The sequence below is a fragment of the Oryzomicrobium sp. genome, from assembly GCF_021287045.1.
Classification (GTDB): Bacteria; Pseudomonadota; Gammaproteobacteria; order Burkholderiales; family Rhodocyclaceae; genus Oryzomicrobium.
Genome location: NZ_JAJTBG010000012.1, coordinates 57,672 through 114,800 on the forward strand (window position 1 = coordinate 57,672; position 57,129 = coordinate 114,800).

Consider the following 57,129-nt stretch of genomic DNA (forward strand, 5'->3'; position numbering starts at 1 on the left):
GGCAGCAGCTTGTCAGCCTGCTGGCGCTCCCGGGCGTCCAGTTCCACCGTGTGCTCCGGCAGGTGCCAGGCGGCGCCGGAGAGGACGACGCGGCCGGCGCCGCGCAGGGTTTCCAGCAGGTCGAGGAAGGCCGCCGACGCCAGTTGCGGCAGGGCCATGCGGCGCAGGCGCTCCCGTTCCACCCCCACTTCGTCGGCGAAGGCCTCGTGGTGCGCCCCCAGGCGGGCCACCACCACTTCCTGCAACGCCTGCCAGCGCAGGGCGGCGAAGGCCCGGCCGGCCCGGGGCGAAAGTACCGTCCCGGCCGGCAGGGCCAGGCCCTCCGGGGCCAGGTTGTGGGCGGCGGCCAGTTCGGCCAGTTCCACGCCCCAGGGGGCGGCCTCGATCAGGGCCTGGAGGCACTGCTCGGGGTCGGGGATTTCCAGGGCGGCCAGCACCGCCAGCCGCTCCGGGCTCTTGCGTCGCCGCGCCGGACCGAAGGGGTCCAGGGCCACCGCCCCGCCCAGGGTGTGCTGGGCGGCGCCGTCGCGCAGCACCAGCCGGTCGCCATGGCACACCGCCAGGGGATGGTCGAGCACCAGCTGGGCGTAGGTGGATTCGCCCGGGGCCAGGGTGCCGGCCTCGTTGAGCAGGGCCACCCGGGCGGTGCCGTGGGCGGCGCCGTGATGCACGTGCACGGCAGTCCAGTGGCACAGGGGACGGGGCGTATCGGCGAGCAAGGCAAGGCGCACGTCCACCCGGGTGCGCTCGGCGGGGCGGGCGAGGAAGTCCGCCACCAGCCAGTCGCCCCGTTCCACGGCGCCGTGGTCGATGCCCACCAGGGCCAGGGCCAGGCGCTGGCCGGCGTGGCCGGACTCGGCTGGCCGGTTGTTGGCGTGCAGGCTGCGTACCCGCACCGTTGCCGCCAGTCCCCGCTCCGGGGCGAACACGGTGAGCTTGTCGCCGCCCCGCACCCGGCCGGCGAAGGCGGTGCCGGTGACCACGGTGCCGGCGCCGGCCAGGGCGAAGCTGCGGTCGATGGCGAGGCGGAAGCCCCGGCCATCCACCTTGTCCCGAGCCGTGCCGGCATCGCCGCCCTGGGCCAGCAGCCAGGCCTTGAGGGCCACCACGCCCGGGTCGGCCGGGCCGTTGGCGGCGGCCACCGGGAAGCAGGGCGAACCGGCCAGGGGCGTGCCTGCCAGCAGGGCGGCCACCTCCCGCTCCACCTGGGCGATGCGGGCAGCGTCCACCCGGTCGCACTTGGTGATGGCGACACAGCCCCGGGCGATGCCGAGCAGGGTGAGGATGGCCAGGTGCTCCCGGGTCTGGGGCATCACCCCGTCGTCGGCGGCCACCACCAGCAGGGCCAGGTCGATGCCGGCGGCGCCGGCGAGCATGGTGGGGATGAATTTCTCGTGGCCCGGCACGTCGATGAAGCCGAAGTCGGCAGCATCCCCGGCCCCCCCCTCCCCCGCCGCCCCATCCGGCAGGTAGGCGTAGCCGAGCTGGATGGAGATGCCGCGGCGTTTTTCCTCGGGCAGCCGGTCGGTGTCGACGCCGGTCAGGGCGCGGATCAGGGTGGTCTTGCCGTGGTCGATGTGGCCGGCGGTGCCGATCAGCATGGCGGGTTACTTTCCTGAGACGAATTGAGCGACGAACTGGGCAACGAAACGGGCCTCGTCCTCCGGGCGCAGGCAGCGCAGGTCGAGCCACAGGGCGTCATCCTGGAGCCGGCCGACCACCGGCTGGGGCAGGCCGCGCAGGGCTGCTTCGAAGCGCTTCAAGCGGCCGCCGGCGCCCTTCCTCTCGGTCGGGGCGATCACCAGGGCGGTGGACGGTAGGCGCTCCACCGGCAGGGAACCGGAGCCGATCTGGGAGGCGGTATCGCGTAGATCGAGCATCCACGCGCCTTCCAGGGCAGGGGCCAGGGCGTCGCGGAGGCGTTCGGCCTGGGCGCGGATGTCGGCGGCGGAGCGGGCGAGCAGGCGCAGGGTGGGCAGGGTGTTCGTGAGCCGATCCGGGTCCCGGTACAGGCGCAGCACCGATTCTAGGGCCGCCAGGGTCAGCTTGCCGACGCGCAGGCAGCGCTTGAGGGGGTTCTTCTTGATTCTGCCCACCAGGTCGCGGCGGCCGACGATCAGGCCGGCCTGGGGGCCGCCCAACAGCTTGTCGCCGGAGAAGGTGACCAGATCGGCGCCGTCGGCCAGGGCTTCCTGGGGCAGGGGTTCCTTGGGCAGGCCCAGGCGGGTCATGTCGGTCAGGGCGCCGCTGCCCAGGTCCTCGGCGAAGGGCAGGCCGTGGCGGTGGGCCAGGGCGGCCAGTTCCGCGGTGCCGACGCTCTTGGTGAAGCCCACCACGGCGTAATTGCTGGTGTGGATCTTCATGATCAGGCCGGTGCGCGGGGTGATCGCCGCCTCGTAGTCGGCCAGGTGGGTGCGGTTGGTGGTGCCCACCTCGACCAGCTTGGCGCCGGCCCGCTTCATGATGTCCGGCACGCGGAAGGCGCCGCCGATCTCCACCAGCTCGCCCCGGGAGACGATCACTTCCTTGCCCTTGGCCAGGGTGTTGAGCAGCAGCAGCACGGCGGCGGCGTTGTTGTTGACCACCGTCACCGCCTCGGCGCCGGTGAGTTCCTGGATGAGCGGATTGACCAGGTCGTCGCGGTCGCCGCGGCCGCCGCTGGCCAGGTCATATTCCAGGGCGGCGGGGTGGATCAGGGCCTCGGTCAGGGCGGCGATGGCCGACTCGGGAAAGAGGGCCCGGCCCAGGTTGGTGTGCAGCACCGTGCCGGTGAGGTTGAACACCGGGCGCAGGTGAGGCGTGGCCCGGGCGGCCAGGCGGCCCCGGGCTTCGGCGAGCAGTTCGGCGGAGGTGACGGCCGCTGCGGCGCCGGCGCGGATGCGCTCCCGGGCGGATTCCAGGGCGGCGCGCAGGGCGGCGGTGGTTTCCTGGCGGCCGTGGGCCTCGAGGAGATCGCCGGCGGCGGCCAGCAACTGGTCGGTGGAAGGCAGAGTGCGGAGGGTGGCGGCGACGGCGGCGGTATTGACGTTGCCCGCCGCCGGCTGCCCTTCCCCACGGCCATGGACCATGGACGTCATGGGGGAATCCTTATCGAAAGGGTCGAAAGATCAGGGGGCGAAGTAGAACAGGTTGCGCCCGGCGCGCTGGTAACCGGCGTCGTCCACCAGCATGTCGAGCATGAGGGTGGCCAGGTCGTCGGCGAAGGGCTCGGCGTTGGGGTCCTTTTCCAGGGACACCAGTTTCAGGGCCGATTTGCACTCGTCGCAGGTTTCCACCTGGACGGCCTTGAAGCGGTCGGCCCCCTCCCCGTCCAGGGCCGAGTAGGCGATGCCCTTGGTGCTCTGGCAGGGCACGCATTTGATGCGGGTGACGTGCCATTCGCTGGCGCACAGGCCGCACACGGCGTAGCGCACGCCGTGGCCGCCTTCGCCGATGCGCACGATGGACGACACCGGATGGCTGCCGCACACCGGGCACAGGCTGCCTTCCTCGCGCACGAACACGTCGCCGGCCTCCAGGGCACGGGCGCGGCGGGTCCAGTCCACTTGCAGGGCGGCGCCGATGAAGGGGGCATAGCCGGTGTCGAAGCCCGGCTCGGCCTTGAGGATGAGGCGCGCCTCCTTGGCCAGCGCATCGGCGCCCAGGCCTTTGAGGCGGGCGATGATGTCCCGGGCCGGAGCCGGGGCGAATGTCTGGGCTTCTTCGAGAATGAGGGCCAGGGCCTGGCCGAAGGCGCCAAAGGCCGAGGCGTCCAGGTCGCCGCCCTGGGCGTCGAGGAGCGGCATGCCGTGGCTGCGGCAGCGTTCGGCGAGGGCGGCATCGGGCCGGGCGGCGGGCTTGAGGGCAGCCAGGGCCCGGTCCTGCACCGCGATCAGCCGGGCGCAGAAGTTGAGGTACTCGCCCATGGCGTGGCCCCGGGCCAGGGAAGTGAGGCGTGCCGCCCGGGTGGCGAACAGGTCGGCCGGAGGCAGGCGCAGGGTGTCGGGGGCCGGGGCGCGCTGGGCGGCGATTTCTTCGGCCGAAAGAACGGACTTGATGGGGATGGTGGTGGCAGTCATGGCGGCAGTCGGGGCGTCGCTCGGGAAGGCGATGGAAGTCTAATTGTCGTCGTAAAAGCCGCGGCGCGGAATCGGACGATTCCGCGCCGCGGACGAGGCCCGCACAAAACGGGCCCGGGCATGGGCAGAAACACCGCGCCGGAGGCGATCCGGCGCGGGCCGGCGGCTTACTTGCCGGTCATTTCCTTGTACCAGGCGCGGTGGTGCTGCTTGGCCCAGGGCCGGGTCACCGTACCGTACCACATGGCGCGGATGGTGCCCTTGACCCAGATGGCGGCATACACGTGGACGAAGATGAGGGCGATCATCACCGCCGCCACCGCCGCGTGCACCACGGCCCCCAGGCGCACCACGCCCACCGGGAAGAACCCGGAGAAGTAGGCGCGCCAGATGAGGATGCCAGAGACGAACAACAGCGCCATGCAGACCACCAGCGCCCAGAACAGCATCTTCTGGCCGCCGTTGTACTTGCCCATGATGGGCATGTTGTGGTCGTCGCCGTTGACCATCTCCTTGGCCCGCTTGAGCCACTCCCAGTCGGTCGGGGTCATGACGTTGAGCTTCCAGAAGCGCACCGCCATGGCGGCGAAGGACACCGCCATCAGCACCCCGAGGAAGGGGTGCAGGATGCGGGTCCACACGCCGCCGCCGAACAGCATGGAGAGCGGCCAGAAGGCCGGGTGGAACAACGCCAGACCGGACAGGGCGATCAGGATGAAGCTGATCCCCACCACCCAGTGGTTGGCTCGCTCGGAGGCGGTGTAACGCTGCAGGTCGTTGGGATCGCGCTTCATTGCTTACCCTCCTCTTCCAGTTCCTTCTCGACTTCCTTCTCCGTTTCCTTGGATACCTCGTTGGGCCCCTTGGTGACGTAGTGGAAGAGGCTGCCGATCGCCACGGCGGCCAGACCCAGGGTGGCCAGGGGCTTGGTGACCCCCTTCCACAGGGAGACCATCGGGCTGATGGCCGGATCGGTCGGCAGGTCGTGGTACAGGCCCGGCTTGTCGGCGTGGTGCAGCACGTACATGACGTGGGTGCCCCCCACCCCTTGCGGGTCGTACAGGCCGGCGTTGCCGTATCCCCGTTCCTTGAGCTCGACCACCCGCTCCTCGGCGATGTCCTTCATGTCCTCCTTGGACCCGAAGGAAATGCAGCCGGTGGGACAGACCTTGACGCAGGCCGGCTCCAGGCCCACCGCCACCCGGTCGGAACACAGGGTGCACTTGTACGCCTTGTGGTCCTTCTCGGAGATGCGGGGCACGTTGAACGGGCAGCCGGTGATGCAGTAGCCGCAGCCGATGCAGTTTTCCTGCTGCATATCGACGATGCCGTTGGCGTACTTGATGATGGCGCCGGGCGACGGGCAGGCCTTCAGGCAGCCGGGGTCCTCGCAGTGCATGCAGCCGTCCTTGCGGATCAGCCACTCGAGGCCCCGTTCCTGGGACTCGACCTCGCTGTAGCGCATCACCGTCCACGAGTTGGCGGTGAGGTCGCGGGGGTTGTCGTAGGTGCCGTGGTTCTCACCCACTTCGTCGCGGACGTCGTTCCACTGCATGCACGCCACCTGGCAGGCCTTGCAGCCGATGCACTTGGTGACGTCGATCAGCTTGGCGACTTCCAGGGTCTTGCGGATGCCGGGCGGCGGCGTGGTGGTCGCCGAGCGGGCCGCGATGTCTAGAGATTGCAAAGGCATGGCGGTCTCCTCAGATCTTCTCGACGTTCACCAGGAACGACTTGAATTCCGGCGTCTGGCTGTTGGCGTCGCCCACGAACGGGGTCAGGGTGTTGGCGATGTAGCCGTTCTTGGCTACCCCCTTGAAGCCCCAGTGGATGGGAATGCCCACCTGATGCACGACCTTGCCGTCCACCGTGATCGGCATGATGCGCTTGGTCACCACCGCCACGGCCTTGATGTAGCCGCGGTTGGAGCTGACCTTGACGCGGTCGCCGGCCACGATGCCCTTCTCCTTGGCCAGGCCCTCGCCGATCTCGACGAACTGTTCCGGCTGGATCACGGCGTTGGACTCCACCTGCTTGGTCCAGTAGTGGAAGTGCTCGGTGAGACGGTAGGTGGTCGCCGGGTAGGGGAACTCCTTGGCCTTGCCGAACGCTTCCATGTCGCCCTTGAACACCCGGGCGGCCGGGTTGTTGCGGGCCTTGGGGTTGTTCGGGTGCATCAGGTTCACCTCGAGGGGCGACTCGAACGGCTCGTAGTGCTCGGGGAACGGGCCTTCGTTCATGCCGCCCCGGGCGAAGAAGCGGGCCACGCCCTCCGGGTTCATGATGAAGGGCCCCATGCCGTCCTCGGGGGCCGAGTCGACCTTGAAGTCGGGCACGTCGGAACCGGTCCACTTGGTGCCGTCCCACCAGATCTGCTTGCGCTTCGGATCGAAGGGCTTGCCGGAGGGGTCGGCGGAGGCGCGGTTGTAAATGATGCGCCGGTTGGCCGGCCAGGCGAAGGACCAGTTGAGGGTCTGGCCGTTGCCCCACGGGTCGGAGTTGTCGCGGCGGGCCATCATGTTGCCCTTTTCCGTCCAGGCGCCGGAGAAGATCCAGCAACCGCAGGCGGTGGAACCGTCGTCGCGCAACTGGGCGAAGCCGTCCAGCAGCTCGCCGCCCTTCTTGACCACCTTGGACGGGTCCTTGGGGTCGAGCAGGTCGACGAGGGCCTTGCCGTTGTACTCCTTGGCGATTTCCTCGGGGCTGGGCGAATCCGGAATCTTGTAGCCCCAGGTGAGGTTGAGGATCGGGTCGGGGAAGGCCCCGCCATCCTTCTTGTACATCTCCTTCAGCTTGAGGAACAGGCCGGCCATGATCTCCTGGTCGGTGCGCGCATCACCCGGGGGCTCGGCGCCCTTCCAGTGCCACTGGAGCCAGCGGCCGGAGTTGGTGATGGAACCGTCCTCCTCGGCGAAGCAGGTGGAGGGCAGGCGGAACACCTCGGTCTGGATCTCGGCCGGGTTCACGTTGTTGAACTCGCCGTAGTTCTTCCAGAACTCGGAGGTGTCGGTGGCCAGCGGGTCGATGATCACCAGGAACTTCAGCTTGGACAGGGCGGCGCCCACCTTGGCCTTGTTGGGGAACGAGGCCAGCGGGTTGAAGCCCTGGGCGACGTAGCCGGTCATCTTGCCCTGGTGCATCAGCTCCATGACCTGCAGCACGTCGTAGGTCTTATCCAGCTTGGGCAGGTAGTCGTAGGCGAAGTTGTTGTCCTTCGTCGCGGCGTTGCCGTACCAGGCCTTGAGGTTGCTGACGAGGAACTTGGGGAAGTTCTGCCAGTAGCTCATCTGCCCCGGCCGCATCGGCTTCTGGGTGCGGGACGCCAGGTAGGCCTGGAAGTCCTGCTCCTTCTCGCCCGGCAGGGTCATGTAGCCCGGCAGCAGGTTGGAGAGCAGCCCCAGGTCGGTCAGGCCCTGGATGTTGGAGTGGCCGCGCAGGGCGTTCATGCCGCCGCCCGCCTTGCCGATGTTGCCCAGCAGCAGTTGCACCATGGCGCCGGTCCGGATCATTTGCGAGCCGGTGGAGTGCTGGGTCCAGCCCAGGGCGTACATGATGGTCATCACCCGGTTCGGCGCGGCGGCGGAGCCGATCATCTCGCACACCGTGAGGAACTTGTCCTTGGGGGTGCCGCAGATCTTTTCCACCAGTTCCGGCGTGTAGCGGGAGAAGTGGGCCTTCATCAGGTTGAAGACGCAACGGGGGTGCTGGAGGGTCGGGTCGGTGACGACGTAGCCGTCCTTGCCGATCTCGTATTCCCAGGTACTCTTGTCGTACTTGCGCTTGGCCTCGTCGTAGCCGGAGAAGAAGCCGTTCTCGAAGGCATAGTCCTCACGCACGATGAAGGTCATGTCGGTATACGACTTGACGTACTCGTGGTGAATCTTGTCGTTGGCGATGAGGTAGTTGATGACGCCGCCCAGGAAGGCGATGTCGGTGCCGGTGCGGATGGGGGCGTAGAAATCCGCTTGGGAGGCCGAGCGGTTGAAGCGCGGGTCCACCACGATCAGCTTGGCTTTGTTGTGCTGCTTGGCTTCCACCACCCACTTGAAACCGCAGGGGTGCGCCTCGGCAGCGTTGCCGCCCATGATGAGCACAACGTCAGCGTTCTTGATGTCCGTCCAATGATTGGTCATCGCGCCGCGGCCGAACGTCGGGGCAAGACTTGCCACCGTGGGGCCGTGTCAAACGCGAGCCTGGTTGTCGAACGAAAGCATCCCCAGGCTACGGACCACTTTGTGGGTCAGGTAGCCGGATTCGTTGCTGGAAGCGGAAGCGGCGAGGAAACCGGTGGTCAGCCAGCGGTTGACGGTCAGTCCGTCGGCGGTCTTGGCGACGAAGTTGGCGTCCCGGTCGGCCTTCATCAGCTTGGCGATGCGGGTGAACGCTTCATCCCAGGAAATGCGCTTCCACTGGTCGGAACCGGCTTCGCGCACCTCGGGAAACTTCAGGCGGTTCTTGCTCTTGACGAAGTCGAGCAGGCCGGCGCCCTTCGGGCACAGGGTGCCGCGGTTGACCGGATGGTCCGGGTCGCCTTCGATGTGGATCAGCTCGGAATGGGCGTTTTTGGCCCGATCCCCCAGGCTGTACAAGATGATCCCGCAACCCACCGAGCAGTACGGACAGGTGTTGCGGACCTCCGTGGTCCGGGCGAGTTTGAAGTGGCGGGTCTCGGCCATGGCGGCGGTGGGCGAGAAGCCCAGCACGGCCATGGAGGATCCGCTCACACCCGCGGCGCAGACCTTGAAGAACTGGCGCCTTGAGAGTTGCATTTCCCCTCCTTTTGGGTCGTTAACAACGCGTGATACAGCCTTGTAACTGCAACAAACGTGCCGCTGCCCGAACCCGGCCAAACGGACTGCCAAATCAACCAGTTGCCGGGGTCATAGGCCCTACGGGACAAACTGTCTCGGACAAAATGTCGCAATCCGTGACTTTTTGTCCTAATCGCAACTTAGCAGACATCCAGCGAAATAACGAGCCCAATAACGCGGCCGGCCCGCCGGAGGATCAATCTCCATGCGGGCCGGGGCGTCATCGAAGAGCGATGAAAATTACGCTTTTACTCCATCGGCGGAGGCGCCGCGGCAGCCTTCACCGGCTTGGTCAGCCACACCAGCACCGACAGGCCGACGAACATCATCGCCGCCAGGGTGAAGGCGTCCAGGGTGGCCTTGGTCACCGCCTGCTGGTTGAGCAGGCGCTCCACCGTGCCCAGGGCCTGGGCGGCACTCATGCCCAAGTTCTGCAACCCGGCCAGGGCGCTGTTGAAGGGATCGTTGACGATGGTCATGCGCTCCGCCAGCTCCGAGTGGTGCACCGCCGTCTTATGGTCCCAGTAGGCCACCGTCAGCGAGGTGCCGAAGCTGCCCCCCAGTACCCGCAGGAAGGTGGCCAGGCCCATGGCCGAAGCCATGTGGCCGGGCGGCACCCGGGAAACGATGATGGTGGTCAGCGGGGCGAAGAAGCAGGCCAGGGCGATGCCCTGGACGAAGCGCGGCTGGGCCAGGTGCCAGGGATCGACGCCCGGGGTCAGGTGGCTCTGCCACCAGAAGGTGAAGGCGAACACGGCGAAGGCCAGGGTCACCATCCAGCGCAGGTTGAGGCGGGCCATGTTCTTGCCGATCAGGGGCGCCAGGATCACCGGCAGCACGCCGATGGGCGCCGAAACGATACCGGCCCAGGTGGCGGTGTAGCCCAGGGTGGTCTGCAACCACAGGGGGAACAGCACCACCCCGCCCATGAAGGTCATGTAGCCGAGGCTGATGGCCAGGGTCCCGAAGGCGAAGTTGGGCTCGCCGAACAGGCGCAGGTCCACCACCGGGTGCTCGTCGGTCAGCTCCCACACCACCAGCAGCGCCAGGCCCAGGGCGGCGATCACCCCCAGGGCGATCACTTCGGGGGATTCGAACCAGTCCAGCTCGTTGCCCTTGTCGAGCATCAGTTGCAGGGCGCCGACGCCGATCACCAGCAGGGCCAGGCCGATGCGGTCGATGGGCACCTGGGCGGTGCGGCTCTCCCGGGTCTTCAGCACCGGCCAGGACAGGGCCACGGCCAGGATGCCCACCGGCACGTTGATGAAGAAGATCCACGACCAGTGGAAGCTGTCGGTGATCCAACCGCCGAGCAGGGGCCCGGCGATCGGCCCGACCACCGCCACCATCATCGAGATGGCCATGGCCATGCCGCGCTGGTGTGGCGGGTAGGCGCCGAGCATGAGGCTCTGGGCCAGGGGGAACATGGGCCCGGCGGCCAACCCCTGGAGCACCCGGGCGAAGATGAGGAATTCCAGGCTCTGGGAAAAGCCGCACAACAGCGAGGCGGCGACGAAGGCCAGGGTCGCCACGGTGAACATGCGCACTTCGCCGAAGCGGCGGGCCAGCCAGCCGGTGAGCGGCAGGGCGATGGCGTTGGCCACGCCGAAGGAGGTGATCACCCAGGTGCCCTGGGATGCGCTCACCCCCAAGTCGCCGGCCAGGGTAGGCACGGCCACGTTGGCGATGGTGGTGTCCAGCACCTGCATGAACACCGCCAGGGACAGCGAAAAGGTGATGAGCCCCCGCGCCCCGCCTTCCAGGGGCGGGCGGTCGTCGTGATGGGCGGCGGCCATGTCAGCCCTTCGCGCCGGCCGCCGAACGATCGGCCCGCTCGGACTCTTTCAGCTCCTTGCGCACCCAGGCCCGGGCCTCGTCCTCGGCGTTCTTGAGCACCTGCTCGTCGCCGGCGGCCGGCTGGGGCGCCTGGGCCGGGGCGGCGGTGGGCAGCAGGGGGCCGCTGCGGTCCTTGGTGTTGACCGTCACGTTCATCGACAGGCCGACCCGTAGCGGATACTTGGCCACGGTCTCGGGCTTCAGGGCGATGCGCACCGGCACCCGCTGGGTCACCTTGATCCAGTTGCCGGTGGCGTTCTGGGCCGGCAGCAGGGCGAAGGCCGCGCCGGTGCCGGCGCCGATGCCAACCACGGTGCCTTCGTACTCGACGCTGCTGCCGTAGACGTCCGCCTCCAGGGTCACCGGCTGGCCGATGCGCACGTTCTTCAGCTGGCTTTCCTTGAAGTTCGCCTCGACCCAGGCGCCGCCCAGGGGGGTGAGGGTCAGCAGGGGCTGGTTGGGGGCCACCACCTGGCCGGGCTGCGCCGCCTTCTTGGCTACCACGCCGGCCACCGGGGCGGTGATCGTGGTGTAGGAGGCGTTCAGGGCCGCCTGGGTGTAGCGGGCCACCGCCGCTTCCACCCGGGGGTGGTTGGCCAGGGGGCCGTCGCCCAGGGCGGCACTCACCGCGTCGCGCTCGCGCTCGGCGGACTGGGTGCGGGCCTCGGCCAGCTGCACCGCCGACTTGGCGTGGGCCAGTTCCTCGGCGGACACGGTGCGGTCGGCGGCCAGGGGAGCACGGCGGGCCAGGTTGTCGCGGGCCTCGTCCAGCTCCAGCTTGCGGGCGGACACCTGGGCGGCCAGGCTCTTCTCGCGCTCCTTCGTCTGGGCCAGGTCGCGCACGGTTTCCAGCAATTCGGCCTTGGCCCGGGCCAGGGCGACGCGCACGTCCCGGTCGTCGAGGCGCACCAGCCACTGGCCGGGCGTCACGCCGTCGGTCTCGCCCACGGCCACGGCCTGGACGGTGCCGGCGATGCGCGCGGCGACGTTGACCGAATCGGCAGCCACGTAGGCGTTGTCGGTGGTTTCCCGGTAGCGGCTGACGGTGAAGTACCACACCGCCACGCCGACGGCGCCGATCAGGAAAGCCCCCGCCACCAGGCGGATGCCGCGTTTGCGTGCCGAGGAATTTCCGTTGGAGCCGTTGTTGTTGTGTTCAGCCATGATGGTTGTCCTTGGGGGAGACAAGTGCCGCCGGACGTTCTGCGCCGTCGGCGGACGACGAAAGGGGGGAAGAGGTGGAGGGAGTGGAAGACGCGGCCGGGGCGCCCTCGCCGGGCTGGCGGTAGCCGCCGCCCAGGGCGCGCACCAGGGCCACGTCGGCGGCCAGGCGGCGGGTGTCGGCGGCCAGGCGCTCCTGCTCGGCCTGGAGGGCCCGGTAGCGGGCGTCCCAGGCCGCCGGGGCCGGGTCCAGGCCGGCGGCGACGCGGCGCTCGGCGCGGCGGGCCACTTCGTCCTGGCGCACCGCAGCGCCGGCCAGGGCCTGGGACTGGCGGCTCTCGCCGTCCAGGCTGGCGGCGGCGCTGACCGCTTCGCGCAGGGCGGCGGCGGCCCCCTGGCGCAGGGTGGCCAGGGCTTCGTCGGTTTCCGCGTCGCGCAGGGCCACGGTGGCCGCCCGGGTGCCGCCGTCGATGACCGGCAGGGTCAGGAACGGCCCCAGGCCGTAGGTGCCGCTGGAGCCCTTGAGCAACTGGTCGAAGGTCAGGGTCTGGAAACCGAGCAGACCGGACAGGGACAGCTGGGGCAGCCGGTCCGCCTTGGCCGAGGCCCGGGCGTGGACCGCCGCTTCCCAGCGGGCTTCCATGGCCGCCAGGTCGGGACGGCGCAGCAGCAGTTCGGCGGAAAGGTCGGCGGGCAGGCCGGCCCGGTCGGCCACCGGCAGGGGGCGCGGCGCCAGATTAAGGTCCGGGGGCGCGCCGGCCGCCTCGGGCTTGCCGCTGGTGCACAGTTCGGCGAGCACCGCCCGGTCGGTCTGGATGCGCGTGGCCAGGGCGGCGCGGCGGGCCGCCTCCTGCTCCTGGCTGGTTTCGCGCAGCAGGCGCTCGGTGGCCGGCGACAGGCCTGCGGCGACGCGGCGCCCGGCGGCGGCGGAAAGGTCGGCCACCAGAGCCTGGCGCGCCTCCACCAGGCGCAGCTCCTGCCAGGCGGCGAGCAGGTCGAAATAGACGGCCGCCACCCGGGACGACAGCCCCAGGGCGGCCAGGTGGGCCTCGGCCTCGGCGGCCCGGGCCTGGCCCAGGCGGGCGGCCACCGCTTCCCGGTTGCGCCCCCACAAATCCAGGTCCCAGGAGAGTTCGAGGGCGGCCAGGCTATCGGTCTGCGGATGCTGGGCCAGGTAGGACGGGAAAATATAGTTCTCGGAATACTTGATCCGCTCGGCGGACACCTGGGCGCCCACTTGCAGGCTGTCGCGGCCGGCCAGGGCGTCGGCCTGGCGGCGGGCCTGCTCGACCCGCGCCCGGGCGGCGTCCAGGGAGGGGTTGCCGGCCAGGGCGGCGTCGATCAGGCGGTCCAGTTGGGGGTCGCCGTAGCCGCGCCACCAGCCGGCCTGGGGCCAGGGACGGGCGGGCTGGGTGGACGCCTGGGCCACGCCGGCGGCGGAATAGGCCAGGGGCGGCTGTCCCGGGGACACCACGGCGCAGCCGCCCAGGGCCGCAGCCAGGCCCAGGGCCATGGCCGCCGCCAGGGGGCGCGGACGGGGCGAGGAAAGGAATCGGTTCATCGCGTCGGTCACTCCGAAGAAGCGAAAACGTTAAAGCGGTGGATCGGGACGGTGGCGCGCAGCGCCGGATCAGTCGGCGGGAGGCAGGTCGAACACCAGCACTTCGGCCCCGTCCTCCAGGGCGGCCAGTTCCAGTTCAGGCTCGGCGCCGATGCGGGCACCGTCGCCAGGCCCCAGGACCAGGCCGTTGAGGGTCAGGCGCCCCCGGGCCACATGCACATAGGCAAGCCGCCCGGGCAGCAGGTTCAGGGTTTCGCCCTGGCCGGCGGCAAAGCGTCCGGCATAGACACGCACGTCCTGATGCACCCGCACCGCCCCGGCGCCGCCTTGGGGCGAGGCCACCAGGGCCAGCCGGCCGGTACGCGCCGGCAGGGCGACCTGCTCGTAGCCGGGCGCCAGGCCGCGCACCGCGGGTTCGATCCAGATTTGCAGAAAGTGCGCCGGCTCGGTACGGGACGGGTTGTATTCGCTATGCAGGATGCCCCGGCCGGCGCTCATGCGCTGCACCTCGCCGGGGCGGATCACCGAGCCGGTGCCCAGGCTGTCCCGGTGTTCCAGGGCGCCGTCGAGGACGTAGCTGATGATCTCCATGTCCCGGTGCCCGTGGGTGGGGAAGCCCTCACCGGGCGCCACCGTGTCGTCGTTGATGACGCGCAGGGGCCCCCAGCCCATGTGGGCCGGGTCGAAATAGTCGGCAAAGGAAAAGCTGTGCCAGGAATCGAGCCAGCCGTGGTTGGCGTGGCCCCGTTCCTGGGCGTGGCGCAGGGTGATCATGACAGCCCCCGGTAAAAGCGAGGGGCCATGATCCTCCCTTTACTAGGGCCGATAAAGCCACCAATATGGGATACATTGTTTCATTGGAGCAACAATGCCCTCCCCCATCCCGCCGGCCTTCCTGCCCGCGCCCAACACCGAATTGCTGCGCGACATGGCCCTGTTCGTCGAAGTGGCGCGGCAGCGAAGCTTCACCGCGGCGGCAGCAGCCCTGCGTCTGCCCAAGTCCACCCTGTCGCGGCGCATCACCGCCCTGGAACGGGAGGTGGGCGTCCAGCTTCTCACCCGCACCACCCGGCGCATCGACCTGACCGTGGCCGGCAGCGACTACTTCGAGCGGGCCAGCAAGCTGGTGGACGAGGCCCACGCCGCCCACGCCCAGCTCCAGGACCTGCGCGACTCGCCCCGGGGGCAATTGCGGGTGTCGATGCCGGTGGAGTTCGGCGTGCTGTGGATGGCCCCCTACATCGCCGCCTTCGCCCAGCGCTACCCGGACATCACGTTCGACCTGGACCTGTCGCCGCGCCGCACCGACGGCATGGAAGAGCACTTCGACGTGGCGATCCGCATGGGGCTGCCCTCGGACGCCAACCTGGTGGTGCGCCAGCTCGCCGCCGTGGGCCGGGCACTTTACGCCAGCCCGGCCTACCTGGCCGAGCGCGGCACCCCGGGCCATCCGGCGGAACTGGCCCTGCACGAATGCCTGCGCATCACCATGGTCCGCCCCGAAACCACCTGGAGTCTGTGCCGGGAGGGGGAGCGGGTCACCGTGGGCATCGGCGGGCGCTGCACCATGAACAACATCAGCATGGTGCGGCGGCTGTGCCTGGAGGGCCTGGGCATCGCCGTGCTGCCCCTGCCCCTGGTCCAGGACGACCTGCTCGGCGGCCAGCTGGTGCCGGTGCTGGCGGACTGGAACATGCCGCCGATGCCGGCCTACGCCCTACTGCCCTCCCGGCGCGTGCCGGCCCGGGTGCGGGTGTTCCTCGACTTTCTCAGCGAACGGCTCGAAGCCCAGGCCGACGAAATCCGCCAGGGCCAGCGGCAACGCCCGTCCCCCGCCTCGGAACACACCCGGCACCTGTCCGGGCTGCGCTGATTCCAGTCACCGCCCTTGGCTTGGCCGCCGGCACCCGGGCCCCGACTCAAAAGCAGCCGTTGCGGCCGGCTCCTGTCCGGTCAACGGGCTTCGTACCAGCCCTTGGACCCATTCACGACCTTCACCACCAGCAGCATGACCGGCACCTCGATGAGGACGCCAACCACCGTTGCCAAGGCCGCTCCCGATTCGAAACCGAACAGGCTGATGGCCGCGGCCACCGCCAGCTCGAAGAAGTTGGAGGCGCCGATCAGGGCAGAGGGGCAGGCGACGTTGTGCTTCTCGCCGACCACCTTGTTCAGCCAATAGGCCAGGGCCGAGTTGAAGAAGACCTGGATGAGGATGGGCACGGCCAACAGGGCGATGACCAGGGGCTGCTTGAGGATGGCCGCCCCCTGGAAGGCGAAGAGCAGCACGAGGGTGACCAGCAGGGCCGCGATGGACCAGGGGCCGATCCTGGCCATGGCGGCATCGAACGCCGCCTGCCCCTTGGCCAGCAGCGCTTTGCGCCAGAGCTGGGCCAGGACGACCGGAATCACGATGTAGAGAACGACCGAGGTGATCAGCGTGCTCCAGGGCACCGTGATGGCCGAGATCCCCAGCAAGAACCCGACGATGGGGGCGAAGGCGAACACCATGATCGTGTCGTTCATGGCCACCTGGGAAAGGGTGAACAACGGGTCGCCGTTGGATAGCCGGCTCCAGACGAACACCATGGCGGTGCACGGCGCCGCCGCCAGAAGGATCAGGCCGGCGATGTAGCTGTCCAGCTGCTCGGCCGGCAGCATCGGCGCAAACAGGTTGCGCACGAAGAGCCAGCCCAGGAAGGCCATGGAGAACGGCTTCACCAGCCAGTTCACGAACAGGGTGACGCCGATTCCGCGGACATGCTGCCTCACCTCATGCAGGGCGCCGAAATCGACCTTCACCAGCATCGGGATGATCATCACCCAGATGAGCAGCCCGACGGGCAGGTTCACCTGGGCGACTTCCATGTGGCCGATGGCCTGGAATAGGCCCGGGGCCGCCTGGCCGGCGACGATGCCGACCACGATGCAGAGAAACACCCAGACCGTCAGGTAGCGTTCGAAGACACTCATGGGCGCGCCGGTGGCCACTTTGGCGGTCACTTCACATTGCACGGCAGACATTGCAGCTCCTCACAAACCCAGGGCTGCGCGGACCGCCGGCACCAGACGGGCGCGGATGTCGTCGCGGATGGCGACGAAGCTTTCCAGCGGCTCGCCATGGGGATCGTGGAACCCGACGTGGATGCGCTTCACCGGCCGGGGAAAAATGGGACAGGTTTCTTTGGCGTTGTCGCAGACGCTGACCACCAGGTCGATGTCCTGGTCCATGACGGACTCGACAGTCTTGGGGTACAGCCCGGCGGTCGGCAGCTTGGCGAGTTGCAGCGCCTCGATGGCGCCATCGGCCACCTTCGGTTGCGGCGCGGTGCCGGCGGAGATGGCGCGCACGAGGCCGGCCAGATCGTGGTTGAGGATGGCCTCGCCCATCTGGGAGCGGCAGGAGTTGCCCGTGCATAGCACCAGGACCGTCTTGAGAGTGCTCATGTGTGTTCCGCTGTACTGGGTGGAGGGATGACCGGGGGCGCCGTTCAGCCTTGGGTGCGGCCGATGTCGTCCAGTTGCTTCCGGAGCGACACGCCGGCCAATGGGCTCGCTCAGGGCGCCGTCCCCTCAGGGCTTGGCAATCTTGGCCCGGCGCTTCGCGGTCGTGGCGCAGGCCGCCGTTTTGGGGAGACAGGCCTCGCCCTGGCAGCAGTTGCTGGTCAGGAAGGCGATGAGTTCATCCATCGTCCCGTACTCGGCCGAGTAGTGGATGAAGCGGCTTTCCCGCTCCCCCTTGATGAGGCCGACCCGGCTCAGATGCGAGAGATGGAAGGACAGGGTCGCCCCAGGCAGGTCCAGCTTTTCGGCAATGGCGCTGGCGTTCATGCCTTCCGGACCGGCTTCGACCAGAAGGCGGAAGATGGCGAGGCGGGATTCATGCCCCAGGGCGGCAAGAAGTTCGGCGGCGTTCAAGGTTTCCATATTTCCAATTTTATAGAAATATGGAAACGTATCGATGAAGGTTTTGTTACGACGCCCTCGGCACTCTGGTGAAACACAGGGCTATTTGGCGAAAGGCAAGGATTGGCGGCCCTGACCAGCCGCCCCCGCCCGCACCGATCTGCCGGCGCCACCGTCAGGCGGCCATGCATGTCATAGCCAGCGTTGCCCATGAGGGGCCGACGGACAAGGGCGCCGCACTGCTACCGTTGCATCAGGCCATCCGGCAGGCTCGTGCGATCCGGGACGCTCCGGAATCCAGCTCCGCCGCCAGCGCGTCGGCTACGCCGCACGCCTGGGCGGCTTCGAACAGCTCCCGCTCCTCGAAGCGCACGTGGTCGCCGAGCAGTTCGCCGAAGCGGCGCAGTGCCTCGCCGTCGGGGGACGGGCCGTCCAGGGCGGCGGCGAGTTCGTGCAACTGGCGGTGCTCGTCCAGGGTGCGCGCCACCAGGGCCGCGTTGCCGGTGCCCCCGGCGGCGACCAGGGCGGGCAGCAGGACGTCTTCTTCCACGGCAAAGTGGGGGCGCAGCTCGTCCCGGTAGCAGGCCAGCGCCCGCCCGGCCACGGCGCGGACTTCGGCCGGGCCGGCCTGGATCGCCCGCCGGGCGGCCAGGGAAAGGGATAGGGCGCCGTGGTGCTCCCGGGACAGGGCGAGCAGGGCGGGATGGCGCTTCATGTCAGTAGAGCAGCCGGCAGCGGATGGTGCCGTCGATGGCGTTGAGTTCGTCCAGGGCGATCTGGCTGGCGTTGGCGTCCACGTCGATGACCACGTAGCCCACGTCGGCGGTGGTCTGCAAGAACTGGGCGGCGATGTTGATGCCGGCCCGGGAGAAGCGTTCGTTGATCTGGGCCAGGACCCCCGGGACGTTGCGGTGGATGTGCAGCAGGCGGCACTTGCCGGTGTGTTCGGGCAGTGACACCTCAGGGAAGTTCACCGCCGAGGCGGTGGAACCGTTGTTGCTGTAGCGGATCAGCTTGGACGCCACCTCCAGGCCGATGCTGGCCTGGGCCTCGGCGGTGGAGCCGCCGATGTGGGGGGTGAGGATGACGTTCTCGAAGCCGATCAGGGGCGAGACGAAGGTGGCGTCGTTGCCCTTGGGCTCTTCTGGGAAGACGTCGATGGCCGCGCCCTGCAGGTGTTGCCGCTCCAGGGCCGCCACCAGGGCGTCGATGTCCACCACCGTGCCCCGGGAGGCGTTGATCAGCACCGCGCCGGGCTTCATCCGCGCCAGTTCGGCGGCCGCGATCATGTTGCGGGTGGCCGGGGTTTCCGGCACGTGCAGGCTGACCACGTCGGCCGCCTCCAGCAGCTCGTCCAGGGTGGCGGTGGGACGGGCGTTGCCCAGGGCCAGCTTGGCCTCGATGTCGTGGAAGATCACCGTCATGCCGAGCTGTTCGGCGAGCACGCCGATCTGGGTGCCGATGTGGCCGTAGCCGACGATGCCCAGGGTCTTGCCGCGCACCTCGTAGGAATGGGCGGCGCTCTTCACCCAGCCGCCCTGGTGCAGGACGGCGTTCTTGGCCGGGATGCCGCGCAGCAGCATGATGATCTCGCCCAGCACCAGTTCGGCGACGCTGCGGGTGTTGGAGAAGGGAGCGTTGAACACCGGCACGCCAAGGCGGGCGGCGGCGGTCAGATCGACCTGATTGGTGCCGATGCAAAAGCAGCCCACCGCCACCAGCTTGGGGGCCTGGGCCAGCACCTCGGCGGTGAGCTGGGTGCGGGAGCGGATGCCGATGAAATGGGCGTCGGCAATGGCCGCCACCAGGTCGGCGTCGGTGAGGGCCTTGGCGTGGCTCACCACCTGGGTGTAGCCGTCCCGGGCCAGGGCATCCACGGCGTTGGGGTGGATGCCTTCGAGCAGGACGAACTTGACCTTGTCCTTTTCCAGCGAGAGTCGGGCTGTCATGGTCGCGCTCCTTTGCGTTGGTATCGCTTACGTTTGTATTCGTTGGCGGCGGCAGACCCGGGGCCTACCAGTAGTTCTCGAAAGCCATCTGGCCGGCGATGCCGCGCCGGCCGGTGGCGAAGCCCCGCTCGCGCAGCAGGCCGCGCATCTCCTGGGCCATTTCCGGGTTGCCGCAGACCATCACCCGGGCCGTGGTCACGTCCAGGGGGGCGCCCGCCGCCGCTTCCAGCCGGCCGTCGGCCACCAGGTGCGGGATGCGTTCGGCCAGGGCCGTGGCGCCGGGCTCCCGGGTGACCACCGGCAGGTAGGTCAGCCGGGCGCCGCCTTCGGCCAGCAGGGGATGGTCCGGCAGGGCGGCGATCTCGTCCCGGTAGGCCAGTTCGGCGGCCTGGCGCACGCTGTGCACCAGCACCAGCCGCTCGAAGCGCCGCCACACCGCTGGGTCGCGCAGGATCGAAATGAACGGCCCCAGGCCGGTGCCGCTGGCGATCAGCCACAGGTCCCGCCCCGGCGCCAGTTGGTCCACCGTGAGGAAGCCGTAGCTGGCCTTGTCCACCCGCAGGGTGTCGCCGACGCGCAGCCGCTCCAGCCCCACCGAGAACGCCCCTTCCGGCACCAGGATGGCGAGGAATTCCAGGTAGTCGTCGTAGGCGGCGGACACCACCGAATAGGGGCGCCACACCGTCTCGCCGTCGCTGCCGTCCAGCCCCAGGCGGGCGTAATGGCCCGGGGTGAAGCGGAAGGACGGGCTGCGGGTGGTGCGGAACGACAGCTGGCGGGGCGTCCAGGCCCGCAGTTCCAGCACCCGCTCGGCGGTCCAGCGTTCCTCGCCGGTGCCAGCGGCAAGATCGGGATCGGGACGGGCATCCATCGGCATGGCTCCTTGATCCGGGTGGAAAATCGAGACAACGGCGGCCGGGCCGGAGTTCGCCGACGGCAACGCGCCGCCCCTCCCCTCGGCTTGCGCCGCAGTGCCGGGGCCAACGCCGTCCAGACCGCACAGCCTTGACTGCTTTTCGCCACTCGCCAGGCATTCCTGGCGGCGGCGGTCAAAAGCTGTAAAATAAATACAGCTTTATCCTAAGCCCCGTCCCTTTTAAAAGCAACATTTTTTCCGCATCTTTAATCCAGGCCGCCGCCATGCGACTTACCGCCTTTTCCGACTACACCATGCGGGTGCTGATGTTCCTGGCCACGGAACGGGGGCGCCTCGTCACCATTCCGGAGATCGCCGCGGCCTACGGTATTTCCGGGAATCACCTGACCAAGGTGGTGCATCAGCTGGTGCGGGCCGGGGTGGTGGAATCGACCCGGGGCAAGGGCGGCGGCATCCGCCTCGCTCGGGAGCCCGGTGACATCCGCCTGGGCGCCATCCTGCGCGCCAGCGAGGGCGGCGCGCCCCTGGTGGAATGCCTGGCCGGCGACGTCAATGCCACCGCCACCACTACGGCCGCCGACGCCGCCGGCACCTGCTGCCTCGCCCCGGTGTGCCGCCTGAGCGGCGTGGTGGAAGAAGCCTTCGCCGCCCTCTACGCCACCTTCGACCGCTACACCCTGGCCGACCTGGTGGCCGATCCACCGCGCATCAGTGCCATCCTGGTGCACCGCGCCACGCCGCCCTCCCCGGCCGCCTGACGGCCCCGGCATTGCCGCCGGGCGCCGTTCTTGCCACCATGGCAGACCCGACACTGGAGACGCCCCCATGCGCACCGCCCCCCTTTCCTTTGTTTCTCCCGCCCTCGCCAACCTGGCCGGCCACACCCGCAGCGCCTGCCTCGGCTTGGCCTGCCTGGCCGCGCTGGCCCTGGCCCCCGCCGCCCAGGCGGTAAGCAACGGCGACGCGGTGGCCGGGCTCAAGGAAGCCCTGTCCCGGGGCGCCGAGGTAGCGGTGGGACAACTGGGCAAGACCAACGGCTTTCTCGGCGATTCCCGGGTGAAGATTCCCCTGCCCGGCGCCCTGGCCCAGGCCGAGGGCATGCTGCGCATGGCCGGCATGGGCAAGCAGGCCGACGAGGTGGTGGACGCCATGAACCACGCCGCCGAGCAGGCGGTGGTGGAGGCCAAGCCGGTGCTGCTCAAGGCGGTCAAGGGCATGTCGGTGAAGGACGCCCAGGGCGTATTGACCGGCGGCGACCACGCCGCCACCGACTACTTCCGCCAGACCACCTCCGGCGAACTGACCCAGAAATTCCTGCCCATCGTGAAGAAGGCCACCGACCGGCTCCAGGTGAAACCCCAGTACGACAAGCTGGCGGGCAAGGCCGCCGGCCTGGGGCTGATGGACGCCAAGGACGCCAACCTGGACGACTACGTGACGCGCAAGGCCCTGGACGGCCTGTTCCTGATGATCGCCGAGCAGGAAAAGGCGATCCGCAAGGACCCGGTGGGCACCGGCAGCGCCTTGCTGCAAAAGGTCTTCGGCGGACTCTGACGCAGAATCCCGGCCGGCCACGGCCGCAAGCAACGCCCACCCGCCAAAAACAAACCGCCGCCCCACGGTCGTGGAGGCGGCGGTTTTTCATCCTGGCTCCGCCCCTGCCGGGTGCCCTCCCGGCCAGGGACCGGGTCGGGCCGCAGCGATGCGGGCCAGGGGTCAGTCAGGGAGCAGGGTGGCCTCGACCGTCCATCAAAGCCCCTTCAGCACGGCCTCGGCGCTGCTCACCTCGAACTTGCCCGGGGCCTCCACGGCCAGGGCCTTGACCACACCGTCCTCCACCACCATGGCGAAGCGCTGGGCGCGCAGGCCCATGCCCCGGGCGGTGAGGTCCAGTTGCAGGCCCAGCTTGCCCACGTATTCGGCGCTGCCGTCGGCCATCATGCGCACCTTGCTGCCTACCTGCTGGTCCCGGCCCCAGGCGCCCATGACGAAGGCGTCGTTGGCGGCCAGGCACCAGATCTCGTCCACGCCCTTGGCCTTGAAGGCGTCGTAGTGGGCCAGGTAGCCGGGCAGGTGCTGGTTGGAACAGGTGGGGGTGAAGGCGCCGGGCACGGCGAAGACGACGATCTTCTTACCCTTGACCAGGTCCTCGACCTTGAAGGTGTTGGGGCCCAGGGCGCAGCCTTCGGTTTCCACCGCGATGAATTCGTTGAGGGTGCCTGCGGGCAGGCGGTCGCCGACCTTGATCGTCATGGTTGTTTCTCCTGTTGTTGGAATGGATGCTCCCCGCGGGTGGGGAGTGGAATGGACAGGCGCCGGGGCGAAAAGTGCCCGGCGCCGGAACACCGGGCCGGCTTTCCCCAGTTTCGGTGGACAGGGCTGTGGATAATTCGGCAAAAGGCTTGCGCCTCAAGCACATGACGCACCGCACAAAAAACAGGCACCGGCCGGAAACCCAATAGGGGCGCGGACTTTCAAAATGGCATCGCCAAACGCCGCGCCAATGCCGGTTCTCCAGGCATGGCCCGTGAAACACCGCGCCAGTGCTAGCGTTCCGGCGACATGGATGCCTCGCCGGTTTCGTCCGCCCCGCCGAATTCACTGAACTCACCGAACTCACTGAATTCGCCAGGCCCGCCGCCCGGCAGGCGCTGGGGGTCGTAGCAGGCCAGGCCGCAGGGCAGCCAGACCACGAACTCGCTGCCCGCCCCCGGGGTGCTGGTGACGGTGATGCGGCCGCCGTGGCGCTCCAGGATGGCGTAGGTGATCGATAGGCCAAGGCCGGTGCCCTCGGCCTTCTTGGTGGTGAAGAAGGGGTCGAAGATGCGCGACAGCACCTCGGGGGCCATGCCGGCGCCGCTGTCGCGCACGCTCAAGGTGACGCCGGCGGCGCTGCCGTCGGCCTCGTTCCAGTCGGCGGTGGACAGGCGCAGGGTGCCGCCCTCGGGCATGGCCTGCACGGCGTTGACGATCAGGTTCACCATCACCTGTTGCAGCTCGTTGCGGTTGAAGGTGACCTGACGCCGGGTGGCGAAGTCCTGCTCGACGGCGATGGCGCGCTTTTGCAGGTTGTGCCGGGTCAGCACCAGGCAGTCGGCGATCACCGCATTGGGGTCCACCACCTCTTCCCGGCCGGCGAAGTCGGCGGGGCGGGCGAAGTGCAGCAGCCGGGTGACGATCTGCTGGATGCGCCGCACCTGGGCGTCGATCAGGCGGATTTCCTGCATCACCGGTTCGGCCGCCGGGCCGAGGATTTCACGCAGCACGTCCAGGTTGCCCTGGATCACCGCCACCGGGTTGTTGATCTCGTGGGCCACCCCGGCGGTCAGCTCGCCCAGGGCCACCATCTTTTCCGACATCACCAGCTGGGCCTGGGCCTGGCGCAGGGTGGCGTTGGCCTCTTCCAGGGCCAGGGTGCGCTCGGCCACCTTGCGGTCCAGGTCGTCGGCAAAGCGCTTCAGGGCGTCGCGCTGCTGGGAGAGGGAATCGAGCAGGTGGTCGAACTTGCCGGCCAGGCTGCCGATCTCGTCCCGGCTATCCACCGCCCCCACCCGGGCCGCCGCGTCGCCGGACTCGATGGCCTGGATGGTGCGGTTCATACGCTCGATGGGCTCGAAGATGCTCTTCGCCCAACTGAGCGAGAGCACCGCCCCGGCGATGCTGATCACGGCGAAGAAGACGAACAGGGTGACCATGGCCACCCACTTGGCGAGGCGGAAAGGGGCCTCAAGAAAGCCCACGTAGAGCATCCCGACCCGCTCGCCGAAGCTGTCGTGGAGCGGTTCGTAGCCCGACACGTAGTAGTCGCTGACGACGAAGGCCCGGTCCTGCCAGGTCTCGCCCTGGCCCAGCACCTTGTCGCGCACCGCCTTGGACACCCGGGTGCCCAGGGCCCGCTGCCCCTCGAAGAGGTGCACGTTGGTGGCGATGCGGGTATCCCCCAGGAACAGGGTGGCGGTGCCCTGGCTGCCCAGGGGCAGGGAGCCTTCCCGGTACACAATGCCGTTGATGCGGTCCACGATGCCCAGGTTGCCGTTGAGCAGCACGCCCCCTTCGAGCACCCCGACCAGGTGCTGCTCGGCGTCGTACACCGGCACCGCGGCGTGGATCGCCAGGCCCCGCGTCTCTTCGCGGCGGCTGTCCGGCGCCGCCGCCGGGGTGGGCACCAGGGGCAGGTGGGCGCGGGCCTTGAGGCCCGGGTCCATGCGCCCCAACTCGGCGGCGTCGAACACGTCGATGGCCACCTGGGGCGTACCGCTCACCGCCGCCGACACCACCGGCCAGCGCGCCCGACTACCGGCGATGGAACTGCCCCGGGGCACGGTGCCCACGTAGCCGTCGGTGTCGAGGAAGAACAGGAAATCCAGGCCGTATTGGCGCTTGATCGCATCCAGGTAGGCGCCCAGGGGCGTCTCCCGGGGCTGGAACGATGTTCCGGCAGCGGCTGCAGCCCCACCTGCCCGGCCGGGGGCCGGGGCGGGGCGCAGGTTGGCGTGCAGCCGCGAGGACAGGGCGATGGCGGTCAGGTCGTGGACCGTGCCCTGCTTGACCCGGTCGAAGTACTCGTGGGCGATCACCAGGTCGGCGCCGATCTTGAAGGTGAGCAGCCGGTGGTAGGTCTCGGAGCCCCACATCCACACCAGGATCAGCAGGGTCGGCACCCCGAGGAACAGGGGGGCCATGACCATGAACAGGAGCTTGGCCCGCACCGATTCCCGGAACAGGGTGCGGCCACGCCGGCACCACCCGCACAGCCGCCGCCAGGCGGCGCCGATCAGCATGGGCGGGGCCGGCCGATGGCGGTCGGGAACGCGGGAGAAAACGCAGACTGGACGATCACGGCCAGACCCCCCAGGCGGCGCACTTGCGCTCCAGGGTCTTGCGCGACACCTCCAGCAGCCGGGCAGCCTGGGACTTGTTGCCGGCGCAGCGTTCCAGCACCGCCAGGATGTGGCGCTTTTCCACCTCGGCCAGGGTCGGCACCGGGCCGTCCCCGGCCAGGGCCACCTCCTGCTCCCCTGCCCCGCCGGCGGCGGCCGCCGCGCCGCGCTGCAACGCATGGCCGGCGCCGCCCAGGGTGTTCAGGGGGAAGGCGCCGAGGATCAGGGAGCGCTGCACGAAGTTCTTCAGCTCGCGCACGTTGCCCGGCCAGGGGTAGGCCTCCAGGGCCTCGGCCACGGCGGGCGTCACGTCCAGGCGCGGCAACCCCAGCTGCAAGGTGTAGTAGGCGAGGAAGTGCTCGGTGAGCAGGCGGATGTCGGACACCCGGTTGCGCAGGGGGGCGATGTTGAGGGTGAGCACTTCCAGGCGGTAGAACAGGTCGGCGCGAAAACGCCCGGCGTTCACCTCGGCAGCCAGATCCTGGTTGGTGGCGGCGATCACCCGCACGTCCACCGGCAGCTCCCGCTCCGACCCCACGGGCCGCACCATCCGCTCTTCGAGCACGCGCAGCAGCTTGGTCTGGGCCGCCGGGGGCAACTCGCCGATCTCGTCGAGGAAGATGGTGCCGCCGTGGGCGTAGTAGAACAGGCCGTTGCGGTTGTCCTTGGCGCCGGTGAAGGCGCCCTTGACGTGGCCGAACAGCTCGGATTCGATCAGGTCGGCGGCGATGGCGCCGCAGTTCACCGGCACGAAGGGGCCGCTCGCCCGGGGCGACAGGTTGTGCAGGGCCCGGGCCGCCACCTCCTTGCCTACCCCGGATTCGCCCTGGATCAGCACGGTGGACGGCAGGGGCGCCACCCGGTGGATCAGGGCGGTCAGCTCGCGCATCGCCGCCGAGGTGCCGATCATGCCGTCCAGGGCGTCGGACACGTCGGCCCGCTCGCGCAATTCCCGGCGCAGCACGAAGTTTTCCCGGGCCAGGCGGGTGCGCTCGAAGCTGCGGCGCAGAGCGTTGACCATCTGGTCGAGGCGGAAGGGCTTGAGGATGAAGTCCGCCGCCCCGGCGCGCAGGGCGTCGATGGCGGTTTCCATGTCGGCGAAGGCGGTGATCAGGATCACGTCGCCGGCGAACGCCGGGTTGCCCGGGGCCTTCAGCTCCTTGAGCCATTCGATGCCGCTCTTGCCCGGCAGGGAAACGTCCAGGATCAGCACGTCGAAATGCTGGCGGGCCACCCGGGCCATGCCCTCCTCGGCGCTGCCGGCGGCGGCGAAGGTGCAGCCCCGGGCGGTGAGGGCCCGTTGCAGGAAGGCGCGCATGCCCTCCTCGTCGTCCACCACCAGGACCGAGTAGCCGGCCCAGGGTGCGGGGGCGCCGGCGACGGCAGGCGGCTGGGCCAGGGGAGAAGCAACGAGGGACGTATCGGCGGTCATGGGCGGCGAGGGAGGCTAATGCGGGTGACAGACGGCGGAGGGGAGCGATTCAAGCATGGGGTGAGACATTTTGTCCATGCGCCACCCCATGTGCCGTGCCCTATTCCGTGTCATGCGCCGGTACCGCCGCCCCTCTCCCCTACGCCTCCAGGGTCATCAGGCTGGCGTTGCCCCCCGCCGCCGCGGTGTTGATGCTCGTCACCCGCTCCACCACCAGCCGGTAAAGGGGATAGTCGCCCTCCTCGTCCGGGGCCAGCACCGGCACGATGGCGCCGGGCCAGGTGGCCGCAGCGGCACGCCACTGCCAGGCCTCGGCCTCGTCCCCGGCCAGCAGCGCCGCCAGGCCGACGGTGCCGTCCAGGGGGCCGTCGCGCACCTCCACCGCAGCCCGGACCGGGGCCGGCAAACGCCCGACCCACGCCCGGACACCCTCGCCGTCCGCCAGTACCGCCGTGTTGCCGGTAGCCAGGGCGGCAGCCACTTGGGCGGCCAGACCGGCCGCGTCCCGGGCCAGGCAGCCCACCCGCCCCCGGGGGGCGAAGGCCAGGCTGTTGGCCTCGCCGGTAGGGCCTGGCAGTTCCAGCCGCCAGGGCAACAGGGTCAGGGCGGCGTAGCGGCGGCAGCGGCCGGCCATCCCCTCCTCCGCCCGGCCTTCCCCGGCGGCGCGCAGCCAATCGGCCAGGGCCAGGAAGGGGGCGGATTCGCCGCCGCGCACCAGGGTCGCCCGCACCGCCGCCCCGGCCAGGGCGCTGGGGGCCACCTGGCGGGCGCCGCGCAGGCGTTGCAGGTAGAGGGGGCCGCCAGCCTTCGGCCCAGTACCGGACAGGCCCTCGCCGCCGAAGGGCTGAACGCCCACCACGGCACCGATCATGTTGCGGTTGATGTAGCGGTTGCCGGCCCGTACCGGGGCGGGCGCGTGGGCATGGTCATGAGCATGGGCGAATTCCTTCGCTCCCTGCGCCCCCTCCGCTCCCGCCGGGCCGCAGCCCCCGCTCACCGCCTCCACCGTCTCGTCGATGCGGCTGTGCAGGCCGAAGGTGAGGCCGTAGCCGGTGGCGTTGATCGCCGCCAGCAGGGCCGGCAGCTCCGCCGCCCGGTAGCGCAGCACGTGCAGCACCGGGCCGAAGACCTCGCCGGACAGCCGCGCCAGGCCATCGATCTCGATCAGGGTCGGGGCCACGTAGGTGCCGGCGGCGCAGTCGGGCCCCAGGCCCAAGCGTTGCACCGGACAGCCGGCGGCGGCCAGGGCGGCAACGTGGGCCTCCAGGCGGTCCCGGGCCTCGGCGTCGATCACCGGCCCCACGTCCCGGGCCGGATCGGCCGGGTCGCCGCAGGCCAGTTCGCGCATCGCCCCGGCCAGCATTTCCAGCACCGGCGCGGCGATCTCCTCTTGCAGGCAGAGCACGCGCAGGGCCGAGCAGCGCTGCCCGGCGCTGTCGAAGGCGGAGGCGATCACGTCCTGCACCACCTGCTCGGGCAGGGCCGACGAATCCACCACCATGGCGTTCTGCCCGCCGGTCTCGGCCACCAACACCGGCTCGGCCCCGGCGCCGCGCCGGGCCAGGGCGGCCTGGATCAGGCGGGCCACCTCGGTGGAGCCGGTGAACACCACCCCGGCCACCCGGGGATCGGCCGCCAGGGCGGCGCCCACCGTCTCGCCAGGGCCAGGCAGCAGTTGCAGGGCGTTCCGGGGCACGCCGGCCCGGTGCAGCAGATCCACCATCGCCGCGGCGATCAGCGGAGTCTGCTCCGCCGGCTTGGCAATGACCGGCCGGCCGGCGGCCAGGACGGCGGCCACCTGGCCGGTGAAAATGGCCAGGGGGAAATTCCAAGGGCTGATGCAGGCCAGGGGGCCGGCCGGCGGCGGGGCCTCGTCGGCCAGGGTGGCGGACAGGCCGCGCAGCTCGGCGGCGTAGTAGCGGCAGAAATCCGCCGCCTCGCGCACTTCGGCCACGGCGTTGCCCCAGGTCTTGCCCGCCTCCCGCACCGCCAGGGAGACGAAGGCCAGGCGGCTCGCTTCCAGGGCATCCGCCGCCCGCTCCAGGACCGCCGCCCGGGCTTCCGGCGCCAGGGACCGCCAGCGGGTCGCGCTGGCCCGGGCCAGGGCGTCCTCTACCTCGCCGGGGGTGGCGTCGCGCACCTCGCCCACCACGTCGCCGTACCGCGCCGGGTTGCGCACCGGCCGGAGCGCGGTGGCGGGGTTCGGCCCCGCAGCCTGCCCCGCTTTGGGCTGCACATTCTCTTCTCCCCCCTCCGCCAGGCGCGGTGCGGCGCGCCAGCGCTGGCGGGCCAGCTCCGCCAGCCCGTCCCGGGTGGCGGCGAGTTGCCAGGGGCTGGCCAGGTCCAGGCCGGCGGAATTGGCGCGGCGGTGGGTCAGCCCGCCATAGAGCGCCGCCGGCAAGGGCAGGCGAGGATGGGGCAGCCCCCCTTCGGCGCGGACCGCCAGCAGCGGGTCCGCCACCAGGGCGTCCAGGCTCACCGCTTCGTCCACCAGGCGGTGCACGAAGGACGAGTTGGCGCCGTTTTCGAGCAGGCGGCGGACCAGGTAGGGCAGCAGGGTCTCGTGGCTGCCCACCGGGGCGTAGATGCGGCAGCGCCGCTGCGGGCCCGCGATCTGGTCGTAGAGGGTTTCGCCCATGCCGTGCAGGCACTGGAATTCGTAGTCGTCCCGCCCGCCCAGGCCGGCGGCGTCGGCCAGGGCGGCCACCGCCGCCACCGTGTGGGCGTTGTGGGTGGCGAACTGGGGATAGAGCAGCCCCTCGCCCGCCGCCTTCAGCAGCCGCCGGACGCAGGCCAGGTAGGAAAGGTCGGTGTGGGCCTTGCGGGTGTACACCGGGTAGCCGGCCAGCCCCTCCACCTGGGCGCGCTTGATCTCGCTGTCCCAGTAGGCGCCCTTGACCAGCCGCACCATCAGCCGCCGGCCATGGCGGCGGGCCAGTTGGGCGACGAAGTCGATCACCGCCGGAGCGCGCTTCTGGTAGGCCTGGACGACGAAGCCCAGGCCGTCCCAGTCCGCCAGGGCGGGATCGGCGGCCAGGGCGGCGAGCAGGTCGAGGGACAGTTCGAGCCGGTCCGCCTCTTCGGCATCGATGTTGAGGCCCAGGTCGTACTGGCGGGCCCGGGCCGCCAGGTCGCCCAGGCGTGGCAGCAACTCTGCCATCACCCGGGCGCGCTGGGCGGTGGCGTAGCGGGGATGGAGGGCCGAGAGCTTGATCGAAATGCCCGGCCCGCCCTTGACGCCATGCCGCCCCGCCTCGGGCCGGGAGCGGGCGGCGGCGCCGATGGCCTCGATGGCGTCGGCGTAGGCGCCGGCATAGCGGCGGGCATCGGCCTCGGTGAGGGCGGCCTCGCCGAGCATGTCGTAGGAATGGGTATAGCCCCGGGCCTCGCTGGCGGTGCTGCGGGCCAGGGCCTCGCCGATGCCGCGGCCGAGGACGAACTGCTGGCCGAGCAAGCGCATGGCGTAGTCCACGCCATGCCGCACCAGGGGCTCGCCGCCCCGGGCGAGGGCCCGGGTCAAGGCGCTGGACAGGGCCCCGGCGCTGACGGTGGATACCAGCCGGCCGGTGATCATCAGCCCCCAGGCGGCGGCATTGACGAACAGGGAGGGGCTGTGGCCCAGGTGGGCGCGCCAGTCGCCCCGGCCGATCTTGTCCCGGATCAACCGGTCGGCGGTGGCCCGGTCGGGGATACGCAGCAGGGCCTCGGCCAGGCACATCAGGGCAATGCCTTCCTGGCTGGACAGGGAGAATTCCTGCATCAGGCTGTCCATCCCGCTGGCCCGGCTGCGGGCCTGGCGCACCGCCCGGACCAGCTGCGCCGCCTGGCGGGTGATGGCCGGGCGCAGGGGGCCGAGCAGGGGCGCCACCTCGTCCACCAGAGCGGCCACGCAGGCCGCCTCGTCACGCCGGTGGGCGTCGGCGACGGCCCGGCGCAGGGGCGCCAGGTCGGGGGCGTCGGGCGGCGCGCCGTCCCGGCGGTCGGCAAAGGACTGGACGGGCTGGACGGATTCGGTGGGCATTGGCGTCCTCGGCGAAAGGATGCGGAAAGAGCCTTGTTCTGGATGATTCCCCGTGGCGTTCACCACCCGGCGTAGATGCCCCCGGGACGCCCATCGTCCCACGCAGCCGCGCCGGGCACCATCCGCGCGCCGCCGGCCGCTCCGCTCAATCGCGCCCGGTGAGCTGCTTCAGGTCGGCGATCACCTCGGCGCTGTGCTTCGAGGTGTCCACGCTCAGGTAGGTGCGGGCGATGCGCCCGTCCGGCGAAATCAGGAAGGTGTAGCGCTTGGCGAACTTGAACACCACCCAGTCGGAATATGCCCCATAGGTCTTGGCCACCGCGCCCCCGACGTCGGCGAGCAGGGGGAACGGCAGGCCATGCTTCTTGGCGAAGGCGGCATGGGAGGCGGAGTCGTCCACGCTCACCCCCACCACCTTGGCGCCCAGGGCCTGGAGCTGGACCCAGTCGTCGCGGAACTGGCAGGCCTCCTCGGTGCAGCCCGGGGTGTCGTCCTTGGGATAGAAGTACAGCACCACCCAGTGCCCGCGCAGGCTTTGCAGGGACACCGGCTTGCCGGTGGCATCGGGCAGGGTGAAGTCGGGCGCCATCTCGCCGCTCTCGGGCGGACGGGGCGCTTTTTCCGCGGCGGCAACGCGCAGGGCGAGCAAGACTCCGGCGACGACGACAACGGCCAGCAGCAGGGTTTTCATGGGCGGATCCGGGCGATGAGAAATGAAAACAACATGGAGAAAGAAGGAGGGCTTGAAGGGAAGGACCGGCGCTCCCGCCACCGGTTCCCATGGTGCCGGATTTTGCCCCGCCGCCCCGGGCGGCTACAATACGCGCCGCATCGCCCAGCCGCCTGCCCTCTCCGTAGTTCAATGGATAGAACGAGCGCCTCCTAAGCGCTAAATACAGGTTCGATTCCTGTCGGGGAGACCATCGCGACACCCGCCCGAAGCCCGCGCCACGCGGGCTTTTTCGTTGCTGGACGTGGCCTCTTCGGCGGCACTTTCCCGGTGCCCCAGTAGTTCAACGGGTGGGGCGCCATCCTGGACGCAGTGGGTGCGAAATACCGGGTCTGCCGCGCCGTGTTGCGGCCCCTTTCCGATCCACCGGCGCCGGTGCCAAAACCGGTGCTTCCCCGCCTCAGCCCCGCTGTGCCGCCAGCCGTGCCAGTTCCGCGGCCACCCGTTCGATCACCGGGCCCCATTGCCCCCGGCCGTTCTGGCGGAAGAGGCGGGTCGTCCCCGGGTACCAGGGGCAGTCGTCCCGCCCCGCCAGCCAACGCCAGTCGGGCAGGTCGTCGGCCAGCAGCACCCAGCAGGGCTTACCCAGGGCGCCGGTCAGATGGGCCATGGCCGTGTCGACGCTGATCACCAGGTCGAGGCCGGCAACGATGGCGGCGGAATCGCCGAAATCGGCGATCTCCCGGCCCAGGTCGAGCAATGGCAGCCCGGCCGGGGGATGGGCCGCCTCTTCCTCGCCGGCGCCTTTTTGCAGGCTGACGAAGCTCGCTCCCGCCACCGCCCCAAGGGGGGCCAGCACGTCCAGCCCCGGCAGGGAGCGGGCGGCGTCGTTCTCGAACCGGGGATTGCCCTTCCACACCAGCCCGACCCGCAGCCCCCGGCCCGGCAGCCGGGCGTTCCAGTAGCCGATCCGTTCCGGCGGCGGCGCCAGGTAGGGCAGCGCTGCCGGGATCGTCTCCAGGCGGGTGCCGCAAGCCAGGGGCAGGGAAAAGGGAAAGGTCCAGAAGTCCCAGTGTTGACCGGGGAGCGGCTCGCCCAGGGCCACCAGCTGGTCGACGCCGGCCAGGCTGGCGAACAGGGGCTTGAGGGCCGGCTGGCAGAGCAGGGTGACGTGCTTGGCGCCCCGGGCCTTGAGCAGGGGGACGTAGCGGCAGAACTGGATCATGTCGCCGTGGCCTCCCTCGACCCCGATCAGGATCGACTTGCCGTCCAGGTCTTCCCCCCGCCAGGGCGGGCAGCCCAGGTGGGGCGTGCAGTCCAGCAGCCATTCCCGGGCTTCCATGTGGTGCCAGCCTTCTTCGTAATCGCCCCGCAGCAGCAGTAGGTAGGCCAGGTTGTAGCGGGCCTTGGCGTAGGCCGGGTCCAGCCCCATGGCGGTGCGGTAGCACTGCTCCGCCTCGCGGTGGCGCTGCCGGCTGACCAGCACCACCCCCAGGTTGGACCAGGATGCCGGCAGGTGGGGCGCGATCCGGACCGCCTCCTGGAGCACGTCCTCGGCCTCGGCCAGGCGCCGGCGGCGGAACAGGAACAGCCCCAGGTTGAGGTGGGCTTGCAGCCAGGCTGGCGCCAAATCCCGGGCGCGGCCCAGGCAGGTTTCCGCATCGCCCAGGTTGCCCCGCTGTTCCAGCGCCAGCCCCAGGTTGCTCAGGGCCTCGGCATAGTTCGGGTCCAGGTGCAGTGCTTCGCGGAGGAAATCCTCGGCCCCGTCCAGGTCGCCGTTTTCCAGCCGCAGGGCGCCTTCGGCGCACAGCAGGGCGACGCTGCCGCCCAGCACGAAATCGTCCCCGTCCGGCGGACGGCCGGCGTCATGCGAATCGGCATGGGACGAAGGGGCGGAGGTCGGTTGCGCGGAATTCATGGCGTTGAGGCTCGGGCGCCACCCACAGTCCGGCCCCGGGAAGGGGACAACGGCCTGCCCGGCGCCCATGACGTTGTGCATTCGATGATAGGAGAAGAATGGCCGCAAGAGTACTGGAAAGCGGCCTTCCGCTTACGTTTGTAAGCGATCTTTTACACGCCCGCCCGGGTCGTCGTCCCAGGCGAAGGTGGGTAGAATCGCCCTGCTCGGGCACTGCCCCGTGCCCGACGCAATCCACGACCGCCATGACCACGCCCGCCACCCGGGAAGCCCGGGAACACGAACTCACGCTCCACGTCTTTTCCATTTCCGCCGGCCTGGTGGGGGTCTGCCTGACCGGCCTAGGCCTGATCAAGGTGATCACCCAGCGCAGCCAGATGGGCACCCTGGCCGACGACCTGCAGGCCGGGGACGCGGCCCTCTTCATGTGCTGCTGCTTCTTCGCCTTCTGGTCGTTCAAGACCCGGCACACCCGCCTGCGCCAGATGCTGCGCAATGTCCTCGATGGCCTGTTCATGCTCGCCCTGGCCCTGATGGTCGGGGTCTGCGGAGTGATCGTCTATGTCCTCGTCTGACGCCGCGCTCACGCCCGGCGCCCCGCAAGCCGCTCCCCGCGGGCTGCGCGCCATCGCCGCCATGGAGGCGCTCAAGGGCGCCCTGGTGCTGATCGCCGGCTTCGGCCTGTTGTCCCTGCTGCACCAGGACGCCCAGTCCGTGGCCGAGCACCTGGTGCACCACCTGCACCTGAATCCGGCGCGCCGCACGCCGCGCATCTTTCTCGAACTGGCCTCCCACGTCACCGACCAGCGTCTGTGGGGCCTGGCGGCCCTGGCCGCCCTCTACGCCTCGCTACGCTTCCTCGAAGCCTTCGGCCTGTGGCGCGGCTACGCCTGGGCCGAGTGGCTGGGCGCGGTGAGCGGCGGCATCTACGTCCCCCTGGAAGTGATAGAACTGGCCCGCCACGCCACCGCCCTGAAATTCGCCACCCTGGGCTTCAACCTGGTGGTGGTGGTGTACCTGGCCTGGGCGCTGTGGCGCCGCCGCCAGCAGCCGCCCCTGGCCGAAAGCCCCCGCTAGGCCGTCGCGCCGCCCCGTTCGAGCTGGATCACCAGATCGGCGCGATGGCCGTTCCACTCCAGGGGAACGGCCAGGGAGCGGCAGGCATCGCCCCGCAGCAGCGCCACCGGCGCACCGGCCCAACGGTGGTAGGCGGCGGGGACCGAAACGTCCAGGGATTCCCCGAAGTGGCGGCGGGCGCGGCCCGACAGAAGGCAGGCAATTTCGCCGACGATATCCGAATGGCGTTCGTCGCCATGGTCCGGCACGCCGGCAAGATGCAGCACCTGGGCGAGCATCGCCCGGGGTGCGCAGAAGCACACGGTGCCCCGCCAGCCGCCGGACAGGGTGATCAGCCCGTTGAAGTCGTTCCACAGCCGCTCCGCCCCCGTCGCCAACGGATAGGCCGCGCGCACCCGGGCGGCCTGGCCGGTGGCAGTGTGGAAATAGTCGACCAGGGCTTGGGAAAACACGCCGAGGTCATCCGGCGCGAGATCGGGATGGGGCATCGGTTCATCGACTCCATGACAGGCAGGGCGCCGATACCGGACGGATACCAGACCGGGACCGGCCATGGGCAGTTGCGGAACAGCAGGCCGGACATGGAAATCCCCTCTTCTCCGGCCCAGCCTCGTTGCCTAGGCTCTGGTGGCATGCTGCAAGCGGCCCATCCTGCCCGGGGGAAATTGCGGCTTAGTGACAGGTTCCTGACATTTCCTGTCAGCCTGCCCCCGTAGAATGGGCGCCGGCCTCCACGCTTCCCACGCCCTCCGTTTACCGATGCCCGCCGCCCCCGCCCGCCGCCTGCGCCGCTCCGCCGGACTCCTGGCGGCCCTCGCCCTGCTCGCAGCCGCCGGCCACGCACCCGCCGCCGGCACGCCGCGGGCGCCCCGGGCCGCCGGGCCATCGGTCAGCGCCGACCTGATCTGGGACACCCGGGCCCGCCGGGCCCTGACCCGGCAGGAACTGGAAGCCCTGCTGGCGCGCGCGCCCTACGTGCTCCTCGGCGAGGTGCACGACAACCGGGAACAGCACCGCCGCCAGCGCGAGTTGCTGGCCGCCATGCTCCAGTCCGGCCGGCGGCCGGCCCTGGTCATGGAACAGTTCGACAGCGAGCACCAGCACGCCCTGGAGGCGGCCCAGCACCGCCCCGAAGCCAGCCCCGAAACATTGCGCGACGCCGGGCGCTTTTCCACAGGATGGTCCTGGCCGGATTACGCGCCCCTGCTGTCCCTGGCCGTCGACCACCGACTGCCGGTGCGGGCCGGCAACGTGTCCCGGGAACGGGCCCAGCCGGTAGCCCGCCAGGGCTTCGCCGCCATTCCCGCCGACGAGCGCCGCTTGCTGGCCCTGGACGCGGGCTGGAGCGACGGCCAGGAACAAGCTCAACGCCAGGAGATCATCGACGGCCACTGCGGCCAGCTCGACAGCGATGCCGGGCGCCTGCTCGCCGCCCGCCTGGCGGCCATCCAGCGCTGGCGCGACGGCATGCTGGCCGAGGCCCTGCTGGAAAGCCCCGCCGATCAGGGGGGCGCCGTGGCTATCCTGGGTAACGGCCATGCCCGCCGCGACCTGGGGGTGCCGAACCGCACCGCCGCCCGAGGACTGCCCCCCGGTGCCATCCTGGCCATCGGCCAGATCGAATGGCGCAACGGCGTCACCAACCCGGCCGCCTATCCGGAGGCCCGGCCGGAACGCTACGACATCGTCTGGTTCTCGCCCCGGGAAGAGCGCCCCGACCCCTGCGCCAGTTTTGCCATGCCCAAGCGGCCGGCCGCCGGAGGCGACAAACCCTGACCTCCGCGGCCTGGCGCCAGCACGCCAGCACCAATGAAAACGGGGGCCGCAGCCCCCGTTTTCATTTACCCGGAAACCCGCGTCACACCCGGAAGCGGGCGATGGTCTGGCTGACTTCCTCGGCCAGGTGGTCGAGCTGCTGGGCGCCGGTGGAGGTGTTCTCGCTGGCGGCGTGGTTCTCGTCGGTCATCTGGGCGATCGATTCGACGTGCTTGGCGATCTCCTGGCTGGCCGCTCCCTGCTCCTTGAGGGCGTTGCTGATCTCGGTCACCGCGTTCACCACCTTTTGCACCGCTTCGCGGATTTCAGCGATGCGGTTGCCGGCGTCGTTGGCCAGGGACTGGCCTTCGTTCACCTGGGTCACCACCTGCTGCATCTCGCGCACCGCGCCGTTGGCCGCCGCCTGGATCTTGCCGATCAGCTGGCCGATGTCGCCGGTGGACTTGGTGGTGCGCTCGGCCAGCTGGCGCACTTCGTCGGCCACCACGGCAAAACCGCGCCCGGCCTCGCCGGCCCGGGCCGCTTCGATGGCGGCGTTCAGCGCTAGCAGGTTGGTCTGGTCGGCAATTTCCTTGATCACCTGGACCACGGCGGAAATCTGCTGGGATTCCTGGCCCAGGGTCTCGATCACCTGGGCGGCCTCGCCCACCGAGGAGGCGATGCCCTGCATGCCGCCCACGGTCTCGTCGATGATCCTCCCCCCTTCGTTGGAGATGTCGCCTGAGGTGCGCGCCAGATCCATGGCCGCTGCCGAGTTGTCGGCCACCAGGTTGATCGATACGGTCATCTGCTCGACCGCCGCCGCCATGCTGGAGGTGGAGCTGCTCTGGTTGGCCGAACTGAGCGCCACTTCCTGGGCCGCGTTGGCCACCGTGCTCACCGAACCGCGAATCTCGCCGACGTGGCTCTGGATCTCGCGCAGGGAGTCCTGGACGCTGCCGATCAGCGTATTGAAGGCGCCGACCATGGCGCCGATCTCGTCCTGGCTGACCACCGGGATACGGCGGGTGAAGTCGTTGTGGGCGGAAATGGCTTCAATCACCTCCTGGGTCGCTTTGAGCGGCCCCATGATGGCTCGGAACACCGAAAAACTGACCAGCAGCAGGATGACGACCCCGGCGGCGGCAACCACGATATCGGCAGTCTGCATCTCGGCAGCCGTGGCTTCGGCGGCCTTGCCCTGGACCCCGGCGTTGTCCACGTTGATCTTGACCAGGGCATTGAGCTTTGCCTCCGCCTCCTGGTAGAGCTTGCCCTGGCCTGCACCGGCCTTGTGGAAATCGGCGAACAGGGCCCGGTATTCGGCCTCGCTACCGCTCTTGGACAAGGCATCCAGGATCGCATCGCGCTTCTCGCCCCCGCTCCGCCAGGCGTTCCAACTGGCCTGGAAACTCTCCCAGGTCTTGCGTTCCTCATCGGTCATGGGCAGGGCCGCATACTTGGCCAGGGCATCCTCGGCCCGCTTCCACGCGGCCTTTTTCATCTCCAGGGATTTGGCGATTCCTTCGCGGGCCCGGTCGGAAAACTCCCGCTCCCACCCAGCCGCTTCGAACGCGCGCCGGGAAATATCCGTCTGGGCCTCGCTGGCCGTGAGCAGTTGAATGGCCGAGGGCATGCAATTGCTGGCGACTTCGGTCAGTCCCTTCTCAGTCTGCTTGACTCCATACAGCCCGGCTCCACCCACCAGCAACAATGCCAGTACGCCGCCAACGATAAGCAACAGTAATTTTTGTTTGATGGTCATTTTTAGTCTCGACTCCGCATCCCTGAAATTATTAGGTGCCTACTGAAGGCAACAGTCCGATTCTAGGGCTTTTGCCGAACCTGCTGGCGTCCGCTCCGACGACCGGCGAAAAACCTATGGGACAATGCCCTCCCCTGCCGGGGCTTCGCTCCCGGCGCTGTCGACCGATTCCTTGCCCTGCCATGCTGCGCCGTTCCCTCGATTACGACCTAAGCCACCCCATCGACATCAGCGAATCCTCCGGCGTGCGCTACCTGCACTTCGGCTCGGACTGGGTCCAGGGCGCCATGCGCATCCGCCGCCCCTACGACCTGGAGCTGGCCTACACCCGGGAGATGATGGCCGGGCTGCTGCTGCGCGGCGACGGCGAAGCCTGCCCGGAGCCCGCCGGCGGCTGGCCCCGCTCGGTGCTGCAGATCGGCCTGGGGGCCGCCTCCCTGACTCGCTGGCTGCACCACCATGTGCCGGGGGCCAAGCTGACCGTGGTGGAGATCAACCCCCGGGTGGTGGCCATGGCCGACCACATGTTCAAACTGCCGGAAGAATCGGAACGGCTGGAGATCGTCATTGCCGACGGCGCCGACTTCATCGCCGAGGCCACCCGGGCCTGGGACTGGATTCTCGTCGACGGTTTCGACCCGGACGCCCGCACCGGCCGGCTGGGAGACGAGACCTTCTTCGCCGCCTGCATGAAGCACCTGACCCGGCGCGGCCTGCTCACGGTGAATCTACTCGGGCGCAACCGGGGGTTCATGGGTAGCGTGGAGCGGCTGCGCAACGCCAGCGCCGGCCGCTCGGTGGTCTTTCCCTCCTGCGACAGCGGCAACGCGGTGGCCTTCGCGGCGACAGGCGATCCGGTGGCCGAGCCCCTGGTCGACCTGCGCCAGCGCGCCCAATCCCTCAAGGCCGCCACTGGTCTGGACCTGCTGCCCACCCTGTCGCGCCTGGAGCAATCGGGCAGCCTGGTGGGCGACGCCCTGGTGTTCTGACCCGGACCTAGCCCAGCCGGTCTTCGCCGAATTCGGCCTGGATGCGCTCGACCGCCTCGCGCTGGTCGAGCAGGGCCGCCACGCAGTCCGGGTCGAACTTGGGCCCGGACTGGCGCAGCAGCAGGCCGAACGCCTCGTCGTTGCTCCAGGCCTCCTTGTAGGGGCGCTTGCTGGTAAGGGCGTCGAACACGTCCGCCACGGCGCAGATGCGCGCTTCCAGGGGAATCGACTCCCCCGCCAGGCCCAGGGGGTAGCCCAGGCCGTCCGGGGTCTCGTGGTGGTGCAGGGCGATGTTGCGCAGCATGCCGGTGTGGGGCAGCCCGGCCAGACCGAACTGTTCCAGCATGGTGTCCACGATCTCCGCTCCCTTCACCGTGTGGGCCTGGATCGCCAGGAATTCGTCGTCGGTGAGGCGGCCGGGCTTTTGCAACAGGTCGTCGGGTACGGCGATCTTGCCGATGTCGTGAAGCGGGGCGAACTGGAAGACGTACTCGACGAAGGCATCGTCCCGCTCGTGCTGCGCCGCCACCTGCCGGGCGATCAGGCGGGAGTAGTGGGCCATGCGCTCCAGGTGGCTGCCGGTCTCGAAATCGCGACACTGGGCGATGTGGGTGACGGTGCGCACCGCCGAGAGCAGGGTGCGCACGCACACCAGTTCGGCCACCACCATCAGGCAGAGCAGGTGGCCCACCATGTTCAGGTAGTCGAGGGCCGGCTCGGTGAACACCCAGGGGGTGCGCGAATTGAAGAACAGGAAGCCGGCCAGTTCGCCGTGATTGACCAGCGGCATGGTGTAGCTGGCGGCGTAGCCCTGGCCCCTGATGCGCCGGCTGTGCTCGGCCTGGATCACCGCGTAGGCGCTCAGATCCTGCACCACCCGGGGCTTGCGGCTCAGGGCGATCTCGGACAGGGAGCGGGAGGCCGCCAGGGGGCTTTCGTAGAACGACAGGGGCTCGTCGCCACCGGAGGAATGCACGAAGGTCTTCAGCCGGTCGCTCAGGGGGTCGTAGGACACCACGGCGATGCGCTCGACGAAGGGCAGGCGCTCCCGCACCAAGGCGTGGAGACGGCGCAGGCGCGCGGCCAGCGGTGCAGGGTCGTGCACGATGTCGAGCAGGGTTTCGTGGTTGAACACCGGCGCACCGCCCGCGACGGCGGCCATGGCCGCTGCACCTGTCGTCGAAACCGCATCCTGGACCATGACCATTCCCTTTCCGATCGGCGACCGTCACCCCGGTGACGGAAGGCTGGGAATTATTCCCAACCCCAGCCAAGACCACAATATCGATATGGAATCATCGGACGCCACCGGCATCCGGCTTTCACCGGCCCCTGCCCGCCAAGCCAGGCAGGGCGCGCCCCCCGCCGGTCGGCGGGGACGCTCCTGTGGTTTACACGTAGCTTGCATTGCACCGCCGCACCAGCTATAAAAAACGAGTGCCCTCACCGAAAACGTCCGACAAAGAGGCGCACTTCCTAAAACACCATAAAGCCTTCCCTGCTGTCTGGCCTGCCGATCCGAACCACACCGTTTCGGGCGGCCCATTCAATCTGCAACGGAACGAGGCCCGGCCCGACTGGGGTGCGGGAACCCTTCCGAGGAGGTCGAGATGCTGTCACTGAAGGAATGCATGGAATTCAGCGATCTGGACGTCGATGAAGTCGCCGCCGTCGCCCATCACGAACACGTTCCCGATATCGTGGCCACCGAAATGGCCAATGAAATGCTGCAATCCACCGAAGGGCTATGCTGTCTGCACACGATGTTGCTGGACGACATCGAAAGCGCCCTGAATCACGCAGACTACGAGCTTGCCCGCGAACTGGTGGGTCACTACCAGCAGTTCTGCCACCGCCATCCCTTGCCGTAAGAAGCATCGCCATCGCCACACTCCGGCGATCCACCGCGCTGCGGCGCGCCCGGTTCCGCCGGCCGGGTACGAAATCATCGTTCCCGTTACTCGAATCCGTCTTTTCCGGTTCCCTCCGTACCCCTCGCGACGAGGGGCTTCATGTCGGCGTGCAGCCGGCAGGGCAGCGGCGGCACGGGTTTCCTGCCCGGCTGCCGCTCCCGCTTTTACCCCCTCTACTTTCGTATCCCCCCTCCTCTCCGGCCTCACGCCGCCAAGGGCTGGGGGTGGCGCTGCTTTTCGTAGAGGAAGGTGAGCACCGCCTGGCGGCAGGCCAGGTAGGTCGGATCGGCGGCCAGGGCCAGCCGGTCCCGGGGGCGGGCCAGGGGCACCGGCAGAATTTCGCCGATGGTGGCCGCCGGGCCGTTGTTGAGCATCACCACCCGGTCGGCCAGCAGCACCGCCTCGTCCACGTCGTGGGTAACCATCACCACCGTGGCCCGGGTGGCCTCGCAGATCTTCAGCAACTCGTCCTGCAACTTGGCCCGGGTCAGGGCGTCCAGAGCGCCGAAGGGCTCGTCCATGAGCAGCACCTTGGGCTCCATCGACAGGGCCCGGGCGATACCGACCCGCTGCTTCATGCCTCCGGAAATCTCGTGGGGGTACTTGGCGGCGGCGTGGGCCAGCCCCACCAGGGCCAGGGCGGCGTCGGTACGGGCCTTGAGCCTGGCCTTGCCTTCCTTGGCGCCAAATACTTTCTCCACGGCCAGGTGGATGTTGCCGAAGCAGGTCAGCCAAGGCAGCAGGGAATGGTTCTGGAACACCACCGCCCGCTCCGGGCCGGGCTTGGCGATCTCGCGGCCGTCGCAGATCAGGGCGCCGGCGGTGGGCACGGTCAGGCCGGCGATCAGGTTGAGCAGGGTCGATTTGCCGCAGCCGGAGTGGCCGATCAGGGTGATGAACTCGCCCTTGGCAATAGCCAGGTCGATGTCGCGCAGGGCGACGAAGCGGCCCTGCTTGGTGGCGAAGGCCTGCTCCACCCCCTGGAGGTGGACGAACTTGTCGGCGTGGCGGTCGATGGGTGTTGCGCTAACCATGGCAGCGTCTCCTGAAAGGGGGGAATCAGCGGGATTCGAAGGTGAAGCGCTTGGCCAGCAGCATCAGGCCCTGGTCGAGCAGCAGGCCGACGATGCCGATGACGCCGATGGCGATGAGGATGTGGGCGACGTTGAGGTTGTTCCACTCGTCCCACACCCAGAAACCGATGCCGACGCCGCCGGTGAGCATCTCCGCGGCGACGATCACCAGCCAGGCCACGCCGATGGACAGGCGCACCCCGGTGAGCACGGCGGGCAGCACCGCCGGCAGGAGGATGCGGGTGAACACCTGCCATTCGGACAGGGCCAGCACCCGGGCCACGTTCAGGTAGTCCTGGGGCACCTGCTTCACCCCGGCGGCGGTGTTGAGGATCATCGGCCAGATCGAGCAGATGAACAGGGTCCAGGTGGCCGCCGGGTCGGCCTTCTTGAACACCAGCAGGCCGATGGGCAACCAGGCCAGGGGCGACACCGGGCGCAGCAGGCTGATGATGGGCGAGAGCATGCGCGCCAGGAAATCGAAGCGGCCAATGAGAAAGCCGAGGGGAATGCCCACCGCCGCGGCGATGCCGAAGCCGATGCCGACCCGTTGCAGCGAGGCCAGCACGTTCCAGCCGATGCCCTGGTCGTTGGGGGTGTTGCGGTAGAAGGGGTCGCCAAACAGCTTGACCGCCTCCTGCCAGGTGGCCACCGGCCCGGGGATGCCGCTGCCGCCCGAGAGGGTGGCGACGTACCAGATGGCGACGAAGGCGGCCAGGCCGAGCAGGGGCGGCAGCACCGCCTTGACCAGGCGCAGAAGGGCGTCGCTCCCTTGGCCCTCCTTCCCCATCTTGCCGGAAAGCAAGGCGGGACGCGGGGTTTCAGAGGGTGTGGCCGGAGCGCTAGATTCCATGCGGCTCTCCAATGGGGATGCCTGAAGATTTGCGTCCAGCCTCGCTTCCAGGGCAGGGGGGGGTTGCCGTCGGTGGGGCGGCGGCGGCCGGATCGCCCAGGGGCAGGGCGTCGGCGGTGGCGCTGTAGGTGGTCATGGCGGACTCCTTCTCATGCAATCAATTCGGTGGTGCAGCGCGGGGCGGGGCGGGCAGCTCGCGTCGTCCTGCCCGCCCCGCACGGAGCAACCCATCGCAGTCAGGCGTGGACCTTGAAACCGTCGGCGTACTTCTTCGGGTCCTTGCCATCCCAGACCACCCCGTCGATCAGCTTCGAGGTGCGCATCTCGCTCTTGGGCAGGGCCACGCCGGCGGCCTGGGCCCCCTGGGTGTAGAGGTCGATGCGATTCACCTTCCTGGCCACCGCCAGGTAGTCCGGGTGTTCCTTGAGCAGGCCCCAGCGCTTGTGCTGGGTGAGGAACCACATGCCGTCGGACAGGTAAGGGAAGTTCACCGTCCCGTCGTTGAAGAATTTCATGTGGTTCTTGTCGTCCCAGCTCTTGCCCAGGCCATTGCTGTAGCGGCCCAGCATCCGTTCCAGGATCACCTCGGGGTCGGTGTTCACGTAGGACTTCTGGGCGATGGTCTCGGCGGTGGCGCGCCGGTTGGCGAGCGACCCGTCGATCCAGCGGCTGGCGTCGAGAATGGCGGCGATCATCGCCCGGCTGGTGTTGGGGTGCTTGCTGGCGAAGTCGGCGGTGGTGCCCAGCACCTTCTCCGGGTGATCCACCCACACCTCCTGGGTGGTCACGGCGGTAAAGCCGATCTTGTCCATGATCGCCCGGTTGTTCCACGGCTCGCCGACGCAAAAGCCGTCCATGTTGCCCACCCGCATGTTGGCCACCATCTGCGGCGGCGGTACGGTGATGGTCTTCACGTCCTTCAACGGGTTGATGTCGTGGGCCGCCAGCCAGTAGTACAGCCACATGGCGTGGGTGCCGGTGGGGAAGGTCTGGGCGAAGGTGAGTTCGGCGCCGGCCCCGGGCTTGCCGGCGATCAGCTTCTTCAGGCTGGCCCCGTCGGTGACGCCCAGGTCGCGCAGCTTGTTGGCCAGGGTGATGGCCTGGCCGTTCTGGTTGAGGCCCATCAGCACCGCCATGTCCTTCTTCGGCCCGCCGACGCCCATCTGCACGCCATAGACCAGGCCGTAGAGGACGTGGGCGGCGTCCAGCTCGCCGTTGACCAGTTTGTCGCGCACGGCGGCCCAGGAGGCCTCCTTGCTCGGGATGATCTTGATGCCGTACTTCTCGTCGAACTTGTTCACCGCCGCCATCACCACCGAGGCGCAGTCGGTAAGGGGAATGAAGCCGATGCGCACCTCCTTCTTCTCCGGTGCGTTGGCCGTGCCGGGAACCGGCCCGGCGGCCCGGGCCTCGCCCGGCACCAGACTGCCCACCCCGGCGCTCACCCCCATCCCCAGCACGCCGGCGCCGGCGGACAGGCGCAGCCCGGCGGTGAGGAAGGAACGGCGTTCGGCATTGATGGCGGCCGGCATGGCAGCGTCGGCGGCGTCGGCAGCGGGAAAGCGATTCAAGCGGTTCATGTGCGGCTCCCTGGCAGATGGAAAAACAGGCGTCCGGGTAAAAAAGACGGCGTCACACCCCGGCAGGAGGAGGTGTTCCGCCGGGATGGACGCCGTTGTCCAAGCCACTCGACCGCGCCGCCCTTGGCACGGTCGATCCTTATTTAGCAACCGCCGTGCCACTCGCCAAAAAAACCCGCAACCCGTTGTTTACAAATGGTTTACAAACCTCCGGCGGCTCTCCTGGAAAAACGGCTCCGGCACCCGAACCGTGCCTTTTCCTGACCGTCACCTGCCGCCATGCACAAAAACGGGGAGGCAATTCCGGCCCGTTCCCAGCTCACGGGGCAACGCCCCCCGCCCCGGCCGGACAAAGCCGGGCAAAAAAAGCGGGCTCCCGCAGGAGCCCGTTCAAGGTGAAACGGAGGAGATCACTACGCGAAGATCGCGTCACAACAACAACCGCGCCGTTTCCAGCACGTTCTGCGCCACTGTCCCGATAGGCTGGCCCCGATCCATGGCCAGCTTGCGGAGCAGCTTGTAGGCCTCGTCTTCGTCGAGGCCCTTGAGCTTCATGAGCAGCCCCTTGGCCTGTTCCACCAGGCGCCGCTCGGACAATTTCTTCTGGGTTAGCACCAGCTCCCGCTTGAGGGCCTGTTCGGCCTCGAAGCGGGCCAGGGCCACGTCCATCACCGGCTTGACCCGGGCCGGTTCCAGGCCGTCCACCACGTAGGCGGCGACGCCGGCCTTCATGGCATCGCGGATGCAGTCCTGGTCGCCCTCGTCGGCGAAGATCACCACCGGCCGGGGCATGTCCCGGTTCATGGCCGCCAGGTGCTCCAGGGTGTCCCGGGACGGGTTGTCGGTGCCGATCAAGATCATGTCGGGCTTGAGGACCTCCACCTGGCGCGCCAAGTCCTCGGCCCCAGCCAGCACCGCCGCCACCTGGCAGCCGGCCATGGCCAGGCCGGCGCACAGCTCGGCGCCGCGACGGTGCGACTCGTCGATCACCAGCACCCGCAGGGCAGCCGTAGCGGCAGGAGGAGAAAGGGGCTTCATGGGCGAGAAAAACGCGGCACGGGATCGGAAGCGGAAATTCAGGACTCGGGAGTCGAGACCCGCCGGCCTGGGCCGACGGGTGGTTCGCCAAGCATTCAGCAAGACCCGGGCCAGAAACCCGTTTCTTTTAAATCAAGGCGTTGGCAAATCCCCAGGGCCGTTCCCGAATAATCCGCGCACCAATACGGTGCCGCGCCCGGTCCCCACGCCCGGCCTTGGCACGGCTACGGGGTGGCGCCAGGCCCGCAGGTGCCGCGGGCGGCGGAACGGGATGATCAGGCCGCCGAAACGATGCCCGGGATGGCGTCCAGTTGCGCCAGGGCATGGCCGGCCATGGCCGCCACCACGGCGGGGGCTTCGCCCACCGGCGGCGCCAGGTCGAGGCGCAGGCCCGGATGGCGGGCGCGCAGGGCGTCGAGCAGCAGGGGCAGATCGCGCTTGAGGTGACCGCCCTGGGCGATGAACAGGGGCACCACGGCGATGTGGCGGATGCCCTCGCCCACCAGGGCATCCGCGCAGGATTCCAGGCCCGGGGCCATGAATTCGAGAAAGGCCAGCTCGACCCGGGTGCCGGGGGAGCGGGCCAGGATGACGTCGCGCACCCGGTGCATGGGCAGGGCCCATTCCGGGTCCCGGGCACCGTGGGCGAAGAGGATGAGGGCGGGAGTGGTCATAAGGGTTCCGAGGATAGCACCGTGCACGCCCCCCGGGGGTGGCCTGCACCGGGGAGCGGCGGTCGGGTCAGACGCTCAACGCCCCAGCAGCCACAGCAGCAGGAGCAGGTTGATGCCCAGGGAAACCGCCGCCAGGCCGCGCCAAAAGGCTAGGCCGTGGCGCGCCAGCCAGGGGCGCGGGCGATGGCGGGGCACCGCATCGGGCCGGGCCGCCCCCCGTTCCAGGGCCAGGAGGAATTCCTCGGCGGTCTCGAAGCGCCCCGCCGGCTCTCGGGCCACCGCCTTGAGCAGCAGGCCTTCCAGCCAGGCCGGCACGTCAGGCCGGTAGCGCGACGGGGGAACCGGCTCGCCGAAGCGGGGATGCTGGAACGGCTCGATCTCGCCGTAGGGGTAGCGCCGGGTGAGCAGGTGGTAGAGGGTGACGCCGGCCGCGTACAGGTCGTGGCCGGGGGTGACGACAACGCCATCGAACAGCTCCGGGGCCATGAACGACGGGGTGCCCGGGGTCTCCCGCTGGGCATGACCGGCTTCGCCGCTGCCGCCCTCCCCCTCGCCGGAACTGATCGACACGCCCAGGTCGAGCAAGCGCAGCCGGCCGTCCTGGCCCAGATGGACGTTGGCCGGCTTCACGTCCCGGTGGGCGATCTCCAGGCGGTGCAGGGCAGCCAGGGCCTTGAGCAGGCGGATGCCGTGCTGCACCACCTCGGCGGCGGGGAAATGGCGGCCTGCGTCCAGGTGGTCCTGGAGGGAGGCCCCCTCGTGCCAGGTCATCAGGAAATACAGGCAGCTGCGCCGCTCTGTCGGCACCACTTGGGGAAAGAACGGGGCGACGACGCGGCGGCCGCGCCATTCCTCGGCCACCAGCCGGGCCGCCTCGTGGTGGTCCCCAGCCAGTTCCGGGCGCAGGGTCTTCATCACCAGCTGCTGGCCGGTGCGGGTGTCGCGCACCCGGTACAGGAGGGTGAGGCGCGAATCCCGCAGCACCGCCTCCACCAGCAGGCCGTCCAGGGTCTGGCCAGGCTTGAGCCGGGGCGGCAGGGGCAGGCGCGCCTCGGCCTCCAGGGAATCGAGCAGGCGGCCGCTGGGCAGGGACTGAACCGCCAGGACCACGGCGCTGGCGTTGTCGCTGCCGCCGGCGGCCAGGGCCAGGCTGGCCAACCCGGCGGCCGCCTGCTGGGGATCGGGCTGGTGCAGCAGCACCTCCCGCAACCGGGCGTCGGGCAGCATGCCCCATACGCCGTCGGTGAGCAGCAGGAAGCGGTCGCCGGCCTGGAGGGCGCCCTCGCCGAAATCCGGGGCGAGGAAGGCGTCCAGCCCCACCGCCCGGGACAGCACGTGGCGCAGTTCCGGATGTTCCCAGGTGTGGTCGCTGGTCAGGCGGATCAACTGGCCGTCGCGCAGCAGGTAGATGCGGCTGTCGCCGACGTGCACCGTGTAGTAGCGCCGCCCGCGCAGCACCAGGGCCGTCAGGGTGGTGGCCATGCCCGCCAGGGAACGGTCCCGGGCGGCCTGGGCCAGCACCCAGCGGTTGAGGGCCTGCACCACCTTGTCCAGGGCCTGGAGTACCGACCAGGTGTCCGGCGTGGCGTAGTAGTCGCTCAAGAGGCCGCGCACCGTGTATTCGGCCGCCTCCCGCCCGCCCTGATGGCCGCCCACGCCGTCGGCCACCGCCGCCATCAGCCCCTTGTGGGCCAGGATGCGGCCTTCCGGGGTGACCACGCCGCAGAAATCCTCGTTACGCACCCGGGGGCCGGTGAGGGACGCGTGCCCCACCTGCACCACCAGCCCGCCGCCTGGAACGGCGGCGGGCTGGACGGTTGGCGCGGCACCGGCGGCAGGCGCCGGGGAGGCCGAGGGGGAGGCGGGCAGGTTGGGCATGATCTTCACTCTAGAATCGCCCCGCCGGCTGCGCAGCCCCGCCAAGGTGACCGAGATGTAACAGATGTAAGCACTGTCGCCGTCAGATGCGCGCCGCCGACAGGTGGGCGGCGCCCCAGGTGGTGCGCCAGCGGGACTTCACCCCGGTCAGGCCGGCCAGGGCCACCAGGGCCAGGCCGGCGAAGGCCAGCAGCCCCGGCCCGTAGCTGCCGGTGAGCTGCCTGGAAAGGCCCAGGCTGGACGCCAGATAGAAGCCGCCGATGCCGCCGGCCATGCCCACCAGCCCGGTCATCACGCCGATCTCCTTGCGGAAGCGCTGGGGCACCAACTGGAACACGGCGCCGTTGCCCATGCCCAGGGCCAGCATGGCGGGCACGAAGGCCGCCACCGCCATCCAGGCCCGGGGCAGCCCGGTGCTGGCCAAGGCGAGGAAGAGCGCCGCCAGCAGGTACATGACGGTGAGGGTCCGCACCCCGCCGATGCGGTCGGCCAGGTTGCCGCCGATGGGCCGCACCATGCTGCCGGCGAACACGCAGGCGGCGGTGAAGTAGCCGGCGGTGCGGGCATCCAGGCCGTACTGGGCGTTGAAGTAGATGGTCAGGGACGAGGCCAGGCCGACGAAGCCGCCGAAAGTCACCGCGTAGAAAAACATGAACCACCAGGCGTCCTTGTCGCGCAGCACCTTCAGGTATTCCCCCGGGGACTTGGCCGGAGGCGCCCCCGGGGCATCCTTGGCCAGGGCCAGGTAGAGAACCAGGACCAGGCACAGGGGGATCAGGGCCAGGCCGAAGACGTTGCCCCAGCCGTGGCTGGCGGCCAGGCCGGGGGCGAACAGGGCGGCCAGGGCGGTGCCCGAGTTGCCTGCCCCGGCGATGCCCAGGGCGGTGCCCTGGTGCTCCGGCGGATACCAGCGCGAGGCCAGGGGCAGGGCCACGGCGAAGGACGCCCCGGCCACGCCGAGGAAAACACCCAGCACCAGCACCTGCTCGAAGCTGTGGATGCCGAAGCGCCAGGCCACGGCCAGGGCGGCGATCACCACCACCTGGCCGACGGCGCCGGTGCGCTTGGGCCCGAGGGAATCCACCAGCAGGCCCATCACCAGGCGCAGCACGGCCCCGGCCAGCACCGGGGTGGCCACCATCAGGCCCTTTTCGGCGTGGGTCAGGTGCAGGTCCTGGGCGATCTGCACTCCCAGGGGGCCGAGGATGACCCAGACCATGAAGGCCAGGTCGAAGTACAAAAAGGCGGCCAGCAGGGTGGGCGGATGGCCGGCCTTGAGAAAGGATTGCTTGTCCATGACGAGTCCCTCGTAACGGGATGAAAAAAGGACCGGGGCTGCGCCTAGAGCGCCAGCCACACCGCTCCGTCGTCCACCTTGACAGCAAAGGTGGCGCAGCGGCCCACGTCCGGGGCCGCGGCCTGGCCGTCGTCCAGGCCCAGGTTCCAGCCGTGCAGCGGGCAGGTCACCTGGCGGCCGTGGACGATGCCCTGGGACAGGGGGCCGCCCTTGTGGGGGCAGTGGTCGTGGAGGGCGAAGACCTGGTCGTCGGCGGTGCGGAACACGGCAATGGCGGGCTTGCCCCGGGGCTTGACCACCCGGCTGCCGAGGCGGGGGATCTCGTCCACCCGGCAGATGCGCGTCCAGGGCCCGGGGGGGCGGTCCACGGCGGTGCCGGGGATGGCCGCTGAAATGGCGATGGCGTCGTTCATGGCGTTTTCCTCAAACCTCGATGGTGGAAAATTCGTACCGCTCGGCACCCTGCACCCGTTCCAGCCAGGGGTCGGGCAGATCCTTGAGGGCGTCGATGAGGCGGGCGTAGAGCTGGCGGCGGCCTTCGCCGTCCTCGACGACGCGGCGCTTGACGTAGTCCAGGCCGACCCGCCGCACGTAATGGACGGTGCGCTCCAGGTAGAAGCCCTCTTCCCGGTAGAGCTGGAGGAAGGCGCCGGCGTATTCCTTGACCTCCTCGTCGCTCTTCACCTTGACCAGGAACTCGGCCACCTCGGTCTTGATGCCGCCGTTGCCGGCCACGTACAGCTCGTAGCCTGAATCGACGCCGATCACGCCCACGTCCTTGATGCCGGCCTCGGCGCAGTTGCGCGGGCAGCCGGAGACGGCCAGCTTGACCTTGTGCGGGCTCCACATGCCGAACAGCATGCGTTCGAGCTTGACCCCCATGTCCATCGACTTCTGGGTGCCGAAGCGGCAGTGTTCGGAGCCGACGCAGGTCTTCACGGTGCGGATCGACTTGCCGTAGGCGTGGCCCGAGACCATGCCGGCGGCGGCAAAGTCGGCCCACATTTTCGGCAGGTCGCCCTTCTTCACCCCGAGCAGGTCGATGCGCTGGCCGCCGGTGACCTTGAGGGTGGGCACGTCGTACTTTTCCGCCGCGTCGGCGATGGCGCGCAGCTCGGCCGGGGTGGTCAGGCCGCCCCACATGCGCGGCACCACCGAGTAGGTGCCGTCCTTCTGGATGTTGGCGTGGGCCCGCTCGTTGATGAAGCGGCTCTGGGGATCGTCCTCGGCCTCATGGGGCCAGGTGGAGATCAGGTAGTAGTTGAGGGCCGGGCGGCACTTCTCGCAGCCGTCCGGGGTCTTCCACTCCAAAAAGTGGCGGACGGCGGCACCGCTGGTCAGGTGCTGCTCGCGGATAGCCCGACGCACCGCCTCGTGGCCGTGGTCGGTGCAGTGGCAGATGGGCTTTTTGTCGGAGGCCGCCGGGGTATAGGCGCCGCCGATGGTAGAGGCGATGATCTGTTCCACCAGGCCAGTGCAGGAGCCGCAGGAGCCCGAGGCCTTGGTGCATTTGCGCACCTCGTCCAGGGTGAACAGGCCCTTCTCCTTGATGGCCTTGACGATGGTGCCCTTGGTGATGCCGTTGCAGCCGCACACCTCGGCGTCGTCGGCCATGGCCGCGGCGCTGTTCTGGCCCTGATGGCCCGCGTCGCCGGCCAGGGACTGGCCGAAGATCAGCCGGTCGCGCTGCTCGTGCACGTCGCGGCCGTCCTTGAGCAACTGGAAGTACCAGGGGCCGTCGGCGGTGTCGCCGTACATCACGCCACCCACCAGCTTGTTGTCCTTGAGCACCAGCTTCTTGTAGACGCCGCCGGCCGGGTCGTGCAGGACGATTTCCTCTGTGCCCTCGCCGCCCATGAAATCGCCGGCGGAAAACAGGTCGATGCCGGTGACCTTGAGCTTGGTGGAGGTGACCGAGCCCTGGTAGCGGCCGATGCCGTAGTGGGCCAGGTGGTTGGCGCACACCTTGGCCTGCTCGAACAGGGGGGCCACCAGACCGTAGGCGATGCCGCGGTGGCTGACGCACTCGCCCACGGCGTAGATGCGCGGGTCGAAGGTCTGCAAGGTGTCGGAAACGACGATCCCCCGGTTGCAGTGGATGCCGGCGGATTCGGCCAGGGCGGTGTTGGGGCGGATGCCCACGGCCATCACCACCAGGTCGGCGGGAATCTCCAGGCCGTCCTTGAAGCGGATGGCACGCACCCGGGTACCAGACTCGTCGGCGATCAGGGCCTCGGTCTGGGCCGGGATGAGGAACTTCAGGCCGCGCTCTTCGAGGGACTGTTGCAGCATGTGCCCGGCCACCTCGTCGAGCTGGCGTTCCAGCAGCCAGGGGCCGAGGTGCACCACGGTCACGTCCATGCCGCGCAGCTTGAGGCCGTTGGCCGCCTCCAGGCCGAGCAGGCCGCCGCCGATGACCACCGCGTGGCGGCGGGTCTTGGCCGCTTCGATCATGGCGTCGGTGTCGGCAATGTCCCGGTAGGCGATCACCCCGTCCAACTCGTTGCCCGGCACCGGCAGGATGAAGGGGGTTGAGCCGGTGGCCAGCAGCAGCCGGTCGTAGGGGGCAACGGTGCCGTCCTCGGCGATCACCAGGCGCTTGGCCCGGTCGATCCGCACCACCTTCTTGTTCACGTGCAGGGCGATGCCGTTGTCGGCGTACCAGGCCAGGTCGTTGAGGACGATCTCGTCGAGCTTCATCTCCCCGGCCAGCACCGGCGAGAGCAGGATGCGGTTGTAGTTGGGGTGGGGCTCGGCGCCGAACACGGTGATGTCGTAGTGGTCCGGGGCGATCTTGAGCAGCTCTTCCAAGGTGCGGCAGCCGGCCATGCCGTTGCCGACCATGACCAGGCGGGGCTTGGCGGCCGCGCCGGCGACGGGGGAGGCGGGAGCGGAGGAAGCCGTGGAAACGGAAGTGGCGGCGGACGACGGGATGGGCGCGTTCATGGCGGCGACTCCTGGTGTGCGGGCTCCGCCGCGGAGGGCGGGAGCGGTTGAAACGGGAAAAGGCGTTTCAGCACATGACGTCGATGTCACGTCGGTAGGACGTCGCGGTCGCCGTTGATCGCGAGTGGGCTGCTGATTCCGATTGAGCAACCGCCGTGCCAACCCCGGCCCCGGCGCGCGTCGCCCGGCCCAGGGCGGCGGCTGCCGCACCCTGGCCATCGCGGCCCGCCGTTCTCCGCACCAGGGCCGGGACGGAAGCCGGCCCCAGGCCGTCCCGGCGCACCACGGCGGTGCATTCCCTGTTGATCCCGCCTGCACCCGCCGCCCATTCGGACGAACCATCCCCACCGCGTGACAAACGGTGCGGCAAGGCCCATGGCAATGAACTAGAAAGAGAAAAGAGGGACTCTATTCTTATGAACACCGCGCCCGACCGGCCCCCCGACCCGCTCCCCTCTTCCGCACCTGCCGATGCAGCCTGCCGCATCGGCAGGTGCGGTTTGCGCCAGGGAGAACATCCCCGCCACACCTTGTGGGGGATGGGTGGTCTGTTGCTGCTCGCCGCCCTGGCCCTGGCCGTCTATACCCTGGTGTCTCTGCGCATGGAGACCCTGGAGGCCGGACGGCGGACCGCCGAGGTGGTGAACCTGGCCCTGGGCGAACAGATCGAGCTGACCCTCGAAGCGGTGGACCTGACCCTGAAAGGCGCCCGGGACAGCCTGTACCGCCAGGGCCGGGACGCCAGCGCCCTGAATTCTCCCCAGCGGCTGGAGGAATCCCTGCGCGACCACCGGGCCGGCGTGCCCAGCATCACCGCCCTGTTCGTCACCAACGACCACGGCGACCTGATCGCCTATTCCGGCCCCGTTCCCGGCACCCGGATCAACGTCAGCGACCGGGACTACTTCCTCGCCCAGGCGACGCGCCGGGACACGGGCCTGTACATCTCCACAGCTTTCACCGGGCGCATAAGCCAGCGCTGGCAGATCGCCCTGAGCCGCCGGCTGGAGGACGGCGGCGGCAAGTTTCTCGGCGTGATCGTCGCCGCCATCGACATCAGCTATTTCGAGACCTTTTTCACCTCCGTGCTGCCCCAGAAAGACAGCTCCGCCCTGCTCTTCCGCCAGGACGGCCGCCTGCTGGTGCGCAGCCCCCGGGTCGAATCGGCCTTCGCCCGGGACTTCCGCCATACCGAGCTGTTCACCCAGATCGACCTGCCCAAGCGCCAGGGCACCTACGAGGCCGTCAGCAACATCGACGACCGCCCCCGGCTGGTCAGCTTCCGCGTCGGCGAGCGCTTCCCGGTGATCAGCACCGTCTCCCTGGACCTGCACGAACTGCTCAGCCCCTGGCGCCTCAACGCCTGGCGGATCGGCCTCACCGCCGCCGTCAGCATCGGCCTGTTCGCCGGGCTGCTCTCGGTCATCAACCGCCAGCTGCGCCAGATGGAACGGCAGAGCGAGGAACTGGCCGCCAGCGAGGAACGCTTCCACCACCTGGTCGAGCACGGCGCCGACACCCTGCTGGTGCTCGACGAGGTCGGGCGGATCGTCGAGGCCAACCGCCAGGCCTGCACCAGCCTGGGCTACCGGCGCGAAGAACTGATCGGCTGCAACATGGACAGGATCGAGGTGAGCGCCAGTTGCCCGCCCGAGCCGGACGGGACGCCGCCGGCCGAGGACGGCACCACCACTGCCGAGGCCCGCTACCGCCGGGCCGGCGGCGAGGAATTTCCGGTGGAGGTGCGTTCGAGCACGGTGCGCCTGGGCGGGCGCCCCCTGCTGCTAATCCAGGCCCGGGACATTTCCGAGCGCAAGGCCTTGCAGGAGTTGCTCGAACGGGCCGCCAAGTACGACAGCCTGACGGGGCTGCCGACCCGGCCGGTGTTCATCGACCGGGCCGAGCAGGCCCTGGTGATGGCCGGGCGCATGCACCGCCAGGTGGGATTCCTGTTCATCGACCTGGACCGTTTCAAGGCGGTGAACGACCGGCTGGGCCACGCTGCCGGCGACGCGGTGCTCAAGGAATCGGCGGTGCGCCTGACCGCCTGCCTGCGCCAGATGGACACGGTGTGCCGCTTCGGCGGCGACGAATTCGTGGTGCTATTGCCCGAGGTGGACGGGGAAGAGGACGTGCGGGTGGTGGCGGAAAAGATCCTGCAATCCTTTTCCGAGCCCTTCCAGCTCGGGGCGGCGGCCATGAGCGTCACCGCCAGCGTCGGCATGGCCCTGTTCCCCGAGGATGGCCAGGACGCGGAAGAACTGCTCTGCCACGCCGACGCCGCCATGTACCAGGCCAAGCAGGCCGGGCGCAACGACCTGCGCGCCTACCACCCGGCCCCGGCGGCGCCCCCCGGGGAAGCCCATGAATCCTGACGGCGGCCGATCCTTGGCTATCTTGCCGCCGATTCATTAATTTTCTTCATGTATTGATCCCGGGCCGCGGGCAAACTCGGCGACTGGCGCGGACCTTCATTTTTCCAACAGCCCGATGTATTAATTTTATTAATACATTGCCCCGCCGGTCAGTGGGCCGCCGGCAGCCCTTCCACGGCGACGATGGCCTTGGCTTGGTTGAAGTCCTCGGCGTAGCCGCTAGCGTAGAGGCAGCAGGCCAGCTGGTGCAGGATGGGCAGGGGCACCGGCCCGTGCTCGTCCAGGGTGTGGCGAATCCACTGGGCGGTGGTCTTGGCGTCCGCCGCCTCGGGCAACTGGGGCAGGGACTTGAGGCTCTCGTGCTCGGCCTCGAACAAGGTGTCGCAAACCCCGTCGTGCAGGTACTCGATGCGCGGGCGGCGCTTGGGGTTGGCGAAGGCCTCCCCCTCGGTGGCGCGCAGCAGCAGGGCCCGGTTGTCGAAGCTCAGGATCACCTCGCGCATCATGTCCATGTAGGGCGGGTGGGTGGCGGCCGCCAGCAGGACGCCCTTGCCACGGAAGGGGTCGAGCATCTTCACCAGGCTGTGGGCGCTGTTGCGCAGCCCCAGGCGGCCCCGGGCCGACAGCAGGTTGGCCAGGCCGGGGGAGAACAGGGCCACCGGGGCGAAGGCCAGCTGGCGTTCGTCCAGGGCCAGCTGGGCCTGGACCAGGGTGGTGGAGGGCATGATGCCCAGTTCGCGGAAAACGTGGCCGGTGGTGACCCGGGAATAGCCTTCGAGCACGCCGTGCACCACCACCGGCACGCCGAAGCGGGCCAGCAGCAGGGCCAGCAGGGGCGTCAGGTTGGCCCCCTTGCGCGCCCCGTTGTAGCTGGGAATGACCACCGGGCGGATGCGCCCGGCGGGGACGTGCAGGGCCTGGAGCCGCTCCTGGGCGGCGGCCAGGAATCCGGCCATTTCGTCGTTGGTCTCGCCCTTCATGCGCAGCGCGATCAGGATCGCCCCCAGTTCCAGGTCGGGCACGCCGCCGTCGAGCATGGCGCCGTAGAGCTGGCGCGCCTCTTCCCGGGTCAGATCCTTGGCGCCCTCGGTCCCCCGGCCGATTTCCTTGATGAACTGGGCGAAATTCATGGCGTCTCCTCGTTTTACGTATGGGTCAGGCGGCCTGGGCCGACGTCTGGATGGCGCCATGCAGGCGGCGCAGATCGGGCACGCAGCCGCCGCAGTAGCCTCCGCATTTTAGCCGTTCCCGCACGTCATCCACGCTCTCGCCGGCAGCGAAGGCCGCCGCCAGGGTCTGGCGGTCCACGTCGGCGCACTTGCAGACGATCTCCCGGGGTGGTCCCAGGTCTGCCGGCGGGCTGGCGATGGGGGCCAGGGCGAAACGCAGCCGGGAAGCGGCCAGGCCGCTGCCGGCCAGGGCTTCGGGCAACCAGGCGCTGGCCAGGGTCTCGCCGGCCAGGCGGATCGCCACCAGCTCTCCGTCCGCCAGGGCGGCCCGCTTGGCCACGCCCCGAGCCGGATCGGCGTAGGACAGCCCGCCGGGCCGCTCCAGGCCGAAATCCCGGTCGAGCTCGGCGATCAGGCCGGCCTCCGCCGGCGCCGCCAGGGCGGCGCGCAGCACCACCACCGGGCGCTTGCCGCCGTGAAAGGCCACGCTGGCGTAGGGGAAGCGCCCCAGCCAGGCGCGGGCCCGGGCCATGGCGGCGGCGGCCTGCCCGTCCTCGACGCGCTGGATCGCCGCCAGGGGCCAGGGCAGTCGGGCGGCTTCGATGCGCACCGCGGCGTGCTTGAGTTCGGGCTGGCCGGAAATGGGATCGACGCTGGCCGGGGTCAGGGCGTTGGCCCCGGCGCCGGCCATGAAGCGCTCGCCCCAGTGCATGGGTAGCCAGGCGGTGCCGGGGCGTAGGCCGTCGTCGCCCCGGACCCGCACGACGATACTGCCCCGGCCGTTGGCCACCCGGGCCAGGCCGCCGTCGGCCACACCGACTTTGAGCAGGTCGCCGGGATGGAGGCGCAGCAGGGCTTCGTCCTCCTGGTTGAAGAGGCGCGGCACGGTGCCGGTGCGGGTCATGCCGTGCCACTGGTCGCGCAGCCGGCCGGAGATGAGGGCGAAGGGAAAGGCGGCATCGGTACGGTCCGCCGTGGCCTCGTGGCGGCAGGGGACGAAGCAGGCGCGGCCGCTGGGCGTCTGGAAACGGCCGTCGGTGTACAGCCGGGCGGTGCCGCTGCTATCGCCGGCCCGGCAGGGCCACTGCTGGGGGCCGGCGGATTCCAGGCGGTCGTAGCTCAGGCCGCCGATGTCCAGATCCCGCCCGACGGTGGTCTGCCTGTGCTCGTTGAAGATGGCTTCCGGGTCCGGGTAGGCGAACAGGGTTTCGGCCGACTGCAGCCCCAGCTCCCGCCCCAGGCGCCGGGCGAAGTCGCAGGCGATGGCCCAGTCGGCCCGGGCCTCGCCGGCCGGCGCCACGGCGGCACGCACCCGGCTGATGCGCCGCTCGGAGTTGGTCACGGTGCCCTCCTTCTCGCCCCAGGTGGCGGCCGGCAGGGCCACGTCGGCGTAGGCCAGGGTCTCGGCGTCGGCGAAGGCTTCCTGGACCACCACCAGCTCGGCGGCGGCCAGGGCCTGACGCACCTCGGCCTGGTGCGGCAGGGACTGGGCCGGGTTGGTGCAGGCGATCCACACCGCCTTGACCTGGCCGCTCTTCAGCCCGGCGAACAGGTCGATGGCCTTCAACCCCGGCCGGGGCGACAGCCAGGGCACGCCCCAGAATCTGGCGATCTCGGCCCGGTGGTCCGGATCGGCCACCTCCCGGTGCCCCGGCAGCAGGTGGGCC

Annotated in this window: 45 protein-coding genes and 1 tRNA gene (2 of these 46 running past the window's edge); 10 read left to right on the forward strand and 36 right to left on the reverse strand. The window is 69.6% G+C overall.

The features are described 5' to 3' along the window. The 10 genes from selB to LWW89_RS13865 all read right to left on the reverse strand — a co-directional run. Window positions 1-1,601 carry the 5' portion of a selenocysteine-specific translation elongation factor gene (selB, locus tag LWW89_RS13820; protein ID WP_293265138.1) on the reverse strand. It extends 364 nt beyond the left edge of the window, so only the first 1,601 of its 1,965 coding nucleotides appear in the window; its start codon is at window positions 1,599-1,601; its stop codon lies beyond the left edge, outside the window. 6 nt (window positions 1,602-1,607) lie between these two features. Further along, complete coding sequence (selA, locus tag LWW89_RS13825) at window positions 1,608-3,077, reverse strand: L-seryl-tRNA(Sec) selenium transferase (protein WP_293265140.1); 1,470 nt, start codon at window positions 3,075-3,077, stop codon at window positions 1,608-1,610. Window positions 3,078-3,107: 30 nt separating this feature from the next. Further along, the gene (fdhE, locus tag LWW89_RS13830; protein WP_293265142.1) at window positions 3,108-4,058 is read right to left on the reverse strand and encodes a formate dehydrogenase accessory protein FdhE; all 951 of its coding nucleotides are present in this window, start codon (window positions 4,056-4,058) and stop codon (window positions 3,108-3,110) included. Between the two features lie 167 nt (window positions 4,059-4,225). After that, complete coding sequence (locus tag LWW89_RS13835; protein ID WP_293265144.1) at window positions 4,226-4,852, reverse strand: formate dehydrogenase subunit gamma; 627 nt, start codon at window positions 4,850-4,852, stop codon at window positions 4,226-4,228. After that, on the reverse strand, window positions 4,849-5,751 hold the full coding sequence (fdxH, locus tag LWW89_RS13840; protein WP_293265146.1) for a formate dehydrogenase subunit beta: 903 nt from the start codon (window positions 5,749-5,751) through the stop codon (window positions 4,849-4,851). Before fdxH ends, LWW89_RS13835 begins: the two co-directional genes overlap by 4 nt. A gap of 10 nt (window positions 5,752-5,761) precedes the next feature. Continuing rightward, the gene (gene fdnG, locus LWW89_RS13845; RefSeq protein WP_293265148.1) at window positions 5,762-8,827 is read right to left on the reverse strand and encodes a formate dehydrogenase-N subunit alpha; all 3,066 of its coding nucleotides are present in this window, start codon (window positions 8,825-8,827) and stop codon (window positions 5,762-5,764) included. Between the two features lie 290 nt (window positions 8,828-9,117). Next, a complete protein-coding gene (locus LWW89_RS13850; protein ID WP_293265150.1) occupies window positions 9,118-10,665 on the reverse strand; it encodes a DHA2 family efflux MFS transporter permease subunit in 1,548 nt (515 codons plus the stop codon). A gap of 1 nt (window position 10,666) precedes the next feature. Next, a complete protein-coding gene (locus LWW89_RS13855; RefSeq protein ID WP_293265152.1) occupies window positions 10,667-11,869 on the reverse strand; it encodes an HlyD family efflux transporter periplasmic adaptor subunit in 1,203 nt (400 codons plus the stop codon). Next, complete coding sequence (locus LWW89_RS13860) at window positions 11,862-13,427, reverse strand: efflux transporter outer membrane subunit (protein WP_293265154.1); 1,566 nt, start codon at window positions 13,425-13,427, stop codon at window positions 11,862-11,864. Before LWW89_RS13860 ends, LWW89_RS13855 begins: the two co-directional genes overlap by 8 nt. A 69-nt stretch (window positions 13,428-13,496) precedes the next feature. Continuing rightward, the gene (locus tag LWW89_RS13865; protein WP_293265156.1) at window positions 13,497-14,201 is read right to left on the reverse strand and encodes a pirin family protein; all 705 of its coding nucleotides are present in this window, start codon (window positions 14,199-14,201) and stop codon (window positions 13,497-13,499) included. 94 nt (window positions 14,202-14,295) lie between these two features. On the opposite strand from LWW89_RS13865, the gene LWW89_RS13870 reads away from it, so the two are divergent. Beyond that, complete coding sequence (locus LWW89_RS13870; protein ID WP_293265157.1) at window positions 14,296-15,300, forward strand: LysR family transcriptional regulator; 1,005 nt, start codon at window positions 14,296-14,298, stop codon at window positions 15,298-15,300. An 80-nt stretch (window positions 15,301-15,380) separates the two neighbouring features. Here the strand turns inward: LWW89_RS13870 and arsB are convergent, their stop codons facing one another. The 6 genes from arsB to LWW89_RS13900 form a co-directional block, all read right to left on the reverse strand. Next, the gene (gene arsB / locus LWW89_RS13875; protein ID WP_293265158.1) at window positions 15,381-16,451 is read right to left on the reverse strand and encodes an ACR3 family arsenite efflux transporter; all 1,071 of its coding nucleotides are present in this window, start codon (window positions 16,449-16,451) and stop codon (window positions 15,381-15,383) included. 9 nt (window positions 16,452-16,460) lie between these two features. Continuing rightward, entirely contained in the window at window positions 16,461-16,874 is a 414-nt protein-coding gene (locus LWW89_RS13880) for an arsenate reductase ArsC (protein ID WP_293265159.1), read from the reverse strand. A 126-nt stretch (window positions 16,875-17,000) separates the two neighbouring features. Further along, complete coding sequence (locus LWW89_RS13885; protein WP_293265160.1) at window positions 17,001-17,354, reverse strand: metalloregulator ArsR/SmtB family transcription factor; 354 nt, start codon at window positions 17,352-17,354, stop codon at window positions 17,001-17,003. A 232-nt stretch (window positions 17,355-17,586) separates the two neighbouring features. Continuing rightward, window positions 17,587-18,048, reverse strand: coding sequence for a hemerythrin domain-containing protein (locus LWW89_RS13890; protein ID WP_293265161.1), 462 nt, complete (start codon window positions 18,046-18,048; stop codon window positions 17,587-17,589). 1 nt (window position 18,049) lies between these two features. Further along, complete coding sequence (gene serA / locus LWW89_RS13895) at window positions 18,050-19,282, reverse strand: phosphoglycerate dehydrogenase (RefSeq protein ID WP_293265162.1); 1,233 nt, start codon at window positions 19,280-19,282, stop codon at window positions 18,050-18,052. 64 nt (window positions 19,283-19,346) lie between these two features. Then, the gene (locus LWW89_RS13900) at window positions 19,347-20,153 is read right to left on the reverse strand and encodes a ferredoxin--NADP reductase (protein ID WP_293265163.1); all 807 of its coding nucleotides are present in this window, start codon (window positions 20,151-20,153) and stop codon (window positions 19,347-19,349) included. 269 nt (window positions 20,154-20,422) lie between these two features. On the opposite strand from LWW89_RS13900, the gene LWW89_RS13905 reads away from it, so the two are divergent. Both LWW89_RS13905 and LWW89_RS13910 read left to right on the forward strand, forming a co-directional pair. Then, window positions 20,423-20,917, forward strand: coding sequence for an Rrf2 family transcriptional regulator (locus LWW89_RS13905; protein WP_293265165.1), 495 nt, complete (start codon window positions 20,423-20,425; stop codon window positions 20,915-20,917). 67 nt (window positions 20,918-20,984) lie between these two features. Further along, window positions 20,985-21,713 (forward strand): DUF4197 domain-containing protein, encoded by a 729-nt coding sequence (locus LWW89_RS13910; protein ID WP_293265166.1) that lies wholly within the window; start codon window positions 20,985-20,987, stop codon window positions 21,711-21,713. Between the two features lie 195 nt (window positions 21,714-21,908). On the opposite strand, the gene LWW89_RS13915 is transcribed toward LWW89_RS13910, so the two are convergent. The 5 genes from LWW89_RS13915 to LWW89_RS13935 form a co-directional block, all read right to left on the reverse strand. After that, window positions 21,909-22,412 carry a peroxiredoxin gene (locus LWW89_RS13915; protein ID WP_293265168.1) on the reverse strand — a complete coding sequence of 168 codons (504 nt, stop codon included), beginning with the start codon at window positions 22,410-22,412 and terminating at the stop codon, window positions 21,909-21,911. Between the two features lie 293 nt (window positions 22,413-22,705). Further along, window positions 22,706-24,940, reverse strand: a complete 2,235-nt coding sequence (locus tag LWW89_RS13920) for a HAMP domain-containing sensor histidine kinase (RefSeq protein ID WP_293265170.1) — start codon at window positions 24,938-24,940, stop codon at window positions 22,706-22,708. A 55-nt stretch (window positions 24,941-24,995) separates the two neighbouring features. Beyond that, on the reverse strand, window positions 24,996-26,471 hold the full coding sequence (locus tag LWW89_RS13925; protein WP_293265172.1) for a sigma-54 dependent transcriptional regulator: 1,476 nt from the start codon (window positions 26,469-26,471) through the stop codon (window positions 24,996-24,998). A 139-nt stretch (window positions 26,472-26,610) separates the two neighbouring features. Then, window positions 26,611-30,492: a bifunctional proline dehydrogenase/L-glutamate gamma-semialdehyde dehydrogenase PutA gene (putA, locus tag LWW89_RS13930; protein WP_293265174.1), complete on the reverse strand. Its 3,882-nt coding sequence runs from the start codon at window positions 30,490-30,492 to the stop codon at window positions 26,611-26,613. Between the two features lie 145 nt (window positions 30,493-30,637). Continuing rightward, the gene (locus tag LWW89_RS13935; protein WP_293265176.1) at window positions 30,638-31,183 is read right to left on the reverse strand and encodes a peroxiredoxin; all 546 of its coding nucleotides are present in this window, start codon (window positions 31,181-31,183) and stop codon (window positions 30,638-30,640) included. Window positions 31,184-31,340: 157 nt separating this feature from the next. On the opposite strand from LWW89_RS13935, the gene LWW89_RS13940 reads away from it, so the two are divergent. Next, window positions 31,341-31,415: transfer RNA gene (locus LWW89_RS13940), tRNA-Arg, on the forward strand. Between the two features lie 207 nt (window positions 31,416-31,622). Here LWW89_RS13940 and LWW89_RS13945 read toward each other — a convergent pair. Beyond that, window positions 31,623-33,080, reverse strand: coding sequence for a tetratricopeptide repeat protein (locus LWW89_RS13945; RefSeq protein ID WP_293265178.1), 1,458 nt, complete (start codon window positions 33,078-33,080; stop codon window positions 31,623-31,625). Window positions 33,081-33,325: 245 nt separating this feature from the next. Between LWW89_RS13945 and LWW89_RS13950 the strand changes: the two genes are divergently transcribed. Beyond that, a complete protein-coding gene (locus LWW89_RS13950; RefSeq protein ID WP_293265180.1) occupies window positions 33,326-33,655 on the forward strand; it encodes a hypothetical protein in 330 nt (109 codons plus the stop codon). Beyond that, a complete protein-coding gene (locus LWW89_RS13955; protein WP_293265182.1) occupies window positions 33,642-34,157 on the forward strand; it encodes a DUF2127 domain-containing protein in 516 nt (171 codons plus the stop codon). The genes LWW89_RS13950 and LWW89_RS13955 overlap by 14 nt, the downstream gene beginning before the upstream one ends. On the opposite strand, the gene LWW89_RS13960 is transcribed toward LWW89_RS13955, so the two are convergent. Beyond that, entirely contained in the window at window positions 34,154-34,645 is a 492-nt protein-coding gene (locus LWW89_RS13960) for a chemotaxis protein CheX (protein ID WP_293265184.1), read from the reverse strand. The two genes, LWW89_RS13955 and LWW89_RS13960, sit on opposite strands and share 4 nt — an antisense overlap. 271 nt (window positions 34,646-34,916) lie before the next feature. Between LWW89_RS13960 and LWW89_RS13965 the strand changes: the two genes are divergently transcribed. Further along, window positions 34,917-35,933, forward strand: a complete 1,017-nt coding sequence (locus tag LWW89_RS13965; RefSeq protein ID WP_293265186.1) for a ChaN family lipoprotein — start codon at window positions 34,917-34,919, stop codon at window positions 35,931-35,933. A gap of 82 nt (window positions 35,934-36,015) precedes the next feature. On the opposite strand, the gene LWW89_RS13970 is transcribed toward LWW89_RS13965, so the two are convergent. Next, a complete protein-coding gene (locus LWW89_RS13970) occupies window positions 36,016-37,677 on the reverse strand; it encodes a methyl-accepting chemotaxis protein (RefSeq protein ID WP_293265188.1) in 1,662 nt (553 codons plus the stop codon). 182 nt (window positions 37,678-37,859) lie between these two features. Here LWW89_RS13970 and LWW89_RS13975 point away from each other — a divergent pair, with 182 nt between their 5' ends. Further along, a complete protein-coding gene (locus LWW89_RS13975; protein ID WP_293265189.1) occupies window positions 37,860-38,666 on the forward strand; it encodes a spermidine synthase in 807 nt (268 codons plus the stop codon). A gap of 7 nt (window positions 38,667-38,673) precedes the next feature. Here the strand turns inward: LWW89_RS13975 and LWW89_RS13980 are convergent, their stop codons facing one another. Beyond that, entirely contained in the window at window positions 38,674-39,828 is a 1,155-nt protein-coding gene (locus LWW89_RS13980; RefSeq protein ID WP_293265190.1) for an HD-GYP domain-containing protein, read from the reverse strand. A 448-nt stretch (window positions 39,829-40,276) separates the two neighbouring features. Here LWW89_RS13980 and LWW89_RS13985 point away from each other — a divergent pair, with 448 nt between their 5' ends. Then, the gene (locus LWW89_RS13985; RefSeq protein ID WP_293265191.1) at window positions 40,277-40,537 is read left to right on the forward strand and encodes a hypothetical protein; all 261 of its coding nucleotides are present in this window, start codon (window positions 40,277-40,279) and stop codon (window positions 40,535-40,537) included. 245 nt (window positions 40,538-40,782) lie between these two features. On the opposite strand, the gene LWW89_RS13990 is transcribed toward LWW89_RS13985, so the two are convergent. From LWW89_RS13990 to nirB, 9 genes are all read right to left on the reverse strand, one after another. Further along, complete coding sequence (locus LWW89_RS13990; protein ID WP_293265192.1) at window positions 40,783-41,613, reverse strand: ABC transporter ATP-binding protein; 831 nt, start codon at window positions 41,611-41,613, stop codon at window positions 40,783-40,785. Between the two features lie 25 nt (window positions 41,614-41,638). Further along, window positions 41,639-42,505: a nitrate ABC transporter permease gene (gene ntrB, locus LWW89_RS13995; protein WP_293265193.1), complete on the reverse strand. Its 867-nt coding sequence runs from the start codon at window positions 42,503-42,505 to the stop codon at window positions 41,639-41,641. Window positions 42,506-42,741: 236 nt separating this feature from the next. Then, complete coding sequence (locus LWW89_RS14000) at window positions 42,742-43,956, reverse strand: CmpA/NrtA family ABC transporter substrate-binding protein (protein WP_293265208.1); 1,215 nt, start codon at window positions 43,954-43,956, stop codon at window positions 42,742-42,744. Between the two features lie 558 nt (window positions 43,957-44,514). Next, entirely contained in the window at window positions 44,515-45,123 is a 609-nt protein-coding gene (locus LWW89_RS14005; protein ID WP_293265194.1) for an ANTAR domain-containing protein, read from the reverse strand. 275 nt (window positions 45,124-45,398) lie between these two features. After that, complete coding sequence (locus LWW89_RS14010; protein WP_293265195.1) at window positions 45,399-45,797, reverse strand: CbiX/SirB N-terminal domain-containing protein; 399 nt, start codon at window positions 45,795-45,797, stop codon at window positions 45,399-45,401. A gap of 75 nt (window positions 45,798-45,872) precedes the next feature. After that, window positions 45,873-47,675 carry a bifunctional protein-serine/threonine kinase/phosphatase gene (locus tag LWW89_RS14015; RefSeq protein ID WP_293265209.1) on the reverse strand — a complete coding sequence of 601 codons (1,803 nt, stop codon included), beginning with the start codon at window positions 47,673-47,675 and terminating at the stop codon, window positions 45,873-45,875. A gap of 82 nt (window positions 47,676-47,757) precedes the next feature. Further along, a complete protein-coding gene (locus LWW89_RS14020; protein WP_293265196.1) occupies window positions 47,758-48,972 on the reverse strand; it encodes a nitrate/nitrite transporter in 1,215 nt (404 codons plus the stop codon). 44 nt (window positions 48,973-49,016) lie between these two features. Beyond that, window positions 49,017-49,385: a nitrite reductase small subunit NirD gene (nirD, locus tag LWW89_RS14025; protein WP_293265197.1), complete on the reverse strand. Its 369-nt coding sequence runs from the start codon at window positions 49,383-49,385 to the stop codon at window positions 49,017-49,019. Between the two features lie 10 nt (window positions 49,386-49,395). Continuing rightward, on the reverse strand, window positions 49,396-51,816 hold the full coding sequence (nirB, locus tag LWW89_RS14030) for a nitrite reductase large subunit NirB (RefSeq protein ID WP_293265210.1): 2,421 nt from the start codon (window positions 51,814-51,816) through the stop codon (window positions 49,396-49,398). 518 nt (window positions 51,817-52,334) lie between these two features. Between nirB and LWW89_RS14035 the strand changes: the two genes are divergently transcribed. Then, window positions 52,335-54,293, forward strand: a complete 1,959-nt coding sequence (locus tag LWW89_RS14035) for a diguanylate cyclase (protein WP_293265198.1) — start codon at window positions 52,335-52,337, stop codon at window positions 54,291-54,293. A 149-nt stretch (window positions 54,294-54,442) separates the two neighbouring features. Here the strand turns inward: LWW89_RS14035 and ybiB are convergent, their stop codons facing one another. Further along, on the reverse strand, window positions 54,443-55,423 hold the full coding sequence (gene ybiB, locus LWW89_RS14040; RefSeq protein ID WP_293265199.1) for a DNA-binding protein YbiB: 981 nt from the start codon (window positions 55,421-55,423) through the stop codon (window positions 54,443-54,445). A gap of 25 nt (window positions 55,424-55,448) precedes the next feature. After that, window positions 55,449-57,129 carry the 3' portion of a nitrate reductase gene (locus LWW89_RS14045; protein ID WP_293265200.1) on the reverse strand. It continues 1,049 nt past the right edge of the window, so 1,681 of the gene's 2,730 nt are visible here — the last part of the coding sequence; the start codon falls outside the window, past its right edge; it ends in the stop codon at window positions 55,449-55,451.

Excerpts from the sequence above, each read along its gene's own strand:
- LWW89_RS13870 (WP_293265157.1), top strand. The coding sequence starts at position 14,296 with ATGCCCTCCCCCATCCCGCCGGCCTTCCTGCCCGCGCCCAACACCGAA.
- LWW89_RS13950 (WP_293265180.1), top strand. The coding sequence starts at position 33,326 with ATGACCACGCCCGCCACCCGGGAAGCCCGGGAACACGAACTCACGCTC.
- arsB (WP_293265158.1), bottom strand. The coding sequence starts at position 16,451 with ATGTCTGCCGTGCAATGTGAAGTGACCGCCAAAGTGGCCACCGGCGCG.
- LWW89_RS13945 (WP_293265178.1), bottom strand. The coding sequence starts at position 33,080 with ATGAATTCCGCGCAACCGACCTCCGCCCCTTCGTCCCATGCCGATTCG.
- LWW89_RS13860 (WP_293265154.1), bottom strand. The coding sequence starts at position 13,427 with ATGAACCGATTCCTTTCCTCGCCCCGTCCGCGCCCCCTGGCGGCGGCC.
- LWW89_RS13865 (WP_293265156.1), bottom strand. The coding sequence starts at position 14,201 with ATGATCACCCTGCGCCACGCCCAGGAACGGGGCCACGCCAACCACGGC.
- LWW89_RS13855 (WP_293265152.1), bottom strand. The coding sequence starts at position 11,869 with ATGGCTGAACACAACAACAACGGCTCCAACGGAAATTCCTCGGCACGC.
- fdxH (WP_293265146.1), bottom strand. The coding sequence starts at position 5,751 with ATGCCTTTGCAATCTCTAGACATCGCGGCCCGCTCGGCGACCACCACG.
- LWW89_RS14000 (WP_293265208.1), bottom strand. The coding sequence starts at position 43,956 with ATGGGGGTGAGCGCCGGGGTGGGCAGTCTGGTGCCGGGCGAGGCCCGG.
- LWW89_RS13935 (WP_293265176.1), bottom strand. The coding sequence starts at position 31,183 with ATGAAAACCCTGCTGCTGGCCGTTGTCGTCGTCGCCGGAGTCTTGCTC.
- LWW89_RS13900 (WP_293265163.1), bottom strand. The coding sequence starts at position 20,153 with ATGGATGCCCGTCCCGATCCCGATCTTGCCGCTGGCACCGGCGAGGAA.
- fdhE (WP_293265142.1), bottom strand. The coding sequence starts at position 4,058 with ATGACTGCCACCACCATCCCCATCAAGTCCGTTCTTTCGGCCGAAGAA.
- LWW89_RS13980 (WP_293265190.1), bottom strand. The coding sequence starts at position 39,828 with ATGGCCGCCGTCGCGGGCGGTGCGCCGGTGTTCAACCACGAAACCCTG.
- LWW89_RS13990 (WP_293265192.1), bottom strand. The coding sequence starts at position 41,613 with ATGGTTAGCGCAACACCCATCGACCGCCACGCCGACAAGTTCGTCCAC.
- LWW89_RS13835 (WP_293265144.1), bottom strand. The coding sequence starts at position 4,852 with ATGAAGCGCGATCCCAACGACCTGCAGCGTTACACCGCCTCCGAGCGA.
- ybiB (WP_293265199.1), bottom strand. The coding sequence starts at position 55,423 with ATGAATTTCGCCCAGTTCATCAAGGAAATCGGCCGGGGGACCGAGGGC.
- putA (WP_293265174.1), bottom strand. The coding sequence starts at position 30,492 with ATGCCCACCGAATCCGTCCAGCCCGTCCAGTCCTTTGCCGACCGCCGG.
- LWW89_RS13850 (WP_293265150.1), bottom strand. The coding sequence starts at position 10,665 with ATGGCCGCCGCCCATCACGACGACCGCCCGCCCCTGGAAGGCGGGGCG.
- LWW89_RS14005 (WP_293265194.1), bottom strand. The coding sequence starts at position 45,123 with ATGAAGCCCCTTTCTCCTCCTGCCGCTACGGCTGCCCTGCGGGTGCTG.
- LWW89_RS13975 (WP_293265189.1), top strand. The coding sequence starts at position 37,860 with ATGCTGCGCCGTTCCCTCGATTACGACCTAAGCCACCCCATCGACATC.
- ntrB (WP_293265193.1), bottom strand. The coding sequence starts at position 42,505 with ATGGAATCTAGCGCTCCGGCCACACCCTCTGAAACCCCGCGTCCCGCC.
- LWW89_RS13970 (WP_293265188.1), bottom strand. The coding sequence starts at position 37,677 with ATGACCATCAAACAAAAATTACTGTTGCTTATCGTTGGCGGCGTACTG.
- nirD (WP_293265197.1), bottom strand. The coding sequence starts at position 49,385 with ATGAACGACGCCATCGCCATTTCAGCGGCCATCCCCGGCACCGCCGTG.
- LWW89_RS13905 (WP_293265165.1), top strand. The coding sequence starts at position 20,423 with ATGCGACTTACCGCCTTTTCCGACTACACCATGCGGGTGCTGATGTTC.
- LWW89_RS13965 (WP_293265186.1), top strand. The coding sequence starts at position 34,917 with ATGCCCGCCGCCCCCGCCCGCCGCCTGCGCCGCTCCGCCGGACTCCTG.
- LWW89_RS14020 (WP_293265196.1), bottom strand. The coding sequence starts at position 48,972 with ATGGACAAGCAATCCTTTCTCAAGGCCGGCCATCCGCCCACCCTGCTG.
- LWW89_RS14010 (WP_293265195.1), bottom strand. The coding sequence starts at position 45,797 with ATGACCACTCCCGCCCTCATCCTCTTCGCCCACGGTGCCCGGGACCCG.
- LWW89_RS13880 (WP_293265159.1), bottom strand. The coding sequence starts at position 16,874 with ATGAGCACTCTCAAGACGGTCCTGGTGCTATGCACGGGCAACTCCTGC.
- LWW89_RS14015 (WP_293265209.1), bottom strand. The coding sequence starts at position 47,675 with ATGCCCAACCTGCCCGCCTCCCCCTCGGCCTCCCCGGCGCCTGCCGCC.
- LWW89_RS13890 (WP_293265161.1), bottom strand. The coding sequence starts at position 18,048 with ATGAAGCGCCATCCCGCCCTGCTCGCCCTGTCCCGGGAGCACCACGGC.
- LWW89_RS13920 (WP_293265170.1), bottom strand. The coding sequence starts at position 24,940 with ATGCTGATCGGCGCCGCCTGGCGGCGGCTGTGCGGGTGGTGCCGGCGT.
- selA (WP_293265140.1), bottom strand. The coding sequence starts at position 3,077 with ATGACGTCCATGGTCCATGGCCGTGGGGAAGGGCAGCCGGCGGCGGGC.
- LWW89_RS13960 (WP_293265184.1), bottom strand. The coding sequence starts at position 34,645 with ATGCCCCATCCCGATCTCGCGCCGGATGACCTCGGCGTGTTTTCCCAA.
- LWW89_RS13910 (WP_293265166.1), top strand. The coding sequence starts at position 20,985 with ATGCGCACCGCCCCCCTTTCCTTTGTTTCTCCCGCCCTCGCCAACCTG.
- LWW89_RS14035 (WP_293265198.1), top strand. The coding sequence starts at position 52,335 with ATGAACACCGCGCCCGACCGGCCCCCCGACCCGCTCCCCTCTTCCGCA.
- LWW89_RS13915 (WP_293265168.1), bottom strand. The coding sequence starts at position 22,412 with ATGACGATCAAGGTCGGCGACCGCCTGCCCGCAGGCACCCTCAACGAA.
- LWW89_RS13885 (WP_293265160.1), bottom strand. The coding sequence starts at position 17,354 with ATGGAAACCTTGAACGCCGCCGAACTTCTTGCCGCCCTGGGGCATGAA.
- serA (WP_293265162.1), bottom strand. The coding sequence starts at position 19,282 with ATGACAGCCCGACTCTCGCTGGAAAAGGACAAGGTCAAGTTCGTCCTG.
- nirB (WP_293265210.1), bottom strand. The coding sequence starts at position 51,816 with ATGGTCGGCAACGGCATGGCCGGCTGCCGCACCTTGGAAGAGCTGCTC.
- LWW89_RS13955 (WP_293265182.1), top strand. The coding sequence starts at position 33,642 with ATGTCCTCGTCTGACGCCGCGCTCACGCCCGGCGCCCCGCAAGCCGCT.
- LWW89_RS13985 (WP_293265191.1), top strand. The coding sequence starts at position 40,277 with ATGCTGTCACTGAAGGAATGCATGGAATTCAGCGATCTGGACGTCGAT.
- LWW89_RS13925 (WP_293265172.1), bottom strand. The coding sequence starts at position 26,471 with ATGACCGCCGATACGTCCCTCGTTGCTTCTCCCCTGGCCCAGCCGCCT.